This is a genomic window from Roseateles sp. P2_H4, from assembly GCF_056403315.1.
In genome coordinates this window covers 1-55,724 of record NZ_JBFUFR010000038.1, presented here as the reverse complement: position 1 = coordinate 55,724, position 55,724 = coordinate 1, and the positions used below count along the sequence as shown (strand labels likewise).

The 55,724-nt window shown below is 68.2% G+C and carries 48 protein-coding genes and 1 pseudogene (1 of these 49 running past the window's edge); 12 read left to right on the top strand and 37 right to left on the bottom strand.

The genetic code is table 11. The features are described 5' to 3' along the window. From AC1DW3_RS24080 to AC1DW3_RS24070, 3 genes are all read right to left on the bottom strand, one after another. Positions 1–809: the 5' portion of a sterol desaturase family protein gene (locus AC1DW3_RS24080; RefSeq protein WP_477935653.1), read on the bottom strand. It extends 25 nt beyond the left edge of the window; only the first 809 of its 834 coding nucleotides appear in the window; it begins with the start codon at positions 807–809; its stop codon lies beyond the left edge, outside the window. A gap of 27 nt (positions 810–836) precedes the next feature. After that, the gene (locus AC1DW3_RS24075) at positions 837–1,460 is read right to left on the bottom strand and encodes a hypothetical protein (protein ID WP_477935651.1); all 624 of its coding nucleotides are present in this window, start codon (positions 1,458–1,460) and stop codon (positions 837–839) included. 159 nt (positions 1,461–1,619) lie between these two features. Continuing rightward, the gene (locus AC1DW3_RS24070; protein ID WP_477935650.1) at positions 1,620–1,904 is read right to left on the bottom strand and encodes a hypothetical protein; all 285 of its coding nucleotides are present in this window, start codon (positions 1,902–1,904) and stop codon (positions 1,620–1,622) included. Positions 1,905–2,109: 205 nt separating this feature from the next. Between AC1DW3_RS24070 and AC1DW3_RS24065 the strand changes: the two genes are divergently transcribed. Beyond that, positions 2,110–5,631 carry a hypothetical protein gene (locus tag AC1DW3_RS24065; protein WP_477935648.1) on the top strand — a complete coding sequence of 1,174 codons (3,522 nt, stop codon included), beginning with the start codon at positions 2,110–2,112 and terminating at the stop codon, positions 5,629–5,631. A 65-nt stretch (positions 5,632–5,696) separates the two neighbouring features. Beyond that, entirely contained in the window at positions 5,697–6,152 is a 456-nt protein-coding gene (locus AC1DW3_RS24060; RefSeq protein WP_477935646.1) for a hypothetical protein, read from the top strand. A gap of 622 nt (positions 6,153–6,774) precedes the next feature. Here the strand turns inward: AC1DW3_RS24060 and AC1DW3_RS24055 are convergent. From AC1DW3_RS24055 to AC1DW3_RS24030, 6 genes are all read right to left on the bottom strand, one after another. Further along, complete coding sequence (locus AC1DW3_RS24055) at positions 6,775–8,205, bottom strand: pectate lyase family protein (protein ID WP_477935644.1); 1,431 nt, start codon at positions 8,203–8,205, stop codon at positions 6,775–6,777. 279 nt (positions 8,206–8,484) lie between these two features. Continuing rightward, positions 8,485–11,445: an ATP-binding protein gene (locus tag AC1DW3_RS24050; protein WP_477935642.1), complete on the bottom strand. Its 2,961-nt coding sequence runs from the start codon at positions 11,443–11,445 to the stop codon at positions 8,485–8,487. An 85-nt stretch (positions 11,446–11,530) separates the two neighbouring features. Further along, positions 11,531–12,736 (bottom strand): hypothetical protein, encoded by a 1,206-nt coding sequence (locus tag AC1DW3_RS24045; protein ID WP_477935640.1) that lies wholly within the window; start codon positions 12,734–12,736, stop codon positions 11,531–11,533. Positions 12,737–12,933: 197 nt separating this feature from the next. Further along, the gene (locus AC1DW3_RS24040; RefSeq protein ID WP_477935638.1) at positions 12,934–13,158 is read right to left on the bottom strand and encodes a hypothetical protein; all 225 of its coding nucleotides are present in this window, start codon (positions 13,156–13,158) and stop codon (positions 12,934–12,936) included. A 138-nt stretch (positions 13,159–13,296) separates the two neighbouring features. Further along, positions 13,297–15,258, bottom strand: a complete 1,962-nt coding sequence (locus AC1DW3_RS24035) for an alpha/beta hydrolase family protein (protein WP_477935636.1) — start codon at positions 15,256–15,258, stop codon at positions 13,297–13,299. After that, positions 15,255–17,237 (bottom strand): alpha/beta hydrolase family protein, encoded by a 1,983-nt coding sequence (locus tag AC1DW3_RS24030; RefSeq protein WP_477935634.1) that lies wholly within the window; start codon positions 17,235–17,237, stop codon positions 15,255–15,257. Before AC1DW3_RS24030 ends, AC1DW3_RS24035 begins: the two co-directional genes overlap by 4 nt. Positions 17,238–17,313: 76 nt before the next feature. Here AC1DW3_RS24030 and uvrA point away from each other — a divergent pair, with 76 nt between their 5' ends. Further along, positions 17,314–20,223 (top strand): excinuclease ABC subunit UvrA, encoded by a 2,910-nt coding sequence (gene uvrA, locus AC1DW3_RS24025; protein ID WP_477935632.1) that lies wholly within the window; start codon positions 17,314–17,316, stop codon positions 20,221–20,223. 146 nt (positions 20,224–20,369) lie between these two features. Here the strand turns inward: uvrA and AC1DW3_RS24020 are convergent, their stop codons facing one another. After that, entirely contained in the window at positions 20,370–21,176 is an 807-nt protein-coding gene (locus AC1DW3_RS24020; protein ID WP_477935630.1) for an MHFG family PEP-CTERM protein, read from the bottom strand. Positions 21,177–21,396: 220 nt separating this feature from the next. Between AC1DW3_RS24020 and AC1DW3_RS24015 the strand changes: the two genes are divergently transcribed. Then, complete coding sequence (locus tag AC1DW3_RS24015; RefSeq protein WP_477935628.1) at positions 21,397–21,789, top strand: response regulator; 393 nt, start codon at positions 21,397–21,399, stop codon at positions 21,787–21,789. Between the two features lie 91 nt (positions 21,790–21,880). On the opposite strand, the gene AC1DW3_RS24010 is transcribed toward AC1DW3_RS24015, so the two are convergent. The 7 genes from AC1DW3_RS24010 to AC1DW3_RS23980 form a co-directional block, all read right to left on the bottom strand. Next, positions 21,881–22,318, bottom strand: a complete 438-nt coding sequence (locus AC1DW3_RS24010; protein WP_056191416.1) for an SWIB/MDM2 domain-containing protein — start codon at positions 22,316–22,318, stop codon at positions 21,881–21,883. 221 nt (positions 22,319–22,539) lie between these two features. After that, on the bottom strand, positions 22,540–23,085 hold the full coding sequence (locus AC1DW3_RS24005) for a cytochrome b/b6 domain-containing protein (RefSeq protein ID WP_477935626.1): 546 nt from the start codon (positions 23,083–23,085) through the stop codon (positions 22,540–22,542). A 3-nt stretch (positions 23,086–23,088) separates the two neighbouring features. Continuing rightward, complete coding sequence (locus AC1DW3_RS24000; RefSeq protein WP_477935624.1) at positions 23,089–23,373, bottom strand: PepSY domain-containing protein; 285 nt, start codon at positions 23,371–23,373, stop codon at positions 23,089–23,091. 10 nt (positions 23,374–23,383) lie between these two features. Next, positions 23,384–24,502 (bottom strand): alpha-hydroxy acid oxidase, encoded by a 1,119-nt coding sequence (locus AC1DW3_RS23995; protein ID WP_477935622.1) that lies wholly within the window; start codon positions 24,500–24,502, stop codon positions 23,384–23,386. Continuing rightward, a complete protein-coding gene (locus AC1DW3_RS23990) occupies positions 24,499–25,182 on the bottom strand; it encodes a Fe2+-dependent dioxygenase (protein WP_477935621.1) in 684 nt (227 codons plus the stop codon). Before AC1DW3_RS23990 ends, AC1DW3_RS23995 begins: the two co-directional genes overlap by 4 nt. Before the next feature lie 23 nt (positions 25,183–25,205). Further along, positions 25,206–27,446 carry a TonB-dependent receptor gene (locus tag AC1DW3_RS23985; RefSeq protein WP_477935619.1) on the bottom strand — a complete coding sequence of 747 codons (2,241 nt, stop codon included), beginning with the start codon at positions 27,444–27,446 and terminating at the stop codon, positions 25,206–25,208. A 94-nt stretch (positions 27,447–27,540) separates the two neighbouring features. Beyond that, entirely contained in the window at positions 27,541–28,311 is a 771-nt protein-coding gene (locus AC1DW3_RS23980; RefSeq protein ID WP_477935617.1) for an energy transducer TonB, read from the bottom strand. Between the two features lie 126 nt (positions 28,312–28,437). Between AC1DW3_RS23980 and AC1DW3_RS23975 the strand changes: the two genes are divergently transcribed. Continuing rightward, the gene (locus AC1DW3_RS23975) at positions 28,438–28,794 is read left to right on the top strand and encodes a phage holin family protein (protein ID WP_477935615.1); all 357 of its coding nucleotides are present in this window, start codon (positions 28,438–28,440) and stop codon (positions 28,792–28,794) included. Here AC1DW3_RS23975 and AC1DW3_RS23970 read toward each other — a convergent pair. After that, a complete protein-coding gene (locus tag AC1DW3_RS23970) occupies positions 28,784–29,416 on the bottom strand; it encodes a TetR/AcrR family transcriptional regulator (protein WP_477935613.1) in 633 nt (210 codons plus the stop codon). The genes AC1DW3_RS23975 and AC1DW3_RS23970 overlap by 11 nt on opposite strands. A gap of 69 nt (positions 29,417–29,485) precedes the next feature. Between AC1DW3_RS23970 and AC1DW3_RS23965 the strand changes: the two genes are divergently transcribed. Next, on the top strand, positions 29,486–30,115 hold the full coding sequence (locus AC1DW3_RS23965) for a glutathione binding-like protein (protein ID WP_477935611.1): 630 nt from the start codon (positions 29,486–29,488) through the stop codon (positions 30,113–30,115). A 3-nt stretch (positions 30,116–30,118) separates the two neighbouring features. On the opposite strand, the gene AC1DW3_RS23960 is transcribed toward AC1DW3_RS23965, so the two are convergent. After that, positions 30,119–31,720, bottom strand: coding sequence for a M48 family metalloprotease (locus AC1DW3_RS23960; RefSeq protein WP_477935609.1), 1,602 nt, complete (start codon positions 31,718–31,720; stop codon positions 30,119–30,121). Between the two features lie 154 nt (positions 31,721–31,874). Between AC1DW3_RS23960 and moaC the strand changes: the two genes are divergently transcribed. Continuing rightward, on the top strand, positions 31,875–32,357 hold the full coding sequence (gene moaC, locus AC1DW3_RS23955; protein ID WP_477935607.1) for a cyclic pyranopterin monophosphate synthase MoaC: 483 nt from the start codon (positions 31,875–31,877) through the stop codon (positions 32,355–32,357). Here moaC and AC1DW3_RS23950 read toward each other — a convergent pair whose 3' ends face one another. From AC1DW3_RS23950 to recA, 13 genes are all read right to left on the bottom strand, one after another. Beyond that, the gene (locus AC1DW3_RS23950; RefSeq protein ID WP_477935605.1) at positions 32,358–34,064 is read right to left on the bottom strand and encodes a PglL family O-oligosaccharyltransferase; all 1,707 of its coding nucleotides are present in this window, start codon (positions 34,062–34,064) and stop codon (positions 32,358–32,360) included. 93 nt (positions 34,065–34,157) lie between these two features. After that, complete coding sequence (locus AC1DW3_RS23945) at positions 34,158–35,564, bottom strand: O-antigen ligase family protein (RefSeq protein ID WP_477935603.1); 1,407 nt, start codon at positions 35,562–35,564, stop codon at positions 34,158–34,160. 119 nt (positions 35,565–35,683) lie between these two features. Continuing rightward, positions 35,684–36,136 (bottom strand): pilin, encoded by a 453-nt coding sequence (locus tag AC1DW3_RS23940; RefSeq protein WP_477935602.1) that lies wholly within the window; start codon positions 36,134–36,136, stop codon positions 35,684–35,686. Between the two features lie 252 nt (positions 36,137–36,388). Continuing rightward, a complete protein-coding gene (locus tag AC1DW3_RS23935) occupies positions 36,389–37,174 on the bottom strand; it encodes an MBL fold metallo-hydrolase (RefSeq protein WP_477935600.1) in 786 nt (261 codons plus the stop codon). A gap of 168 nt (positions 37,175–37,342) precedes the next feature. After that, the gene (locus tag AC1DW3_RS23930; protein ID WP_477935598.1) at positions 37,343–37,993 is read right to left on the bottom strand and encodes an FHA domain-containing protein; all 651 of its coding nucleotides are present in this window, start codon (positions 37,991–37,993) and stop codon (positions 37,343–37,345) included. Between the two features lie 51 nt (positions 37,994–38,044). Beyond that, positions 38,045–38,842, bottom strand: a complete 798-nt coding sequence (locus AC1DW3_RS23925) for a Stp1/IreP family PP2C-type Ser/Thr phosphatase (protein ID WP_477935596.1) — start codon at positions 38,840–38,842, stop codon at positions 38,045–38,047. After that, positions 38,839–39,960 carry a serine/threonine-protein kinase gene (locus tag AC1DW3_RS23920; RefSeq protein WP_477935594.1) on the bottom strand — a complete coding sequence of 374 codons (1,122 nt, stop codon included), beginning with the start codon at positions 39,958–39,960 and terminating at the stop codon, positions 38,839–38,841. Before AC1DW3_RS23920 ends, AC1DW3_RS23925 begins: the two co-directional genes overlap by 4 nt. Positions 39,961–39,970: 10 nt before the next feature. After that, positions 39,971–40,666, bottom strand: a complete 696-nt coding sequence (locus AC1DW3_RS23915) for a TerC family protein (protein WP_477935592.1) — start codon at positions 40,664–40,666, stop codon at positions 39,971–39,973. A gap of 128 nt (positions 40,667–40,794) precedes the next feature. Further along, positions 40,795–41,688 (bottom strand): succinate--CoA ligase subunit alpha, encoded by an 894-nt coding sequence (gene sucD, locus AC1DW3_RS23910; protein ID WP_056191464.1) that lies wholly within the window; start codon positions 41,686–41,688, stop codon positions 40,795–40,797. A 72-nt stretch (positions 41,689–41,760) separates the two neighbouring features. Continuing rightward, positions 41,761–42,921, bottom strand: coding sequence for an ADP-forming succinate--CoA ligase subunit beta (gene sucC / locus AC1DW3_RS23905; RefSeq protein ID WP_477935590.1), 1,161 nt, complete (start codon positions 42,919–42,921; stop codon positions 41,761–41,763). Positions 42,922–42,946: 25 nt separating this feature from the next. After that, positions 42,947–43,600, bottom strand: coding sequence for a DUF2889 domain-containing protein (locus tag AC1DW3_RS23900; RefSeq protein WP_477935588.1), 654 nt, complete (start codon positions 43,598–43,600; stop codon positions 42,947–42,949). Positions 43,601–43,776: 176 nt separating this feature from the next. Next, positions 43,777–44,313, bottom strand: coding sequence for a RecX family transcriptional regulator (locus tag AC1DW3_RS23895; RefSeq protein WP_477935586.1), 537 nt, complete (start codon positions 44,311–44,313; stop codon positions 43,777–43,779). 21 nt (positions 44,314–44,334) lie between these two features. Next, a complete protein-coding gene (recA, locus tag AC1DW3_RS23890) occupies positions 44,335–45,372 on the bottom strand; it encodes a recombinase RecA (protein ID WP_477935584.1) in 1,038 nt (345 codons plus the stop codon). A 202-nt stretch (positions 45,373–45,574) separates the two neighbouring features. Between recA and AC1DW3_RS23885 the strand changes: the two genes are divergently transcribed. Then, the gene (locus AC1DW3_RS23885) at positions 45,575–46,246 is read left to right on the top strand and encodes a response regulator (RefSeq protein ID WP_056191475.1); all 672 of its coding nucleotides are present in this window, start codon (positions 45,575–45,577) and stop codon (positions 46,244–46,246) included. 99 nt (positions 46,247–46,345) lie between these two features. Next, the gene (locus tag AC1DW3_RS23880; RefSeq protein ID WP_477935658.1) at positions 46,346–47,785 is read left to right on the top strand and encodes a sensor histidine kinase; all 1,440 of its coding nucleotides are present in this window, start codon (positions 46,346–46,348) and stop codon (positions 47,783–47,785) included. On the opposite strand, the gene rodA is transcribed toward AC1DW3_RS23880, so the two are convergent. From rodA to AC1DW3_RS23855, 5 genes are read right to left on the bottom strand one after another with little or no spacing between them, the layout of a single operon-like run. After that, positions 47,763–48,917, bottom strand: a complete 1,155-nt coding sequence (gene rodA, locus AC1DW3_RS23875) for a rod shape-determining protein RodA (protein WP_477935582.1) — start codon at positions 48,915–48,917, stop codon at positions 47,763–47,765. The genes AC1DW3_RS23880 and rodA overlap by 23 nt on opposite strands. Further along, on the bottom strand, positions 48,914–50,920 hold the full coding sequence (mrdA, locus tag AC1DW3_RS23870) for a penicillin-binding protein 2 (protein WP_477935581.1): 2,007 nt from the start codon (positions 50,918–50,920) through the stop codon (positions 48,914–48,916). The genes rodA and mrdA overlap by 4 nt, the downstream gene beginning before the upstream one ends. Positions 50,921–50,926: 6 nt before the next feature. Further along, the gene (gene mreD, locus AC1DW3_RS23865; RefSeq protein WP_477935579.1) at positions 50,927–51,448 is read right to left on the bottom strand and encodes a rod shape-determining protein MreD; all 522 of its coding nucleotides are present in this window, start codon (positions 51,446–51,448) and stop codon (positions 50,927–50,929) included. Beyond that, positions 51,445–52,449, bottom strand: a complete 1,005-nt coding sequence (gene mreC, locus AC1DW3_RS23860) for a rod shape-determining protein MreC (protein ID WP_477935577.1) — start codon at positions 52,447–52,449, stop codon at positions 51,445–51,447. Before mreC ends, mreD begins: the two co-directional genes overlap by 4 nt. Positions 52,450–52,472: 23 nt before the next feature. After that, complete coding sequence (locus AC1DW3_RS23855; RefSeq protein ID WP_056191483.1) at positions 52,473–53,516, bottom strand: rod shape-determining protein; 1,044 nt, start codon at positions 53,514–53,516, stop codon at positions 52,473–52,475. Positions 53,517–53,727: 211 nt separating this feature from the next. Between AC1DW3_RS23855 and gatC the strand changes: the two genes are divergently transcribed. The 3 genes and pseudogenes from gatC to gatB all read left to right on the top strand — a co-directional run. Beyond that, positions 53,728–54,027, top strand: a complete 300-nt coding sequence (gatC, locus tag AC1DW3_RS23850) for an Asp-tRNA(Asn)/Glu-tRNA(Gln) amidotransferase subunit GatC (RefSeq protein ID WP_477935574.1) — start codon at positions 53,728–53,730, stop codon at positions 54,025–54,027. Further along, complete coding sequence (gene gatA / locus AC1DW3_RS23845; RefSeq protein WP_477935572.1) at positions 54,024–55,511, top strand: Asp-tRNA(Asn)/Glu-tRNA(Gln) amidotransferase subunit GatA; 1,488 nt, start codon at positions 54,024–54,026, stop codon at positions 55,509–55,511. Before gatC ends, gatA begins: the two co-directional genes overlap by 4 nt. A gap of 2 nt (positions 55,512–55,513) precedes the next feature. Continuing rightward, positions 55,514–55,724 (top strand): annotated as a pseudogene (gene gatB / locus AC1DW3_RS23840) (Asp-tRNA(Asn)/Glu-tRNA(Gln) amidotransferase subunit GatB); the annotation flags it as partial.

Here is a 55,724-nt window from a genome sequence, read left to right as displayed (position 1 = left end):
CTGACCAACTGCTGGCCCAATGTTTCGGGCAGTTCACGGTCCGCGCCATACGAGGCGGGGAACTGCTGCGCGGGCAGGTGGTAGGTGCCGAACAGGCGGTCTATCCACGGAAACAGCGCTGCGTAGTTCTTGTTCAGCGTGCCCGGCATGTTGGCGTGGTGCCAGTGATGAAAGGCGGGCGTCACGACGAGCTGTTCCAGCCAGCCCAAACGCCACTTCAGATTGGTGTGCACGAAGAAGGCCCACAGCGTGGTGAGGGCCAGGTAGACCGCGACGGCCGCGTCCAGCCCGTCGTTGGCCTGGCGAATGCCGAGCACGACGATGGGTACCGCCGACACGGCGCGGGCGAAAACCAGGTCCAGCGGGTGGGCGCGCGTGTTGACCAGCCAGTCCATCGCCGTCGGGCTGTGATGGACGGCGTGCATGCGCCACAGCCATTCGTTTTCGTGCGACCAGCGATGCGCCCAGTAGAAGGCCACGTCGCCCAGCACCACCATGGCGGCGACGCGCACCGCGAAGGGCAGGCTCGCGACCCAGCCGTAAAAGCCGGCTGGCACGAGCCCGCTGACGAACCAGCTCAGGGCCACCGTCGCCATCACGGTCAGGAAGGGCGGCAGCAGCCCGCCCAGGAAGTAATAGCCCAGGTCCTGCGCCATGTGGGGGCGCAGGAAGCGCTGCGGCCGGATCGCAAAGCGGCGCTCCAGCAGGCCGAAGACCAGCGCCATCACCAGCAGCCAGACGCCCAGCCCCAGCGCCTTGTGCGGCAACGATGCCGCGAGCGCCTGCCACTGTTGCCAGACCTGGCTCAAGGCGCGCGACGCGTGGAGGTCAAGGGGTCAGGGGGCCTGGCGACGGCGCCGCAGCTTCAATCCAGCCAGGGCCAGCAGCCCCGCGGCGAGCAGATGTTGGGCCGAGACTTCGGGCACTGCCGCGGCCGTCAAGCTCACGCCGTCGACATTGAGKATCTCCGGATAGGAGCCCGGCAGGAACTCGGCCGCGAAGGTCAAGGCCTGTACCGTGGCCGTCGCGGTGAAGGTCATCGTCGACTGCACCCAGGTCTGCGCGCTGGCGGAGGTTTGCTGCCCCGTCTGGTCCTGGGCGCCGAACGTGACGTGCCATTGCTGCACGGCGCTGGGGCTCAGGGAGGTGTGGTTGGACATCGAGAAGAAGCTCAGCTGGTAGCTGGCACCGATCTGGAGCCCAGAGATGAGTTGCGTGATGCCGACGGCGTTGAAGCGGGGCGCGAACGAGTCGAGGTCCTGGATGCCGAAGTAGGAGCCGCCCTCCGGACTGGCGTGGTTCTCGAAGGATTGCCAGGATTCGCCGGTGGGCACCACGAGCGTCCAGCCGGTGGGGGCGCCGGCGCCGGCGAAGTTCATCGAGCCGTTGGTGACCAGGTTGTCCGCGGCGTGCGCCAGCAGGGGCGCAGCGAGGAGCCATGGCAGAAGTTTGAGCACCATCGCGGACCACCATCGTTGAGTGACGAGGGTGTGGACCGTAGTCCGGCCCGGGTCGCACAAGAATCCCTAGGGCCTCAGGTCGGGACGCGCATTCGGGGGGTGAGTGGTGCACCTCGCCCCAGTCAACAGCCCGGGGACGCCCGGGCTGTTCAGGGGATGTCAGCGGACGGCCGGGGCCACGTCGGCGCTGGCAACCTGGGTGGTGTCGACCGTGCGGCGGCCTTCGATGACGACGCGCGGCAGCTGCTCGATGGTGGCCACGGTCTCGGGGGTGCTCACGCCGCTGATGACCACGCGGTCCAGCTTGATGACGTCGGGTGTTTCGGCCGGCACGGTGAGCGTCATCCAGGTGGCGCCGGTCAGGGCGACCATGGCGACGAGGATGGCGGCGCTGACGGCTTGCAGGCGGGTGCGGGCGGCGGTGGTGGTGCTGATGCGGTTCATGGCGTACTTCTTTCTCTCTGGTGTGCCGCCAGTGTGTTCTCGAGGGGGGCTGCGATCTAAGGGTTTGCGATAGGTCGCGGTTTTTCGCGGATGAAATGCGGCCGGCGCGGATCAACAGTTCCGTCGTCAAACCTGAGGGCGCGCCCTGACGCCGCCGTGATGCGGTGCCGGGATACTCCTTCCCTAAAAGCTAGGGGGAAAAGTCATGGCACGCGGCAACGACGTCCAGCTCGGTGGCATCACCGACCTCAATCTGCTGGCTGACATCAAGCATGGCTTCGTCGATGCGCTGGAGGTCGTCACCTACGTCGACCGCCTGCGCAAGGTGCTGAAGACGCTCAACGGCCTGCGCCTGGGGTCGCGCGAGTCCAGCGCGCCCGCTTCGCCCTATACCGACATCGTCGCCCGTTGGCGCATCGTCCATTCCTTCCGCTGGAGCATCGTCGACGGCAAGGACGGCGCGCCCGACCGGCTGCTGCTGTCCGTCAACTTCGACGGCGGCTGGGAGCCCTATATGCGCGTCATCTGGGACCAGCTCGGCTCCACGCTGGACCTGATGCTCTGCCACACCGAGGGCTACACGCTGTCGCGTGACTGCAGCTTCGAGATCTATGCGCGCTGGGTGCGCGAGCACGAGATCTCGGCCGATTTCCTCTTCATCGCCTCCGGCCGCAGCGTCGGCGATGGCGAGTACCTGGCCCGGTTGGAGGCCGCCCAGCGCGGCCGCGCCAACGAGCTGGCCTTCAACCGCCTGCGCGCGCCGGCCTCCGGCGAGACCCCAGCGCTGCCGGACGGTGACAAGGAGCGCTTCGCGATGGCCACGCGCGGCCTGCTGCCGCTGGCCGGTCTGTACACGTTGCAGCGGTACTTCGGCGCCGCGGCGCCCGACCGCGACTGCCTGTTGCGGGCCACGCAGGACGTGCTGTTCGAGCTGCGCCAGCTCGACACTGCCCAGCAGTTCCCCAAGGACGGCGGCAAGACGGCCGGCGGCCAGCTGCGCCAGCGTCATCACGAAATGCTGGCCTGGTTCGAGCAGGTCCTGCCCGAGCCCGAGGTCAAGGCGCGCGAGCTGCCGCTGCTGCCCGGCGACCTGCAGTGCTGCCTGCTGACCAAGCCGCCCGGCAACCGCGGCGGCCTGGTGCTGTTGCGCGTGGCCCAGCCCACCCAGGCCGTGGCTTGGCTCAGCACGGCGCCCGTGCAGCGCGACGACGAGGACGGCGCCCAGCTGACCGCCTGGCGCCAGGTCGCGCTGACGCTGTCTGGCCTGAAGGCGCTGGGCGTCCCGGCCGCGCGGCTGGACCGCTTCCCGCAGGCCTTCAAGGAGGGCATGGCCGCCCGCGCCGGCCTGCTGGGCGATGTGCGCCACAACCACCCGACGCACTGGACGCTGGCCCGCCACGTCAACGGCATCGACCGCATTGACCCGGCCAACGCCCATGTGCTGGTGCAGTTGCGCTTCCCGGCCACCGAGCCGGGCGAGAACTTCAGTGCGGCCGACGACAAGCGTCTGCGTGAGCTGGCCCACGAGCTGACCGTCAACACCGGCCTGGCGCTGATGGCCATCGAGCCCATGCGCAGCAATGCGGCCGACAAGGAGCACTTCGGCTTCAAGGACGGCATCAGCCAGCCCGTGCTGGGCGGTGAAGCGACCGGCCAGTCCTGGGACGACCGCGTCAAGACCGGCGAGGTGCTGCAGGGCTTCCCGACCGAGCGCGACAAGGGCCATGCCGTGCCCGAGCAGCCCGACGCGCTGCTGGACCGCGGCAGCTTCCTCGTCGTGCGCAAGCTGCGCCAGTACACCGGACGCTTCGCCAGGCGTACCTACCAGGAGGCCAGGAAGATCGGCCTCGACCACGAGCTGGTGATGGCCAAGCTGATGGGTCGCTGGCAGGACGGCCGCGCGCTCGCGGCGCCCGAGGCCGCCGGCAGCGGCAACGACTTCAATTTCGCCAAGGACGGGCAAGGCTCGGCCTGCCCCTTCCACTCGCACATCCGCCGCACCAACCCGCGCGACCTGGCCGGCACCGCGTTTTCAAAGAGCCGCATGCCGCGCATCCTGCGGCGCGGCATGAGCTATGGCGCGCCGGTGCATGCCGACGCCCCCGACGACGAGGACCGCGGCCTCGTCTTCATGGCCTACAACGCCCACCTGGCCGAGCAGTTCGAGGTGGTGCAGCGCTGGGTGGCCGGCGGCAACGCCAGCGGCGGCTATTCGGCGCAGAGCGACCCGCTGCTGGGTGTCGTCGATGGCAGCGGCGGCCCGCGCCTCTTCCCCTTCGAGCATGGCGGCAAGCCCTATGAGATCGACCTTGGTCCCGAGCCCTTCGTCACGCTGCAATGGGGCGCCTATTTCTTCCTGCCCTCCGTCGTCGCGCTGAAGGCCCTGCCCGGCCTCGTCGAACTGCCCCTGCCGCTGCCTGCTCCCACGCCTTTGCCCGAGCGCGTGCCGGACCTGCAGGACAAGGCCGCCTGCCAGCTGTGGCTGGAGGACACCACCAGCCGCGACGGCGCCTGGGCCTGGGTGCGCGCCCAGCCTGGCGGCGTTGTCGACACCGCCTATGGTGTGCTCGTGGGCGCGCCCGAGCGTGTCTGCGAGGTGCTGCGCAACGCCCCCGACCGCTACTCCGTCAGCGGCTATGGCGAGCGCATGCACGACTCCATCGGCGTGGGCTACCTGGGCCAGGACGACGACAGCGGCCACCGCGAGCTGGCGCCGGCCATCAACGCCGCCATCGAGGCCTACAGCGAGGCGCAGTGCTATGCCGAGGCCTATATGGCCGCCAAGCTTGGCCTGCAGGGCCTGAAGAAGGAGGCTCGCACGCTGCTGGCCGCCTTCCCTGCCTCGCAGAAGCCCGTGGACCTGCCCACCGACACGCCGCTGGACTTCGAGCGCCTCAGCGAGGGCGTGCTGGCGGCGCTGTGCCAGCGCTGGTTCGGCCAGCCCGATGGCCGCCACATCTGGGGCACCGAGTTCCACGCCGAGGCCTACCCCAACGGTGTCGCGCCGCGCTGCCCTCGCGACCTCATCAAGGTCTCGCGCCATGTTTTCGGTCCCTACCCGACCGACGCCGTGAAAGCCGAGGGCCGCGCCGCCGGCCGCCGCTTCACGGCCGCCGTCGAGGCCTGGCTGGCCGAGCCCGGCGTCAAGCTGCCGCCGCTGGGCCAGAAGATCGTCGACGAAGCCCGCGCCGTGCCCGGCGCCCCGCCCGACCTGCCGGCGCGCATGCTGGCCGGCATCATGCTGGGCTTCCCGCCCACCACGCATGCCAACCTGATCACGGTGCTGGCCGCCTGGGTGCAGACACGCAAGCTGTGGGAGCTGCAGCCGCAGTGGAACGCGGTGGCGCCCGAGACGCAGGACGCTCCGCCGCCCTACGCCGAGGCCGTGGCCTGCCTGCGTCCGACGTTGATCGCGACGCTGAACCAGCGCCCCACGCCCTTCCAGATCTGGCGCAAGGCGCGCGTGGCGCACAAGCTGGGGCAGGTGGACATCGAACCTGGTCGCGTCGTCATCGTCGGCCTGGGCTCGGCCACCCAGCAGGACCCTTTGCGCCACCACGTCGCCTTTGGCGGCGACTGCAACGACCCCCTGGGCCGGCCGCCGCATGCCTGCTCGGGCTATGGCATGGGCATGGGCGTCATGCTGGGCGTCATCGCTGCGGTGCTGGATGCGGGGGTGCTGCGCTACACGGGGGCGCCGACGGTGGTGGCGATGGGGGTGGATTGAGGGTGTTTGTGACGCCGGATTCCACCTGAGCACACCAGCTTATTTCCAGATAGCGGAGGTATTCAATGTCCGAAGTCAAAGATGTGGTGGCACGAGTTCAGCAGCGTGCTGAGGCATCGCGAAAGTCTTACTCGCGGATCTTTCTTTGGATGTTCGTTTCGGCTGCGCTTGTCGTCGTGGTCTTCGCCTTCGGAGCCACGCTATCGAATATCGATAAATCGGATGCTTCGTCGGCGCTCTGGGCACATGCCCTGGGAAGGATCGGCGCGGTAGTCGTAGCGATCTACGTGCTCCAGCTTATGTACTCGTTTGCGCGCTACCACGCACGTATGGCTAGCCATCTCGAGGCAACTGCAGACGTTCTGGAACTGGCAGCGGATGATTTTTCGAACTTGGAATTGCTTCAGCGATGCCTTCTGCCGACCTCAGTTGACTTCGGCAAGTCTCCGACGTCGCCGTTGGAAAGGGCGTTGGATTTGGCTGACGAGTTGGCGAAGCGTTCAGCGTCCTCCAAAAGCTAATGAAGCCTTGGGCGCTTTGGGTGTTGTCCGTTTGCCGGCCTTTGCCGAAGGAATTTTCTCTTGATGCTTGGATCACTGTTCCGCGCTTCGATTCCGAGTCAGGCGCTCGAATACGCGGGCTTCGTGCTCGCCCATTGCGCGGCGGTTGCTGATGCAAACCGGGGAGGTGAACTCATCTGCCCATTCGCTGTCGTGACAGGAAGCGATGGAAGGCACGTGATCAACTTCGAGTCCGAGACTCAACAGGAGGCCGTCGCCAAAGGTTGGGCGAGCCTAGACGACGCCAGGTCTGGCGGAGTCTGGTGGGCGTTCGGCCGCGAAGGCATATACAGAGACCCCGACGGCCAAGGTACTGATGTACTGACGGTCAGCGTTTGGCTTCCCCGCATGAGCCAGCACTACAGCGTTATGCAGCGCTTTGGCAGAGGAGCCCATCAAGAGCTCCATCTCATTGGAGAAGCAGAGTTGCTTGCGCACAAGACTGAGCAAGCCGAGGCTGTTTCGCGTTGGGACCAGACGGCGCTCGCGCGTGGCATCGCTTCCCACCCTCAAGGGTTGAGGTGGGCAGAGTGGCGAGCACCGTAACCGGCACCCGCACCACGGGCGCCGGCTCACTATTTCATCAGCAGCTGACCTTCGCGAAGTTCGTCCCCGCCCCCGCCGCCGCCGGCAGCTTCTGCTTCACGCAGGACGGCGCCTGCAGCGAGTAGCTGTAGGGAATGCCGAGCGGGAAGGTGGCGGTGCTGACCCAGTCGGTCGCATCGCGCGACGGTGACGAACCGCTGGCCACCCAGGTGATGCCATAGGTCGCGAAGTCGGCCGGGCTGGTGATGTTGTTGCTGCGCAGCTGCCAGTAGCCGATGGACGAGCTGTCGCGCGAGGTCACCGGGTTCTGCGAATTCTCGAACCAGTTGCCCTCGATCAGCGAGTAGCCGCCCATGCGGATGTTGGCGCCCGAGGTCAGGATGCCCGAGTACAGGTTGTTGTACAGATGGGTGTAGCCGGCGCGTTGCAGCGGCAGGCGCGAGCCCACATCCTTGTAGTGGTTGTGGTGGAAGGTGATGAAGCGGTCGCTGGCGTCGCTGTCGCTGGAGCCGATCAGGCCGACCTTGTGGTGGTCGTGGATGTAGTTGTACGAGTAGGTGATGTGGTGGGCGCCGGCCTTGTTGTCGACGAGGCCGTCGAACTCCAGGTCGCCCGCTCCGCTGCACTCCTTCAGGCTGCTGAACAGGGTGTTGTGGTCGATCCAGATATAGCCCGGCGTGCCTCCGCTCTGGCCCTCGATGCCGATGGCGTCGATGCTGCCGGGCAGCAGGCCGATGGTCATGTTGCGGATGATGATGTTCTGCGCCGCGGCCTTGATGGCCAGGCCGAAGTTGGCCGCCGAACCGTTGGCGCCTTCGATGGTCACGTTGTTCTTGTTCTTGATCTCGACGATGGCGCCGGCCGGCTTCTGCCACTGCGTGCAGGCGTCGGGGATGGTTCCGAAGTCGAATGTGCCGGTGTAGCGCAGCACCAGGCCGGAGCTGCCGTCATAGGCATTGAGGGCCGCCTGCATGGCGGCGGCGGTGCTGACGGTCACGGCCGTCTTGCTGCCGCCGCCGGTGACCGTGCCGGCATAGCCGCCGCTGGCGCCGGCCGGGGCGGGTGCGGGTGTCGGAGCGGGGGAAGGTGCCGGGGTCGGGGCAGGGGTGGGAGCGGGTGTGGGCGCCGGAGTCGGTGCGGGCGTGGGGGCCGGCGTCGGGGCTGGTGACGCCACCGGGCCGAGGGCGCATTTCTTGGTGATGCCGGGATTGGGGTCGGAGCCGAAGGTGGCCGTCGTGCAGGCGATGTCGCCCTTGAGGTTCTTGATGACCCATTTGTCCTTGATGCCATAGGACACGGCGCGGGTGCTGGTGCCGACCTTGCAGGTTTCGCCTTCGTCGGCGCATTTGGAATAGCCCGAAGGCCAGTCGACGGCGTGGGCGGCCGAGGCGGCCAGCAGCAGCGACATGGCGGCGCCAGCGGAGCGCACGGCGGGCAGGGGCGGGGGGGTGAGCTTCTTGGTGATCATGGGGAATGTCTCCTGTCGTTGTGGGGCAGCGCGGTTTCCGTCCGGATGCGCGCAGCGTGCCGTCGCCGGGGCCGAGGAGTGGCCGCCACGAAGGCTGTCGGGGCAAGGGGGAAGAAAACCGGTGCCGACGTCAGGTCGCTACCGGTCGATCCGCGCGCATGGGCACGGCGACGTCAGGTCGGTGCGGCATCGCCGCGCATCGCGGGGCAACTATGAAACGGCGTTCTGTTTTATTGGATACGTGGTTTCACGTAGCCGTTGGCTGTGACGCGACAGCGTTCAGAGCTGCAGGGCCCGCTCCAGGAAGCCGGTCATCCCGAGGCGCTCGAACTCCCGTCCGGCGCGGTCCCGCGCCGCCTGCCAGCTGTCGTCCAGCCTCAGCTCGGCCTCCAGCAGCGCCGTCACGGCGGCCTCGTGCAGGGAGCTGCGTTGCTCGCCGGCGCCGCGCGCCAGGCCGAGATAGCGCTTGGCGCGCTCGCCGTCGCCCATGCGGGCGGCCAGGCGGGCGGTGGCACGGTAGGCCATGGCGCCGCCGATCCAGTCGTGCTGGCGGCCGCGCTTCAGCGCCAGCGCGACATGGTGGCGGGCGGCGCCGGCGTCGCCCTGGGTGGCCAGGATGTCGGCCAGCCAGCCGTGCTGGAAGCTGCTGTACAGGCCGCCGCCGCGCGGCGCCAGCCAGGCGGTGGCGTCGAGGATGTGCTGGCGGGCCGTCGGGTCGGCCTCCTGCATCCAGGCGCCATAGGCCCCGGCCGCATGGCCCATGGCGCAGGTGAACATGCTGCGCACCTGGGCGCCGACACGGTGGGCGACGAGGGCGGCCTCGCGCGCCTCGGCCCAGCGGCCCTGCCACAGCAGCACGGCGGCACGCCAGCCCTGGATGCTGGCCTCGACGGCGTGGCTGCTGCCGTCGAAAGGCGTCAGGGCTTCGCCGAACAGCTCGTGGGCCTGCTCGAAATGGCCCTGGTCGCCCAGCACATAGGCACGGCAGCACAGCGAGAAGGACAGGCCGATCTGGTTGACGGCGCTCTTGCGGGCGCGGGCGCGCTGGCGGGCGATGGCCAGGTCCAGCATGGGCAGGGCGTTGGCGTAGTCGGCCGCGGCGGCCTGCAGCTGGCCGACGGTGCCGGGCAGCTGGGCCAGCAGCGCGTGGTCGCCGCAGTCCTGGGCCATCTCGACGGCGGCGCGCGCATGGCGCAGGCTGTCGCGCGTCTCGCCCAGCGCGTAGCCGACATAGGAGAGCCAGTATTCGGTGCGGGCGATCAGGCCGGTGTCGCCGCTGGCCTTGGCCAGCGCGGCGGCATGCCTGAGCACGCGCAGGTCGTCCTGGGAGGCATCGAAGACGCAGGCCATGCCCAGGCGCTGGGCGATGCCGACCCAGCGGCGCTGGCGCGCGTCGTCGTCGGCCAGGAATTCCAGCGCGGCCAGCGCGGCGCGGAACTGCTTCTTGGCGCGGTCCAGGGCAGACGCGGCCAGGGCCTGGTCGCCGGCGGCCTCGGCATGGTGGGCGGYGGCGGGCCAGTCGTTGGCGGCGGCGCCGTGGTAGGCCAGTTGCTCGTGCAGCTCGTTGCCGCCGTGGGCCGTCAGCTCGATGCTGATGCGCCGGTGCAGGGCCTGGCGCTCATGCAGGCCGGTGGCTTCGTAGACGACGTCACGCGTGATGCCGTGCTTGAAGCGCAGATGGCCGGGGCGCTGGTCCGGGAAGATGAAGTCCTGGGCCGCCAGGGCCTGCACATCCGGGTGCTGCTCGCCGCGGCCGGCCAGGGCTTGCAGCAGCCAGACCGGGATGACGTTGCCGATGACGGCGGCCAGGCGCACGAGCTGGGCCTGTTCGGGCGGCAGGCGGCCGACGCGCGACTCGACCAGCGCGGCCAGCCAGGCCGAGCTGCTCTGGCCCGCGACCAGGCCTTCGCCGGTGTCGGCCGCGGCGTGGCAGAGCTCCTCGATGAAGAGGGGGTTGCCGCCGGCATGGCGCTGCACCTCGGCGGCGATGAAGGGGTCGATCTGCGGCAGAAGCTGCTGCACGGCGCGCGCCGCCTCGGTCTCGGTCAGCGGCGGCAGCTCGATGAGGTCGGCGTCGCCGTCGTTGGCGCCGGGCAGGGCGGGCTGAGGCCGACTGGCGGTCAGCAGCAGCAGCGGCAGCCCCTCGCGTTCGGCGCCGGCGCGCAGCCGGTGCAGCAGGCGCAGCGAGGCGTCGTCGGCCCATTGCAGGTCGTCGATGAAGACGAGCTGGGGCGTGCGACGCGCCAGCGCGAGCAGCAGCGTCAGCAGGGCGTCGGCGCGCTGGCCGGCCTGGCTGTGTTGGGCGGCGAAGAGTTCGGGCGGCGCGTCGTGCAGGCCGTCCAGCCCGCGCAGCATCTGCAGGAAAGGCTGCAGTGGTTCGGCGCTGAGGTAGCTCTCGCAGTAGCCACGATGGATCTGGCAGGCCTGATCGGCCGCGCGGCGCAGGAACTCCTCGGTGAGCCGGGTCTTGCCCACGCCGGCGCCGGCGCGTATGCCCAGCCACAGCGTGTTGCCGTGCAGAGCGCGGGCGAGGGCGGCGTCCAGCGAAGTCAGCTCGGCCCCACGGCCGACAAAGGGCGCGAGGCCGCGGCGCACGCTGGCCTCGAAGCGCCGGCCCACGGGGGCGCGGCCGAAGACGCGGTAGGCGGCCAACGGCGTTGCGCGGCCGCGCAGCTGCAGCGAGAAGCGCGGGCCGGTGTCGAAGAACTGGCTCTGCAGGCCCAGGCTCTCTTCGCTGGCGATGATCTCGTCGCGCTTGGCGGCCTCGGACAGGCGGGCCGCGATATTGGGCGCGTTGCCGAGCAGCTCGAAGCGGCCGCGCATCTGGTCGCCCTCGTTGATGAGGACGATGCCGGCATGGATGCCGCTGTGCAGGGCCAGGCCGGGGAAGTCGGCCGGCCGCGGGCCGGGCGGCAGCAGCTCGCGCACGGCGGTGTGCAGCTCCAGCGCGGCCTCGGTGGCGCGGCGGCCGTCGTCCTCGCGCACCTCGGGGTGGCCGAAGACGGCCAGCATGCCGTCGCCCTGGATGCGGGCGATGACGCCGCCGTGGTGGGGCACGATGCGTTCGTACAGCGTGCGCAGGCCCGCCAGCATGGCCGCGTAGTGCTCGGCCTCCATCCACTCGGCCATGGCGGTGGAGCCGCTGAGGTCGGCAAACAGCAGGGTCAGCAGCCGGCGCTGGCCAACCGGCGCAGGAGGGGCAGCGAAAGGAGCGGAGGACTCGGTCACGGCGCTGGTCATCCTAGCCGCTGCACCCAGGGGGTGAACGCATGAACAGGCCGTTTGGGGTCAGGGCTCTACTGGTTTTGTAACCTCTGGACCTTCGTCAACCTTGCAGCGGCGCGAAATCGGTGTCCGCCACGGTGCGTGGCGCGTCCGGGGGCAGGTCTTCCTCGCGCAGGCCGAGGTAGATGGGCTCGCCGTTGCGGCGGTGGATGTTGATCTTGGCGTTGTAGACGCGGTGGATCAGCCCATGCTTGTCGGCCATCTGGTATTCGCTGATGCCCCACAGGCCGGTCGAGTCACGCCGGCCGGTCAGGTAGCAGGCGATCTCGTCGACCTCGGAGCCGGCCAGCTTCAGGCCATTCAGGCTGCGCAGCGGCGCGCGCGTGCGCTCGACGAAATCCAGGCTGTCGATGTGCACGTCTTCAGCGTTGGACTCATCGTGCATCAGCGTGTTGAACTTGCCGACCAGGATCTGGCCCGGCTCGGCGCGCTCGATCATGCGGGCCAGTTCGATGGTGACCTGGCCGACCAAATAGCTGAAGGAGGTCGGGTTGAGCCCTTCGGATTGGTAGAACTCGTAGTGCGAGCCGACGTGGAAGCAGGCGCGCAGCTTGGGCACCGATTCGGGCCGCGTCGCGCGCTCGCGGGCCAGCGCGTTGTCGGCCAGGATGAACTGCATCAGCTGGTAGAGCTCGACATTCGCCTCCACGCCGCGCATGCGGTTCCAGATGTAGAAGCCGTCACCCGTGGTGGTGCGGGCGAAGTTGATGTTGATCTCGCGGTCCAGCAGCTTGGCGTAGGCCGCATTCACCGAGCAGGACAGGCTGTTCAGCTGCACGACCTGCTGCAAGGGGGTCAGCAGCGAGAAGCCGACGGCGTCGAACAGGATGACGGCACGGTCCTCGACGAGGCGGATGCCATAGCGCGCCGCGATGGCCGCGATCAGCGGCAGGCCCAGGCCGCGCTCGGGGTTGAAGGGCAGGTCGATGAGCTTGGGCGCGACGCCCAGGGCGATGGCCACCGTATCGAAGGGCTGCTTCTCGAGGTGCTCCTGGTTGGACAGCAGCTTGTCCAGCAGGCGCGTGCGCCGCGCCACCTCGGCCGGCGGCGAGGTGCCGTCGCCCAGCGTGTACTCGGTCAGCATCTGGTGCGGCGCGACGAGCACGCGCAGGCCGCGGGCCTCGGGTGTCCAGGCGTAGATCAGGTTGTCACCCAGGCCCCACAACGTGTAGAGCGCCTGGTCGAGCAGGATGATGTTCTCGCGCAGTGCGGTTTCGCTCAGGCCGGCCGGGGCTGGATAAGCCATGAAGCCATCCAGCCAGGACCGGCGTTTGCGCAGCTCTTCTTTCACAAGCAGGCTCCAGTCAGAAGCCTGGATTGTCTTTCAGGCCGAGGCTACTGGCTTACCCCAAGCCGACTCGTCGGCACAGCGCGGGCCACCGGCCTGCTGCGCCGGCGACTCGGCTCGGTGATCGTGGGTCATCTGAATCGTCATGCGAGGACTCAGGCGCGGCGGGCGGTGATGGTCACGCGGGGCAGCTGGGCGACTTCGCGCACGGCATAACCGGTGACGACGACGCGCGGCAGTTGAGCGACTTGCTGCGTGGCCTTGCCGGTGATGACGACGCGGGGCAGCTTCTGCACTTCTTGAGGAGCGGCACTGGCAGCGAAGGCGGTGAACGCGAAGGCGGCGACGGCGGCGGCTTGGATCAGGACGGTGGTCTTCATGATGCTTCCTTTCGGTGTCTGCACAGCGGGATTGCTGTGTCGATGGAAGCAGTTTCGTCACTGAGCCAGGTCGCCGCCACGCCGCTGCGATGAATCGCCAGACGCGGGCCGCGAGCTGCATGCGGCCGCGACAAACCGTCAGTTCTTCGGCGCCAGATGCTGGGCCAGGAAGGCTTCCATGCGGCGCATGTAGTCCTGCTGGTGCTCCCATTTGTAGAAGCCATGGCCTTCACCGGGATAGGACACCCACTCGGGGGGGCGGCCGGCGGCGGTCAGCGCGTCGCGCAGCTCGGTGCCATGGGCCAGGGGAACCCGTTCGTCCCGTTCGCCATACACAAGCAGCAGCGGTCCCTGCAGTTGGTCGACCCGGCTGATGGGCGAGTTGTTCCGCAGCAGGGCGGCATCGGCCCGGGCGTCACCCACATGTTTGGGAAGGTCGAAGCTCAGCGACTCCGCGGCGATGTCCGACCAGTGGCGCGAGGTCAGCTTGGTCAGGTCGGTCGGCGCCAGCGCTGCGACCGCGCAGCTGATGCCGCCGCGGGCCAGTCCCATCAACGCTGCATAGCCGCCATAGCTGGCGCCGACGATGCAGACGCGTTTGGGGTCGGCCAGGCCGCCCTTGACCGCCCAGGCCAGTGCATCGTCCAGGTCGTCCTGCATCTTCAGGCCCCATTGCTTGTCGCCGGCGCGCAGGTGGCGCTGGCCGTAGCCCGCGCTGCCACGGAAGTCGACCTCCAGCACGAGGTAGCCGCGCGAGGCCAGGAACTGCGCCTCTTCGTTCCAGGCCCAATGGTTGCCACGCACCCACGGGCCGCCATGCACCAGCAGCACGGTCGGCGCCGGGCCGGCGGTGCCGGGGTGGGTGACGACCATCGGCAGCCGCAGGCCGTCGCGTGCGGCGGTGCTGGCGGTCTGGCGCGGCCGACCCTCGGGGATCCACGGCATGGAGGCCGCCAGCGGGGTCAGCTGGCGGGTGGTACGGTCAAAAAGGAAATAGCGCGGCGGGCGGCGATCGGTGATCGAGGTGACCAGCAGTGTCGGCACGGCCAGGCAGCGCAGGCAGCGGATGGTGTTGGCCGCACCGGGCAGGCGGTTGTCGATCTCGGCCTGGGCTTCGGCCATCTCCTTGGAGTACCAGGCGGTCTGCGGCACGTCGGCCTCGAAGCTCACGCCAAGCAGTTCGTCGCTGTCCGCATCGCGCAGCAAGCGGGCATTGACGTCATGCGTGTTCGAGGCGGCGATGCGCGTGGTGGGCGCGTTCGGCGCCAGGCTGTCTGCCCGGTGCAGGGTGCGGCGGCCGTTCTCGTGGAGGCTCAGGTAGAGGCGCCCAGCGCGGTCGACGGCCAGGGGCCATCGGTCTGCTTCCCCATGCTCGGTCTCGTGCCAGAGCTTCCAACCTGCATCACCATCGCGCCAGAAGATGCGCACGCCGCCTCGACCATTGGTGCCGGCCGCGAAAGCCGGCTGGCCCGATGGAGTCAGGACCCAATGCGTCATGCGGTCAGGCGCACCTTCGGTCAGCGGCGTACGCTTGCCGTCGGCGATGTCCAGACTGGCCAACTCGACATAAGCGAGATAGCCCTGGTTGTCGGCAACGGTGCGGCGCATGACCAGTTCGCCGGGGCGATCCAGCGCGGGCGCCTGCAGCAGGCTCCAGGTCCGCCCAAACCGGCGGTTGATCTGCGGCATGTTTCCCCGTTCGCCGCTGGTACGGGATTGCGGGTCGACCCATTGCTTGAAGCCGCTGCCGTCGCGGTTCAGCGTCCACAGTCCAGGATTGATCCACCAGCCTTCACCGTCTACGCGCGGGCGCACCGTGAAAGCCAGGCGGTCGTTGTCCAGCCAGTGAATCTCGCGGATGTCGGCCTGACCGAAGGCCTTCAGAGGCGTGGCCTCGCCGGGCTTGTCCGTTGCGATGACGGCCAGGCTGGTGGTCTTGCCGTCGGGATTGATGATGGCGGCCACATGGCGGCCATCGGGCGACAGCATCGGACCGGAGAAGGCCGGCGGGCGCTGGAAGTCTTCGATGCTGGGCGGCGCCGCAGGGGCCGCCGAGGCGAGGGAGGTGGCGGCCAGCAGGGCCAGGGCGAGTGTGTTCATGATGGTTTGGCGGGCGCGCCGATGTGGCGGGACAGGAAGCGCTCGACGCGCCCCCAGAAATCTTCGTTGGTCTGCAGGTCGAACCAGCCGTGGCCTTCGTCGGGGTAGACCACCCATTCCAGCGGCTGGTCGGCGCGCAGGGCGGCCTTCATGTCGGTGCCGTGCTTGAGCGGTACGCGCGGATCCAGGGCGCCATAGGCCATCAGCAGCGGCAGCTTGACCTCGGCGGCCCGCTTCAGCGGCGAGGTGGCGCGCAGCTGCTCGGGGTCGTCGCCGATCAGCACGCCCATGCCGTAGCGCTTCAATTCCTCGCTGGCGTCGCTCCAGCTGATGCTGGACAGCAGGCCGATGTCGGTGACGCCGACCCAGTCGATGGCGCATTTGAAGAGGTCGGCCTGCTTGATGCTGGCCATCAGCGCTGCATAGCCGCCGTAGCTTGCGCCGGCGATGCAGACGCGCTTTGCATCGATCCAGCCCTGCTGGCGGGCGAAGGCCACGGTGTCGGCCAGGTCGTCCTGCATGGCCAGGCCCCATTGCTGCAGGCCAGCGCTGTAGTGGCGCGAGCCATAGCCGGTGCTGCCGCGGGATTCGGGCTCCAGCACGACATAGCCGCGACTGGCCAGGAACTGGGCCTGGGCCTCCCAGGGCCAGTGGGTGCCGCGCACATTGGGGCCGCCGTGGACGAGCACGACGGCCGGGCGCGCTGCGGGGTTGCCGGGCGGCTGGGTGACCAGCAGCGGGATCTCCAGGCCGTCGCGGGCCTTGAAGCGCACGACGTCGCGCTGGCCCATCTCGCGCAGCGGCAGGTCGGGCCGCGCGCCGGCCAGGGACTGCAGGCTCTTGTCGGCCGGCTTGTAGAGCCAGTAGCGCGGCGGCGTCTGGTCGGACAGGGAGGTGACGACGAGATGGGCGGCGTCCAGGCAGCGTTCGCATTCGATGCGGTTGACGGTGCCGGGCAGCTTGGCGTCGATGTCGGCCTGCCGGGCCTTCATCGTCGCGTCCAGCCACAGGGTGCCGGGCGCATCGGTCTCGTAGCGCAGGCCGAGCAGACGCTTGGCCACGGGGTCGAAGACCAGCTCGCCGCTGAAGTCATAGCCCTTGAAGCTGATCAGCGGCTCGGCCTCGGGCTTGCCGGTCTTGGCGTCGAGGCGGAACAGGGCCATGAAGCCCTCGTGGTTGGCTTCGACCAGAGTCTGGCCATCGGGCCCGAACCAGTAGGCGCTGAAGCCCTGGCGCAGATAGGCGGTGTCCTCGTACCAGAGCTTCCAGCTGCCGTCGGCCTGGCGCAGATAGCCCTTGATGCCGCCCTGGGCGCGGGCTTCGATGGCGCGCGGTTCGCCGCGCCAGTCCACCGTCCAGTCGACGACGCTGTCGGGCAAGCCCTGGTTGAGGTTGCGCGTGTAGCCGGTGCGGGTGTCCAGGCGCGCCAGCTGCATGCTGGTGCTCTCCTTCTCGTCGGCCCAGCGCAGGCGCTTGATGAGGATCTCGTCGCCACCTTCCGGCAGCGTGTCGAAGAAGCTCCAGTTGGCCTCCAGCCGCCGGTCATTGATGAGGCTGCTGCTGTTGCTGATCCATTGCTTGTCGCTGTTGATCAGCTGGCGGTATTTGCTGCCGTCGCGGTCCACGGCCCACAGGCCGGGCTTGAAGACGCGGGTGCTGCCGTCGGGCGAGTTGCTGACCTGGAAGACCAGCCGGTCCTCGTTGACCCACTGGTGCCGACCCACGTCGGCGTCATGGAAGCCGGCGACGACCTTGGGCGCGCCCAGGTTCTGCAGGTCGATGACGGCCAGCCAGACGCGGTTGCCCTTGCCCGCGACCAGCACGGCCAGGTAGCGGCCGCTCGGGCTGAGCCGGGGCTGGCTGACGGCCGGGCGCTTGAAGAAGGCCGTGATCGACGGCGGCTCGGCAGTGGCCGGTGGCGTGGCGAAGCCGAGTGCGGCGGCAAGGGTGAGCGCCAGCGTTCCAATCAGCGTCCTCATCGGGACCTCCCTGTCTGTGTTTGGACGCGCCGGATTGTGGCGGCCTATCATGTCCGGTTCGCTTGTGAAAACTGCCATGGCCCTCCCGGATTTGCCCCAATCGTCCGTTCCGCCCGAATCCAAGTTCATCCGCGTGCGTGGTGCGCGCACGCACAACCTGAAGAACATCGACGTCGACCTGCCGCGACATGCGCTGGTCGTCATCACGGGGCTGTCGGGCTCGGGCAAGTCGTCGCTGGCCTTCGACACGCTGTATGCCGAGGGGCAGCGACGTTATGTCGAGAGCCTGTCCAGCTACGCGCGGCAGTTCCTGCAGCTGATGGACAAGCCCGATGTGGACATCATCGAGGGCCTGTCTCCCGCGATCTCCATCGAACAGAAGGCAACCTCGCACAACCCGCGCTCCACGGTCGGCACGGTCACCGAGATCCACGACTATCTGCGCCTGCTCTATGCCCGCGCCGGCACGCCCTTCTGCCCGGATCACGATCTGCCGCTGGAAGCCCAGTCCGTCAGCCAGATGGTGGACGCCGTGCTGGCCATGCCGGACGAGTCCAAGCTGATGCTGCTGGCGCCCGTCGTGCGCGACCGCAAGGGCGAGTTCGTCGATCTTTTCGGGGAACTGCAGGCCCAGGGCTATGTGCGCTTTCGCGTCGACGGTGCCACCGTGGAGGCGCCCGACATCCCGGCGCTGAAGAAGGCCGAGAAGCACGACATCGACGTCGTCATCGACCGCATCAAGCTGCGCCATGACTCGGCCGACAGCCTGCGCCAGCGCCTCGCGGAGAGCTTCGAGGCCGCGCTGCGCCTGGCCGACGGGCGGGCCCTGGTGATGAATATGGACAGCGAGCAGACGACGCTGTTCTCCAGCAAGTTCGCCTGCCCGGTTTGCTCCTACTCGCTGCCCGAGCTGGAGCCGCGGCTGTTTTCCTTCAACTCGCCGGTGGGCGCCTGCCCGAGCTGCGAAGGCCTGGGCCAGGTCACCGTCTTCGACGCCGACCGCGTCGTTGCCTTCCCGACGCTGTCGCTCGCCAGCGGGGCCGTCAAGGGCTGGGACCGGCGCAACCCCTACACCTTCTCGCTGCTGGAGTCGGTGGCGGCGCACTACAAGTTCGACGTCGAGGCGCCCTGGGAGAACCTGCCCGCCAGCGCGCAGGAGGTGCTGCTGCGCGGCTCCGGCACCGAGGACATCAGCTTCGTCTACCAGGCCGAGACGGCCTCGGGCAAGAAGCGCTCGGTGAAGCGCCAGCATCCCTTCGAGGGCATCCTGCCGAACCTGCAGCGGCGCTTCAAGGAAACCGACTCGGCGGCCGTGCGCGAGGACCTGGCTCGCTACATGGCCGCCAAGCCTTGCGTTGCCTGCGAGGGCTCGCGGCTGCGGCGCGAGGCGCGCAACGTCGTGCTGCAGCCGGCCGACGCGCCGGTGGGCGTGCGCGGCCGGCCTATCTTCGAGGTCGAGCATTCGACGCTGCGCGAATGCCTGGACTACTTCGAGAGCCTGAAGCTCAAGGGCAACAAGGCCGAGATCGGCGACAAGGTCATTCGCGAGATCGCGTCGCGGCTGCGTTTCCTGAACGACGTCGGCCTGAACTACCTGAGCCTGGACCGCAGCGCCGAGACGCTGTCCGGCGGCGAGGCCCAGCGCATCCGCCTGGCCAGCCAGATCGGCTCGGGCCTCACCGGCGTCATGTATGTGCTGGACGAGCCCAGCATCGGCCTGCACCAGCGCGACAACGACAGGCTGATCGCGACGCTGCGGCGGCTGCGCGACCTGGGCAATTCGGTGCTGGTGGTGGAGCACGACGAGGACGCCATCCGCGCCGCCGACTGGGTGCTGGACCTCGGCCCCGGCGCCGGCGTGCATGGCGGCCAAGTCATGGCCCAGGGCACGCCTGATCAGGTGGCGGCCAACCCGAATTCATTGACAGGGCAGTATCTGAGCGGCACCGCGCGCATCGAGGTGCCCACCCGGCGCCACCCGGCGACCGAGGCGGTGATGCGCATCGTCAACGCGCGCGGCAACAACCTGAAGGGCGTGACGGTGGAGATCCCGGTCGGCCTCTTCACCTGCGTGACGGGTGTGTCGGGCTCGGGCAAGAGCACGCTCGTCAACGACACCTTGTACGCCGCCGTCGCCAAGAAGCTCTACCAGAGCCATGCCGACCCGGCTGCGCACGATGAGATCGAGGGCCTGGACGCTTTCGACAAGGTCATCAACGTCGACCAGTCGCCCATCGGCCGCACGCCGCGCTCCAACCCGGCCACCTACACGGGCCTGTTCACGCCCATCCGCGAGCTGTTCGCTGAGATGAACACGGCGCGCGAACGCGGCTACGGCCCGGGGCGCTTCAGCTTCAACGTCGCCGGCGGCCGCTGCGAGGCCTGCCAGGGCGACGGCGTGCTGAAGGTGGAGATGCATTTCCTGCCCGACGTCTATGTGCCCTGCGATGTCTGCCAGGGCCGGCGCTACAACCGCGAGACGCTCGAGGTGCTCTACAAGGGCAAGAACATCACCCAGGTGCTGAACATGACGGTGGAGGACGCCTTCGAGCTGTTCAACGCCGTGCCGGCACTGGCGCGCAAGCTGCAGACGCTCTTGGACGTGGGCCTGGGCTATGTGAAGCTGGGCCAGAGCGCGACGACCCTGTCCGGCGGCGAGGCGCAGCGCGTCAAGCTGGCGCTGGAGCTGTCCAAGCGCGACACCGGCCGCACGCTGTACATCCTGGACGAACCGACCACCGGCCTGCACTTTGCCGACATCGCTCTGCTGATGAGGGTGCTGCACCAGCTGCGCGACGCGGGCAACACCATCGTCGTCATCGAGCACAACCTGGACGTCATCAAGACGGCCGACTGGCTCATCGACATGGGGCCCGAAGGCGGTGCCGGCGGCGGCACGCTGCTGGTGGCGGGCACGCCCGAGGACGTGGCGGCCTGCGAGGCCAGCCACACGGGGCGCTATCTGGCCCCTCTGCTGAGACGCTGATTTTTTGCGGGCCGAGCGCCGGGCCGCTCCCTAGCCGGCCCGCGTTGGGCGATGTGCTTGCGGCTCAATGCCGCGAGCATCGCCGTCCCCTCGGGGGACCGGCTGGACTCGCCCGCGTCCAGCAGGGCGAGGCCGGACGAGGGGCTTCAGCGCCTTTGGCGCGCCTTGAAGATGATGACGAGCAGGCCCAGGGCGATCATGGCCCAGGTGCCGGGCTCGGGCACGGCCGGCGTGTGGGGCAGGTCGACGGGGCCGTCGGCCGGGCGCACCGTGCCGGGCGGCAGCGAGGGCATGCCGATGTTGACGAGGCCGGGGCCGCCACCGGGGCTGGCGGGGCTGGGCGCGTTGCCGCCCGCCAGGATGCCGCCGCCCTGGGCAGGCGAGCCGCCCAGCGCCGGCACACCGGACGCGGTGGCAAAGCTGTCCGGCGCCGCAGCGGCCATCGGGCCGGCGGCCGGGGCTTCGAATTCCAGCGGCGCGGTCTCCTCGCCCTCGCGGGTCGATGAGGCGACGTTGCCGGCCTGGGCCGGCGCCACGGCGCGGGGCTTGTCCAGGCGGCGGATGCGGCTGACGTTGCGGCAGACGGTGGGCACGAGGATGCACTGGCCGTCTTCGCAGTAGACGAGGCCCCGCTCCTGGGTCGTCGCCGTCCATTGGGTGCGCGTCACCGTGCGGCAGACCGCGCCGGGGCCGAAGTGCATGTCGCGAATCTCGGGGGCGTAGGTCGCCTGGCCCTTGATGGCATCGCGCTCGATGACGGCGATGTCGTCATAGCTGCGCGCCTTCATGCGGGCCTTGAGCTTTTCGCGGGTGGCGGCCGGAATGTCCTGGTAGCGATCGACGGCCGCGACCACGTCACCCATGAACGGGTTGACGCCGGGGCGGTCCCAGCTGCACTGGGGCAGCGTGGAGCCGGCGGAAACGGCGAGGGCGAGGGTGGCGATCAGGGACATTTGCGGGCCCAGAAAAGGGTCGCGCCCGAACCAGGGCGCATGTCCCTAGTATTAGGGAGAGCTAGGGTTTGTCCGCGTTGAAGACCCGCAAAGCGGGGGTGTCCGGCGGGTGAGATAAATCACGAAGAGGGCTGAAAACGTTTGGCAGAGCGACCGGGCCAGTCCGGCCCGGCATTGCTGCTATCGTGCCCACCGCCTCCTGCTGTCCCCTGAACCCGCCATGACCGACCGCGCCGCGCCGCTGGTGCTTTACGTCGAAGACGACCGCATCCACCTGATCCTGATGGAGGAGGTGTTCCGGCTGCTGGAGGGCTGGGAGCTGCGCATGGTCGAGACGGGCGCTGAGGCCCTGGCGGCCCTGGCCGAACGCCGGCCGGCGCTGGTGCTGGTGGACATGAACCTGCCCGACATGACGGGCCTGGAGCTGCGGGCCCGCGTGGCCGCGGACGAAGGTCTGTCCGCCGCGCTGCAAGGCGTGCGCTGGGTCGCGCTGTCGGCCGACAACCCCGGCGCCGTCGTGCGCGCCGCCCGCGCGGCGGGCTTCGACGACTACTGGCTCAAGCCCATCGATGTGCCCGTCCTGCAAGCCGGATTACGCAAGCTGATTGGCTGAGCACGCGTCATCAATGACGCAGCTGCTGCGCCAATAAAAAAAGCCCGGCGAACCGGGCTTGTGTTGACGAGGCCGCTTGCGCGGCGTCGCTTCACTTCAGGTGGCTGTTGATCAGCTTGGTCATCTCGAACATGTCGGCCTTGGCCTTGCCGAAGATTTCCTTCAGCTTGGCGTCGGCGTTGATGACGCGCTTCTGCAGCTCATCCTGCAGCTTGTTCTTCTTGATGTACTCCCAGACCTTCTTGGTCACATCGGTGCGCGGCAGCGGGGCTGCGCCGACGATGGCCGCGAGAGCGGCGCTGGGGGTGAGGGCCTTCATGAAGGCGGCGTTGGGCGTGCGCTTCTTGGCGGGTGCTGCGGCCTTCTTGGCCGGAGCTGCCTTCTTCGCAGGTGCTGCGGCCTTCTTGGCCGGAGCTGCCTTCTTTGCTGCAGGCGCCTTTGCGGGCGCTGCTGCCTTCTTCGCCGGTGCAGCCTTCTTGGCCGGTGCCGCCGCCTTCTTCGCGGGCGCGGCCTTCTTCGCAGTTGCCATGTCGATTCACTCCATCAAAGGTTGTTGATGTGCCGGGTCCGGGTGAAGGCCGCGTAAGCCTTCAATACTCTCTAGCACCCTGCGGCGGCGATGGTACTGCGCTCCCCAGGGGAAGAGAAGGCTTTCATAGAGGGGATGACCCGCAGAGGCCCATGAAATCGACCCTTTGAGGCCCTGCTTGTCGCGGGGCCGCATCACTCGGGCCTTCGCGAGGCTTGCAGTCAGTGAATGTCGTCGCCTTCGGGCGCGCGCTTCTTGCCGCTGAACATCGCGCCGACAAGGTTCTCGCGATGCCTCCAACTGGTCACGGCGACGCCGCCGAGATGGCCGATGACGAGGGTCGCGATGCCCCAGGCCAGCCAGGCGTGCAGGTCCGACAGCCATTCGTAGCCCCACAGCCAGTCGGTCGTGTAAAGCCAGCCCGTCAGCGACAGCGCCGCGGCCGTGGACCACAGCGCCAGCACCATCCACCCGCCCAGCGGGTTATGGCCGATATAGCGCGGCTCATGGCCGGCGCGCATCGCGCGGGCATAGGTGAGCACGGCGCGCGGGCTGCGCACGAACTGCGCGAGGCGCGCGTGGCGGCTGCCGCTGAAGCCCCAGACCAGCCTCAGCACCACGGCCGCGGCGGCCACATAGCCGGCGGTGTGGTGCCAGGCGTCGAAGTGGCTGGGTGGCCAGTGGCCGCTGATCCAGCTGGTGGCCACGGCGGCGGCCAGCGTCCAGTGCAGCAGGCGGACGAGGCCGTCCCAGACGCGCACGCGCATGGCTTACTTCGTTTCGGCGGGCTGCTCGCCTTCGGGGTAGACGCGCTCGAAGGTCTTGGGGTTGAAGAAGGCCTCGGCCTTCTTGCCCTGGCCGTCGAAGCCGTAGACCTCGTAGCAGCCGTTGTAGTTCTGGACCTTGCGGATCTTCCAGCCTTCGCCTTCGAGCTTCTTCTGCAGTTCCATCTGCGGCTTCTTCTCTTCCTTGGGCATGGCCGGGCAGGAGACGTTGCCGTGGGCAAAGGCGGCGGAGGCGGTGAAAGCGAGGAGCAGGGGGACGAGGAGTTTCATGGTGAGTCCTTCAGCGGAAATTGCCGGGCCAGAGCAGCGCCGGGCCGGCGTCGGCGAGAGTCTTGCAGCCCGAGAGCGCCATCGCGATCTCGAGCTCGTCGCGCAGCAGGCGCAGCGCGTGGGCCACGCCCAGCGCGCCGCTGGCGGCCAGCGCATGGACGTAAGGGCGGCCGAGCAGCACGGCGTTGGCGCCCAGCGCGATGGCCTTGAGCACGTCGGTGCCGCGGCGAATGCCGCCGTCGACGAGCAGCGGCACGTCGGGGCCGAGGGCGTCGCGCAGCGGCGGCAGCAGCTCGGCGGTGGGCGGCAGCGTGTCGAGGGCGCGGCCGCCGTGGTTGGAGACGACGAAGCCGGTGACGCCGCGGGCCAGGGCCTCGCGCGCRTCGTCGGCGTGGGTGACGCCCTTCAGCAGCAGCGGCAGCTTGCTTTCGGAACGCAGCCAGTCGATCTCACGCCAGGTGGCGGCGCGCGGCATCAGGCCGTCGAAGAGGGCGCTCTGGCCGGGCTGCAGGTTCAGCGGCTTCTTCAGCCCGCCGAGGTTCACCGCGCGGACGTCGTCGGGCAGCTTGAAGGCGATGCGGCGTTCGCGGTCACGCGCACCGTGCACGGGGGCGTCGACGGTCAGCACGAGGGCCTGGTAGCCGGCGGCCTCGATGCGGCGCAAGAGCGCGCGCATGAAGTCGCGGTCGTCGCGCCAGTAGAGCTGGAACCAGAGCGGGCCGGCGCTCGCTTCGGCCAGCATCGGCGCGGCGACTTCTTCCATCGCCACGCTGGCCTGGGCGCTGAGGATGAGGCCGGCTTCCTGAGCGGCGGCGGCATGGGCGATGGCCAGCTCGCCGTCGGCGTGGAAGAGGCGCTGGTAGGCGATGGGTGCCAGCAGGATGGGGTGGCGCAGCTCGCGGCCGAGCAGCGTCACGCGCGTGTGGCCACCGCTGAGGTCGCGCAGCACGCGGGGCTGCAGCTTGATGGCATCCCAGGCCGCGCGGTTGGCGCGCAGCGTGATCTCGTCTGCAGCGCCGCCGTTCAGGTAGGCCCAGGCCTTGGCATCGACGCGGGCCTGGGCAGGGGCTTCGAAATCAGCCAGGTTGGCGAGGCCATCGGGCAACGATTCGATGCGGGGGCTGGTCACGTGTCTGCCCACATCCTGAGGAGGTTGTGATACGTGCCCGTCAGCTGCACGAGTTCGTCCGTCTCGCCCAGCTCGCCGCGCAGCTTCATCAGGCTCATGTCCATCTCGTAAAGCAGGCGGCGCTGTTCGTCGGCGCGCACCATGCTCTCGATCCAGAAGAAGCTGGCCAGCCGCTGGCCGCGCGTGACGGGTTCGACGCGGTGCACGCTGGTGCCGGGGTAGACGACGAGGTCGCCCGCCGCCAGCTTGACGTGCTGCGCGCCGAAGGCATGTTCGATGACGAGCTCACCGCCGTCGTAGTCGGCCGGGTCGCTCAGGAAGAGGGTGCAGGAGATGTCGGTGCGCACGCGCTGCACGCCGCCGGGGAGGTAGCGCACGGCCTGGTCGACATGGCTGCCGTAGGCGTTGCTGGCGCCGGCGTAGCGGTTGAACAGCGGCGGCAGCACGCGCTTGGGCAGCGTGGCCGAGAAGAACAGCGGGTGCTTCTCCAGCGCCTGCAGCACCAGGGCCTGCAGCTCGCGATGCTGCTCGCTGCCAGGCTGCAGTTGCTCGTTGTTCTTGACCTGGGCCGCCTGGCGGCCGGCGGTTGCGCGGCCGTCGGCCCAGGGGGCCGCGGCCATCAGTTCGCGGGCCCTCGCCAGGCCGGCCGCATCCAGAACTTGTTCGATCTTGAGCAGCATGGCGGGGCGAGGGCCTTTCGGGGTCAGAACTTGTAGGTGCCCGTCAGCGCGACGACGCGGCCCTTGCCCGGGATGTAGTGGCCCGTGTAGAGCGTGTCGGCGTAGAGCTTGTTGGTCACATTGTCGACGTTGAGGCGGAACAGCAGCGTGTCCTCGACGACGGCGTATTCGGCCATCAGGTTGGCGATGACGAACTTGGGCGCGTAGAAGCCGGGGTTGCGGTTGGGCTGCTGGCCGCTGCGCGCATTGACGCCGCCGCCGACGCGCCATTGCGGCGTGATCTTGTAGGTCGTCCACAGGCTGCCGGAATAGCGCGGCGTCAGCGACGGACGGCTGCCCTGGCCTTCGGCGCCCTCGGCGCCGATGTCGATGATGGCGGTCGGCATCCAGGTGAAGGTGCCGAAGACCTCCCATTCGGGCGTGATGCGGCCGGTGACGTCGACGTCGATGCCCTGGGCGTGGCGCTTGCCCGACAGCTCGACCAGATTGCTCAGCGGGTCGGTGTTGCGCTCATGCAGCTTGGTGGCGCGGAAGATGCCGAAACGCGTCGTCAGCTTGCCGTCGGCGCTGTCGTACTGGCCGCCGAGTTCGATGTTGACCGACTTCTCGGGCGGAATGTTCGCGTTGGCCGCGCTCAGCGAGTAGGTGTCGCCCGAGGTGTTGAAGGACGTCGCGCCCATCAGGTGGAAGGACAGCTGGGCGCTCGGCTGGAACAGCACGGCGGCGCGCTTGCTCCACTCCGAGACCTTCATCGCGTAGGGCTGGGTGGTCGTGGGCGACGGAGCGTTGTTGGGGATGCTGTAGACCTTGTAGTCACCATCGAGCTTGTCGTAGCGCAGACCGGCCAGCACCTTCCACATCGGCGCGATCTGCACGAGATCCTGCAGATAGGCGCCATAGCCCTTGGAGACGTAGTCGTTGTTGGTGCGGAAGCTGCGCAGGCCTTCATTGATCCAGGCGCCGTCATCGGGCCGGCCGATGGTCGTCGTCGGCTTGGTCGGCACGACGCCACCCTGGTTGGCCGAGTAGGCGGCGTAGACCTGCTTCTTCTCCTGCGAGAAGTCGGCGCCGGTGGTGATGTTGTGCTCCATGCCCGCTGCCTTGAGCCGGACGTTCAGGTCGCTCTGCGCCGTGACCGTCTGCATGTCCTGCACCTTCAGCTGAGTGCCGCGGTTGATGACGGTGTCGGGGCCGAAAGTGGCCAGCGACGCGGCAACGCCGCCGGGCTGCAGGTTCGCGGCGGCGAAGCGGACGGTGCCGGCGCGCTGGTCACGCGTGTAGCTCGCGTAGCGGGCCTTGGTGACGAGTTCGACCGACGGGCTGAAGCGGTGGGTGTGCGTCAGCATGCCGTAGTTGGCCGTGCCCTTGTTGTAGTCGCTGGCCATGCCGTAGTAAGCGGTCGGGTCCAGCGGCAACAGCGTCGTCGCGCTGGTGGGCGCGGCCGGCGTCGGCTTGATCCAGGGCATGCCGTAGTTCATGCCGTTGTTGTTGTCCAGGGCGTAGAGGGTCAGGCTGAATTCGTCCTGCTCCTCGATGCCCCAGCGCAGGTTGACGGCGACGCCCCGCTTGTCCAGCGAGGAGCCGGCGCCGTCGTTGTCGGAGTTCGTGCTCATCGCACTGACGCGCAGCGCGGTCGTCTCGCCGAGGCGCTTGTTCAGGTCGCCGATGACGCGCAGGCCGCCGTGGCTTGCCATCGTCACGTCGATCTGGTTCTGGTCGGCCAGCACGGCCTGTTTGGTCACCTGGTTGACGGCGCCGCCGCTGGAACCGCGGCCGAACATCAGCGCGCCGGAGCCACGCAGCAGTTCGATCTTGTCGAGGAAGAAGGTGTCGCGGTCGTAGAAGGCCGGGTCGCGCATGCCGTCGATGAAGATGTCACCGGTGCTCTGCAGCGAGATGCCGTGGATCTTGATGTCCTCCTCGCCACCCTCGGCGGCCTGGAAGGTGATGCCGGCGGTGTTCTTCAGCACTTCCTTGACGTTGTCGAGGTTGCGGTCGTCGATGAGCTTCTCAGTGACGACGGTCAACGACTGCGGGATGTCGCGGATGTCCTGCTTGCCCTTGCCGATGCGGGTCTCGGTGACCTGGTAGTCGTCCTTGCCCTGCTTCTCGACGCTGGCCTTGATGCGCACCGTGGGCAGCACCGTTTCTTCCTTGGGCGGCGAGGTCTGGGCCAGGGCGGCCGAGGCCAGGCCGAAGCCGGCGGCCAGTGCGCCCAGTGGCAGCAGCCGTGCCTGGGCTTTCGATGGGTTCTTGCGGGACATGGATCTCTCCGATGGATCGTGAATGGGCATGGCTTTGCCCAAGGCGGCATCGGCAGCCGCCCACGGCATGGCTAGTGAGGGAAAGGAAAAGGGGTCAGCGGTCGAGTTCGTAGGACAGCGGCGTGATGACTTCCCACTCGACGGGTTGACCGTTCTCGGTCTGCGGCACGAAGCGGGCGCCGCGCATGTCCTGCAAGGCCTGCTCGTCCAGTCGGGCGAAACCGGAGGACTTGGCCAGCGTGATGTCGCGTGGCAGGCCGCGCGCGTCCACCACGACGCGCAGGTGCACGATGCCGGACTCGCGCAGCCGCCTGGACAGCAGCGGCACCGTCCAACGCGGCTCTTTCAGATAGCGCACGGCGCTGGCTGGGATCTGCTTGATCTGGGGCGCGGGCGGCGTGATCGGAATGATGGGCGTCGGCGCGCTCTGCACCGGCACGACGGCCGGTGGCGGTGGCGGTGGCAGCGCCGCCACGACGAGGGACGGCGCAGGCGGCGCGGCGACGGCGATCAACGGCGGGTCGATCATGGTCAGTGCCGGGGCCTGCATCTGCGGCGTCGCGATGGGGGGCGGCGGCAACGGCTTGGGCGGCTCGGCCGGCGCCACCAGGCGCACGACGACAGGCGCGAGGCGCGCCACGGAGCGGCGCACATCCTGCACCTGGCTCAGGCCCCACAGGCCCAGAAGATGCAGCGCGGCGATGCCGACCAGCAGCAGGCGGCGACGCGGCTGGCTCGACATCTCGGCAAAGCTAGGCCGCGGCTGTTGCACTTGCGCCGGCACCAGCTCCGCCGGCCGCGAAGGGACGGCGACCGGCGCGGGAGCGGCCGAAGTGGAGGCGACAAAGGCGAGAGCGGGCTTCACAAACGAGACGTCAGCAAGTGCGATGGAAAAATCTTAACACGAATGCGAACAATTCCTATTTGCGAACAGGCTGGGGTGAGGCCGTGACGCGACACGCCGGTGTGGCCGCCCGATATGCTCGCGGCCATGACCAAGGTTCTCGTTCGTTGGCTGCTGCTTGCCGGCGCCCTGCTGCTGGTGGCGCATCTCTACCCCGGCGTCGTCGTCAAGAGCTTCACTTCGGCGCTGATCGCCGCCTTCGTGCTCGGCCTGCTGAACACGCTGCTGCGGCCCGTGCTCGTGCTGCTGACGCTGCCGGTGACGGTGCTCAGCCTGGGCCTCTTCCTCTTCATCATCAATGCGCTGATGTTCTGGATGGCCGCCACGGTGCTGGACGGCCTGGCCGTGACCGGCTTCGCCGCCGCGCTGATCGGTTCGCTGATCTACAGCCTGTGCGGCATGGTCATCGACGTCGCGGTCGAGCGCATCTTCCCTAGCGACTGACCATCTCGACGCCGGCGCGGGCCAGGGCGGCGAGTTCCTCGCGCGGGTCTCCCGCGCGGGCGCGCAGCGCCATCGAGTGCAAGACGGCCGACGCCAGCTGGGCGCGCATCCCGACATCGGTGCCGGCCGGCAGTTCGCCGCTGTCGATCGCCTGCTGCAGTCGCGCCTCGAATGCGGCATTGAAACCACGCAGCGAATCACCGAGCTGAAGGCGGATGGCCTCGTCCCGCGGCGCCTCGGTGGCCGCCGTGCCGATCAGCAGGCAGCCTCGCGCGGCCTCACCGGCCGGGCAGTAGAGCTGCAGCGCCAGCTCGTAGACCCGCAGCAGGCCATCACGCAATGAACGGTCTGCGAACGCCGCGGCAATGGCGGCATTGGACTGCTCGGTGTACAGGCGCAACGCCTGCAGATACAGCGCGTGCTTGTCGCCGAACGCGCCGTAGAGGCTGGGTCGGTTGAGGCCCGTCGCTTGGCTCAGGTCATCGAGCGATGTCGATGCATAGCCACGCTGCCAAAAGGCCAGCGTCGCCTGGGCCAGCGTGGCTTCGGTGTCGAAGCTGCGCGGCCGGCCACGCGGACGCGGCGCGGGGGCTGGAGCCTCGTCTTCAGATTTTTGTACCACGGCGCATGAAATTCATTGACGACAGTGAATTCTATTCAATACAGTACAAAAACACTGTTGGAGACCGAGATGGAGTTGTTCTTTTCCCCCATGGCCTGTTCGCTGGCGAGCCGCACCGTGCTCTATGAAGTGGGCGCCGAGGCGCGCTTCACGCAGGTGGACAGCAAGGCCAAGCGCACGCTGGACGGCCGCGATTACTGGCAGATCAACCCGATGGGCCAGGTGCCGGCGCTGCGCACCCCGGACGGCTGGGTGCTGACCGAGAACCCGGCGGTGCTGCAATACCTGGCCGAGGCATGGCCCGAGGCCGGCCTGCTGCCGACCGCCGCCGATGCGCGCGCTCGGGTGCGCCAGTGGCTGGGCTTCATCGGCACCGAACTGCACAAGGCGGTCTTCGTGCCCCTGCTGGACCCCCAGGCCAGCGCCGACGTGAAGGCCTATTCGATGGACAAGGCGGCGCTGCGCCTGGCCACGCTGGAGGCGCATCTGCAGCAGCATGAATTCCTGGAAGGTGGCTACGGCATCGCCGACATCTACCTCGCCGTCGTGCTGAACTGGGCGCCGTATGCCGGCGTCGACCTCGCGGCCTGGCCGGCGGTGAAGGCCTACCACCGCCGCATCGGCCAGCGCGAGGCGGTGGCGCGGGCACTGCGCGAGGAGTTCGCGCTGTATCAGGAAGAGCAGCGGCAAGCTGCCTGACGCTCAGTTGGGCAGTTCGACGTCCGGCGGGATGTAGCGGCCGCGGTACATCTCGCCGAGCAGGGACTGGCGCTCGTAGACGAGGGCGCGCAGCCGGGCATCGATGACCGAGGCCTCGACCTGGTCGGCATCCGGGCCGCGCGACTGGCGCAAGCCCGAGCGCATGCGGTCGATGGCGCCGTTCAGGTCGCCGGCGGCGGCATGCACCTCGGCCTGGGCGCGCACGGCCCGCAGCGGTTGGCCCAGCTTCTGCCAGATCAGCGCGAGCTGGGCCCAGGCCAGGGAGTCGCGGGGCTCGAGGCTCACATGGGTTTGCAGCGCATCCGCGGCTTCGCGCAACGCGGGCGATGCCGGGCCGCTCGCCAGCGCCAGGCCGACGCGCTGCATCAGCATGGGGCGGGACTTCTCGCCCGCCAGCGTGTCCAGCGCGGCGATGCCTTCCATCGGCCGGCCGCGGGCCTGTGCCAGTTCGGCACGCAGATAGGTCAGTTGCCGCGTGGCCGCCACGGTCTCGGTGGGGCTGGGGTTGATGAGCTGCAGCGTCACCTCGGCGCTGCGCAGCGTGGCCTCGGCGCGGTCGAAGTTGCGCAGCTTGATGGAGGCCAGCGCCGCGGCATAACGGGCGCCGAGCTGTTCATAGCCGCCGCTCTCGCGGATGTTGCGGGCGCCGGCGTCGTAGTTCTCCAGCACCTTCCAGGCTTCGACCCGCGGGTCCATCAGCACTCGCGAGCGCGCTGCCATCAGCGCATGCTCGGCGAGCCCGCGCGGGCGCGCGAACGGTTCCAGCGCCAGACGCGTGCGCGCGTCGCCGATGCGCTCGCTGGTCAGCGGGTGGGAGCGCAGATAGGGGAAGGCGCCGTTGTCCATCAGGTGGTAGGCCTGCTCCATGCGCTCGAACATGCTGACCATGCCGCTACCCGCGAAACCGGCCTCGACCAGCACGTTGAAGCCGACGCGGTCGGCCTCGCGCTCCATGTCGCGCGAGAAGTTCAGCGACAGCTGCGTGGCCGCGGCCTGGCCGCCGACGATGCCGGCATTGGCCAGCTCGATGTTGCCGCGCGACGCGGCCAGCACGCCCAGCAGCAGGCCCGCGATGGCGACCATGCTGTTCTTGGAGTCGCCGGCAATGCGGCGCGCGATGTGGCGCTGCGTCACGTGCGAGATCTCGTGCGCCAGCACCGAGGCCAGCTCGTCGCGCGACACCGTCATCGCGATGAGCCCCAGGTGGGTGCCGACGAAGCCGCCCGGCAGCGCGAAGGCGTTGATGCTCTTGTCCTCGACCAGGAAGCTCTCCCAGGCGAAGCGGGTCTGGATGTCTTCGCCGACATGGCCGAGCTTGCGCGATGCGGCCACCAGCGGCTCGAAGATGCCCGTCATGTATTCCTGCAGCAGCGGGTCCTGCACGCAGGCGGGGTCGAGGCGGATCATGCGCATATAGCGCTCACCGAGGGCTCGCTCGGCGCCGACATCGAGGTCTTGCGAGACCGAGTCGCCCAGGGCTGGCAGGTTGACCTGGGCCTGGATGGGCGCGGTGGTGATGAGGCAGGCGGCCGCGAGCAGGGTCAGCAGGGCGCGGGAAGGGGCGGGGACACGGGACTTCTTCATCGAACAGGAACTCCGGCCGGCGGCAGCCGGCTGCCTATGATGCCTGCAACTCGGTTTCCTATTTGTTTCCTGAAATGACAGCCTCCACGCTCGCCCTGCTCGCTGCCTCCCGAGGAGGCGCGTCAGCGGCTTCGGGCGGCCGGGCGCCACTGCCATGACAACCCCGCTGACCCACTTCGACGCCCAGGGCCAGGCCCATATGGTGGACGTGTCGGCCAAGGCCGAGACGCATCGCGTGGCCGTCGCGGCCGGCGAGATCCGCATGCTGCCCGAGACCTTCGCGTTGATCGCCAGCGGCAGCGCCAAGAAGGGCGATGTGCTGGGCGTGGCGCGCATCGCGGCCATCCAGGGCGCCAAGCGCTGTTCCGACCTGGTGCCGCTGTGCCACCCGCTGCCGATCACGCGCGTGGCGGTCGACTTCGAGCTGGACGAGGCGGGCAGCCGCGTGCTGTGCCGCGCCCAGGTCGAGACGCTGGGCCGCACCGGCGTCGAGATGGAGGCCCTGTGCGCCGTGCAGGTCGGCCTGCTCACCATCTATGACATGTGCAAGGCGGCCGATCGCGGCATGGTCATCGACCGCGTGCGCGTGCTGGAAAAGCAGGGCGGCAAGAGCGGCGACTGGCACGCCGCCGTCTGATCAACGCAGGGTTCGCCAGTCGACGACGCCCGATGCCGGCTGGCACTGCGGCATGACCGGCGCCGAAGCGGCGTCTTCGCAGCTGGCAAACCAGTTGTCGCCCGTTGGATTGCGGAACTCGCGCAGGCGGTCGGCCAGGAAGCGCGCACCTTCAGCATCACCCGTCTGGTCCAGCGACTGCGACCAGTGCATCAGCAGCCGTGCGTCGATCAGGCTGAAGGCGGTGCGGCGCGCGGCCGCCAGCGCCGCCGGCCCCGCGGGCTGGCTGGTCGCGGCCGCGTAGTCGGCCTGGTGGCTGAAGAACACCGAGCGCTGGCCCGTCGCGATGCGTTCGCCCAGCGGCACGGCGTCCTCGCTGGGCATGTAGATGGCGACGATGCGGTGGTAGTCCCACAGCGCAAAGAGGCTGCCGGCGATCAGCAGGCCGCCCACGACCTGCCAGGGTGCCGCAGCGGCGGGTCGGGCAGGCGCATCGGCCGGCAGCGTGAGGCCGAAGGCGAAGCAGGCCGGCAGCAGGAAATAGGCGTACCAGAGCGGGTACTCCAGCAGGCTGTGCAGGGCGATGGTCAGCACGATCATCAGCGCGGCACGGCGCAGTGGGGCGTCGTCGTCCTCGCGCAGGGCGCCGCGCCAGGCCTTCCACAAGGCCCAGCCCAGCAATGCCAACACGGCGCCGGCCCAGGGCAGGCCGAGCTCGACGGCCAGCTGCGCGGGCAGGTTGTGGGTGTGGTCGAAGAAGGCGATGGGCCGGCTCGGGAAGGGGCTGAGGCTCCATGCGAAATTGAATTCGCCCCAGCCGACGCCGAAGACCGGATTGGCCAGCGTCAGGGCCCAGGCATCACGCAGGATGGCCAGGCGCGACGGCGAGCCGGCACCTTCGGACAGGCGCGAGGCGGCGCCGAAGGCATGGCCGCTCTCGGCCGACCACAGCGAGATCAACAGCCAGCTGACGCCGAGCATCAGCGGCGTGGCGAGCAGCGAAAAACGGGCGCTGCGCGAGAGCTTGCGGTCGGCGACACCCCACAGCGCCAGCATGGCGATGCCGATGAAGCCGGTGCGCGAGGCACTCAGCACGACGGCGAAGACGCAGGCGAACAGCAGGGGCGGCAGGGCCTGGCGCCAGCGGCGCTTCTCGGTGATGAAGACGGCAGCGACGGCGGCCCACATCATCAGGCTGGCCAGGTGGTTGGGCTGGCGCAGATTGCTGACGGCCCGGCCCGGGATGCCGGAGCGGGCGATGAGGTTGCCGTCGGCCAGGTCGGGGATGAAGACCTGCACGAGGCTGACGACGATGTTCAGCAGGCCCGCCACCAGCAGGCCCCAGCACAGGGCTTCGGCGGCGTGGCTGCGCTGCTCGCGCGTCAGGCCCTGGGCGACGAGCAGCACGGCCAGGCCGGCGCCGATGACGGCGGCGGCACCCAGGCCCAGCGAGGCGGGCAGGTGGCGCCAGCCGATCGAGACCAGGGGCGCGGCGAGCAACAGGGCCAGGGCCGCAGCCGCGGGGCTCTTCAGGCCAGCGCGCCAGCCCGGGGTGGCATGCGCCCACAGCAGCAACGCGGCACCCCAGCCGGCCAGGGCGAGCAGCTGGTTGTAGAGCGTGGCCGCCGGTGTCTGGTTGAAGGCCAGCAGCGTCGGCAGCGCGGTGGCGGCAGCGACGCCGATGAGGAGACGGTGAGGCGCAGGGTCAGCAGGAGCAGGCGTCAGCATGGGCAGGAATGGATGTCACGCGTGTGCGCGAGTCTCTTTTCCAGAGGGGCGTCGCGCGGGCAGAAGCGTACTTTGAAAGCGCGCAAGGCCTGCTTACAGCCACCCATCGAGCCAGAAGCGCGGGTTGTTGGGCTCGGATTCTGGCGACGCGGGGCGTTGCCCCAGCGTGGGACGCGGCATTTCATACTCCTTGATGGTCGGGTATGAAAACAGGAATTGAAATACCAGCACTGCCAGCATGACGACGCGTGCTGCGACCGGACTTTGCTGCCGCGCCGCCGCTGCGGTTTCAGGGGCGGCGGCCGACCCCTTCGCAAACAGCGCGATCGCGATGCAGATCCACACCTGCGACACCGGCATCACGAAGTTGCCGGAGAAGAATCCATCGATGGCCAACGCGAAAACGGCAGCGACCACCGCAACGTCGACCCCGCTGAGAGCCTGCTTCGCGGCCCGCCGCTTTTGCAGGCCTTTCCACAACAGGTACAGCAGCCAGCCGAACACCAGCAGCGTGGTCGGCAATCCATACTCGGCAAGGAATTGGATATAGACATTGTGCGGATGGGCGCCGCGCAGGTTGACGTAGTCCGCAAAATGCATGGGTCCGACGCCCAGCAGCGGCGAACTCATCAACTGGTCAACGGCGATCTTCCACAGGAAGAGGCGCGAATGGTCGCTGACCAGATCGGTCGTGCTGTGCTGCACCGTCATGGCCGCCGAATTCAGCGTTGACGGCAAGGCGTAGAAAAAGCAGAAGTAGAAAAGCGCCGCCGCCAGCAACGCGATCAAGCCGCTTTTCAGATAGATGAGGGCCTGCTTGCGAAACAGCATGGCCACCCCCAGCGCACTCAGCACCAGCGCGAGCATGCTCGCCCGCGATGCCAGGCCAATCAGGATGGCCATGCTGAGCGTCGCCGCGACCCCGCCGAGACGCCGCAGCCGCACAGAGTTGTTGCTGTCGCTCGCCACGCCGATCAGGATGGGTAGCGCGGGAGTCTGAGCGTGATTCAGGAAGCGCGGATTGTCGAATCCTGGAACCATCAGCCAGAAGTTGCCCACGCCGCCATTGAGGGCGCTGGCACTCCATGCCAGCAGGAAGAAGACCTCGTAGAGCAGCCACGACGAGACGATGGCCAGGAGGATCTTCTCCATCCCGATTTCCTCTTGAAGAGCGGCGATGGCAAGCGTCAGGAAGAACAGCGAGAAGAACAGAAAGAGCTCTCTGAACGCGGCCGCCGGCTGATGGGCGTGCAGTGCGGACATCAGCATCAGCACCACCAGGCCTGCGACCTTGATGACGTTGGCGCGAGCCCATCGCGCGCGGCCGCCAACCAGCAGGAAGAGCGTGGCAAGCAGGAAGAGGGGGACTTGTGCCAGTCGCGCGGCATTGTGTGCGGACACGCTGAATGCCGAATAGAACGGCATCACCAGGATGAACACCAGCAGACCGCCACCAAACCAAAGCGCCGTCAGTTTGGCGCCCGAATCTTTGTTACGCATGGCAGGACCGCATGGGAAGTTCTGGGTTGGACCGACAACAGCGATGTGCAGCTCATGAATCACCACGGCAGAAACGCAAAAAAGGGCCCGGAGGCCCCTTTTTGTTGAACAACGCCAGCTTAGGTGTTGTTCTTGGTGATCGCGGCAACCAGGACCGGAGCGGTCACGGTCGTGGTGGCCGTCCACACGACGCTGGAGGTGCCCAGGTTCGGCGTGAAGGTGATGGTCTTGCCGCCCAGGTCGCTGCCGACCTTGGTCGAGGCATTGAAGGTCAGCGCGATGACGCCGTTGTTGGTGATCGTCAGCGAGGCGACTTCAGCGGTCGGCGTGAAGGAGTAAGCGCTCAGGACGCCAGCGGTGTTGCAGGTCGACAGGCCGCCTTCTTCCTGGGCGCACAGGGCCACGGCGGCCTTGGCGGTGTCAGCCGAAGACAGGGCGTTGCCGGCCTTGGCCTTGGCGGTGTAGTCCTTGTATTGCGGGATCGCGACGGCAGCCAGGATGCCGATGATGGCCACGACGATCATCAGTTCGATCAGGGTGAAGCCTTGTTGGGCGCGTGCTTTCAGGTTCATGTCAGTACTCCAGGAAGTGTGAGTGGTGGGAGGAGGGCACACCCCCTGAATGCAGGGCGCGTGCCAGCTTTTTTGGCGCTGTCAGCCGTGCGAAAGCGCACGGATGGCCGCCCGTACGGCCTTGAACTGACAAAAAACGTCACTTCGGGATGACGAGTTCTGTCAGCGGGACGAATCAGGGCAGGAAACGTCAGGCAAGAAAAAGGCGCCTTGAGGGCGCCTGATCGGGAGACCGGAAGAGCGGTGGGCAGGTTAGAGCGCCATTTCCTGGCCGGCCTGCAGCGCGCTGATGCGGTGCGGGCTGTTCAGGGCCTGCACGCCCTGCATGACGGCCTCGACTTCGCCGGGCTTGATGTGGGTGATGCGCACGTCGACGCTGCCGGCCAGCTGGCTGAGCTCGTGGCCGAGATCGGCCGGGCACAGATGCTGGCTGACATGGGCGACCTCGGCCTCATCGTCGCTGAAGGCGGTCTCTATGACGAGATGGGACAGGCGCAGGCCGGCCAGGCGGCGCCAGAGCGCCGGATTGGGGCCGGTGTCGCCGGTGAAGACCCAGTGGGCATGACCGCTGGCCGCGCCGGCATCGACGGCGAAACCGACGGCGGGCACGGTGTGGGCGGCGGGCAGGACTTCAATGATGCGGCCGCCCAGGTCGACGCGGTCGCCGATCTGGAAGGCGTGCAGGCTCAGCACCGGTGCCTCGCGGCTGGGCAAGGCGGTGAAATCGGGCCAGATCACGCCGTTGAAGATGTGCTGGCGCAGCGCGGCCAGCGTCTCGGGCAGGGCGTGGACCCGGATGGGCGGGCGGCCAGCGGCGGCGCGCAGGCGCAGCACCGCGTCGGCCAGCAGCGGGATGCCCAGCACATGGTCCAGATGGGAATGGCTGAGCAGGATGTGGTCGATGGCGGCCAGCGCGTCCAGCGGCAGGTCGCCCACGCCGGTGCCGGCGTCGATGAGGACATCGCCGTCGAGCAGGAAGGCTGTGGTCTTGTAGCCGGCGGCAATGGCGCCGGAGCAACCCAGGACGCGGATGTTCATGCGGGGGCGTGGCTCGGATTGGGGTGCCTCGCGTCAGGCGAGGCCGAGCCAAGAATGTACGCACCCGTCAGCGAGGCCGGACGGTCGGATTACCGACTTGGGGGTCTCGCTATCGTGAGGAAGTCACAGCAGCCGCGAAGCCCGCTGCCGGCCTGAACTGCGGGCTGTTCAGCCCTGGATGAACTGCATCTGCGTGCCGGCGAGTTCGATCAGATCGCCGGTGCGCAATGCAATCGATTCGCCTGTCAGCGGGATGCCGTTGACGCTCGGGCGCTGGCCCCCTTCGACATGCGCAAACACATAGCCGGTGGGGCGCTTGGTGATGGAGGCGACCTGCACGCCGGGCTTGCCCAGCGTCGTGACGACCTTGGACAGCGCGACCTCGCGGCCGGCGGCGGCGCCCGTTAGCACCTTGATGGAGGCCGGGCCGACCGTGGCCGCACCCAGCGAACCGAAGGATGAGCCCAGACCCAGGTTCGGCGGTGCGCCGGAACCGGGCTTGAGGATCATGGTCTTTTCGTAGTCGCCGCCATCGTTGAGCAGGAACTTGATCTTGTACTTGCCGATCTCGACGGTGTCGTTGTCGGCCAGCAGCTGCTTCTTGATCGCCTTGCCGTTGATGTAGGTGCCGTTGGTGGAGTTGAGGTCTTCAATGAAGACGTCGGCACCGACCATCTGCAGCACGGCGTGCTCGCCGCTGACCGCAAGATTGTCGATGACGATGTCGTTGTAGGGACGCCGACCAAGGGTGGTCTTGTCCTTCGTGATCTGTACCTCCTTGATCACGACGCCGTCGAGCGAAACCACCAGTTTGCCCATTTATGACCTCAAGTTCTGTTGTACGTGCCGTGACTCTGCATGGGACAGCAGTCAGTTGCCGCCGCGTCGACCGAAGGGCCACCAGCCCCGTCCTTCGGTACGTTGGCGGCCTTCTGCGCGGGCCAGGATAAGCGCGATGTTATCGCGCCCGCCGCTGTCATTGGCTGCGTTGATCAGCGCGCGTGCAGCCTCGGGCAAGGCCGGATTGCCGTTGAGCAGATTGGCGAGGCTGTCATCGTCGAGCATGTCGGACAGGCCGTCGGAGCACAGCAGATAGGTGTCGCCCGGCTGGATTTCGTGCAGATGCAGCTCCATCAGCACCGTGTCTTCGACGCCGACGGCCCGCGTGACGAGGTTCTTGTTGCTGGAAAACGCCGCTTCTTCGACAGTCAGCAGGCCGGCATCGATCTGCTCCTGCAGCAGCGAATGGTCGCGAGTGATCTGGGTCAGGCGCCCGGCGCGCAGGCGGTAGGCGCGCGAGTCGCCCACATGGCCGAGCAGCAGGCCTTCGGGGCGGAAGACGCCCAGCACCAGCGTCGTGCCCATGCCGGCATAGCGCGGATTGGTGTTGGCGGCGTTGAAGATGGCGCGGTTGGCGTTGTCCACGCAGATGTCCATGGCACGCTTGACTTCGCCGGCCCGGGCCTCGCGGCCGGCGTCCTTGAGCCAGCGGCCCAGCTCGGAGCTGACGAAACTGGTCAGCATCTGGCTGGCCACCTCGCCGGCGTTGTAGCCGCCCATGCCGTCGGCCAGCACGGCCAAGCCGGCAGCCTCGTCCAGGGCGACCGAATCTTCGTTGTTGTCGCGCGCACGTCCCACGTCGGTGGCGCTGAAGAACTCCAGTGTCATGAGGCTTGCGGGGGCTCGTGGGGCTCGGCAGAGGATCGGGGATTCTGCCCTGCTTCCCCGGGCGTCAAGCGCAGTGTTTGTGCGAACGCCCCATCCTGGGGGGAAACAGCCTCGGGAGCGGCCGGCTCCTCGGTCTGCATGCTCATTACCAGGATGGCCTCGAGGTCGCGGGCCATCTGCTCGCCGCTGGCGTAGCGCAGCTCGGGGCGTTTCTCCAGCGACAGGGCCAGGATCAGGGCGAGGGCCTCCGGCAGCCTGGGCCGGTGGGTGCGGATGTCGGCCGCTGGCTCGGTCGCAATTTGTTGCATCAGCCGCGCCATCGATTCGCTCTGGTGGGGCAGCGTGCCGCACAGCAGCTGATAGAGCAGCACGCCCAGGGAATAGAGGTCGCTGCGGCCGTCCACCGTCAGGCCGGCCAGCTGCTCCGGCGACATGAAGGACGGCGTGCCCAGCACCAGGCCCGTGCGGGTGCGGCTGCCGTCGCCGACGCGGGCGATGCCGAAATCCATCAGCTTGAGGCTGCCGTTGATGCGGTCCAGCATGACGTTGGCGGGCTTGATGTCGCGGTGCACGATGCCCTGGCTGTGGGCATAGGCCAGGGCGCGGGCCAGCCGCACGCCGATCTGCACGACCTCGCGCGCGGGCAGCAACTGGCCGACCCGGGTGAACAGGCTGAGGTCGCGGCCGAGCACGTATTCCAGGGCGAGCCAGCTGTCATTGCCGTCCTGGCCGGCATCGACGACCTGCAGGATGTCGGGATGCTCGAGCTGGCGCGCCGCGCGGGCCTCGCGCATGAAGCGCTCGCGCACGTCGGCCAGGTCTTCGGCGGAGAACTCGCGGCTCAGCGCCAGCCGCTTGATGGCGACCTGGCGGCCGGTAGAGCGCTGCGTCGCCTTGTAGACGATGGCCATGGCGCCGCGGCCGATCTCGGCGCCGATCTCGAAATCGTGCAGATCGGGGGGTGGGGCGGCTGGCAGGGCCTGAGGCGCGGAGGCGCCTGGCGCCTGGGTCTGCTGGACGGCGGGCAGCGTGGACAGCTCGCTGGGCTGCGCGTCAGCCGGGCCTGACACCCGGTCGACGAGGCGCCGCCAGAAGCCAGTTTTTGCGCCGCTTGCCATGCGACCGATCTTAGGCCGCCTTGCGCTTGCCGCGGCGGGCCAGCGCCATGCCGACGGCGACGACGAGAACCGCGCAGCTGATGCTGACCGCGTAGTCCAGGCCATGCATATGGGCTTCGAACCACTCGTGCACGGCCATGTCGGTGGTGGCCATCTCGCCGGCGACGAAGCCCAGCAGGGCCGCGCCCAGCGTGATGATGACCGGGAAGCGCTCCATCAGCTTGAGCAGCAGCGTGCTGCCGAAGATGATGAGGGGAATCGACAGGCCCAGGCCGATGATGAGCAGCATCAGGCGTGCGCCTTCGGGGGCGCTGTTGGCCGCCGCGGCCACGGCGATGACGTTGTCCAGGCTCATGACCAGGTCGGCGATCAGGATGGTGCGGATGGCCACCCAGACGCTGCTGCTGGCGTGCACGTCGGCATCGTCATCGCTGTCGGCCAGCAGCTGGATGCCGATCCACAGCAGCAGCACCGCGCCGATGAGCTTGAGCCAGGGCAGCTGCAGCAGTTGCACGGCGAACAAAGTCAGCACGACCCGCAGCACGATGGCTGCGCCGCTGCCGAAGATGATGGCCTTCTTCTGCTGCTCGGCCGCCAGGTTGCGCGCGGCCAGCGCAATGACGACGGCGTTGTCGCCGGACAGCAGGATGTTGACCCAGATGATCTTCAGCAGCGCGATGAAGAAGGCGGCGTTCAGCAGGTCCATGGCAGGCTCGTTGTGTTTGGCCCGAGTGTCGGTCCGCCCGGGCGGGCTGCGTCTGCGTGCAACTACGCAGGCAGCAAAGGAAAAGGGCCGTTCAGCGAACGGCCCTCGAAGCGCTCAGCAGCGCAGGCTCAGAGCAGGGCCTTGAGCAGCTTGGCCATTTCCGACGGATTGCGCGTGACCGTGAAGCCGCACTCTTCCATGATGGCGAGCTTGGCATCGGCCGTGTCGGCGCCACCGGAGATCAGCGCGCCGGCGTGGCCCATGCGCTTGCCGGGGGGCGCCGTGACGCCGGCGATGAAGCCGACGATGGGCTTCTTCATGTTGGCCTTGCACCAGCGCGCGGCTTCCGCCTCGTCCGGGCCGCCGATCTCGCCGATCATGATGACGGCGTCGGTGTCCGGGTCGTCATTGAAGGCCTTCATCACGTCGATGTGCTTCAAGCCATTGATCGGGTCGCCGCCGATGCCGACCGCGCTCGATTGACCCAGGCCGATCTCGGTCAGCTGGGCCACGGCTTCATAGGTCAGCGTGCCGGAACGCGACACGACGCCGATGCGGCCCTTGCGGTGGATGTGGCCCGGCATGATGCCGATCTTGATTTCTTCCGGCGTGATCAGGCCCGGGCAGTTGGGGCCCAGCAGCAGCGTGCGCTTGCCGCCGGCGGCTTCCTTGGCCTTCATCTTGTTGCGCACTTCCAGCATGTCACGGACGGGGATGCCTTCCGTGATGCAGATGGCCAAGTCCAGGTCGGCCTCGACGGCTTCCCAGATGGCGGCCGCGGCGCCCGCGGGCGGCACATAAATGACCGAGACGGTGGCGCCGGTCTGGCCAGCCGCTTCCTTGACGGTCGCGTAGATGGGAATCTCGGAGAACTTCTCGCCGGCCTTCTTGGGGTTCACGCCCGCGACGAAGGCGTTCTTGCCGTTGGCATAGGCCTGGCAGCCCAGGGTGTGGAACTGACCGGTCTTGCCGGTGATGCCCTGGGTGATGACCTTGGTGTCTTTGTTGATGTAGATGGACATGAGAACTGTTCCTAGTCAGTTGGGGACAGAGCTACTCGCGAGTACGCTCGGGCGGTCTGTCCCGCAAGGTCATTAAGCTACTGCTGCGACGATCTTGGTCGCGGCTTCAGCCATGGTGTCGGCGGCGATGATGGGCAGGCCCGATTCGGCCAGCATCTTCTTGCCCAGTTCTTCGTTGGTGCCCTTCATGCGCACGACCAGCGGCACGGACAGGTTCACGGCCTTGCAGGCAACGATGACGCCTTCGGCGATGGTGTCGCACTTCATGATGCCGCCGAAGATGTTGACCAGGATGCCCTTCACTTCCGGGTTCTTCAGCATGATCTTGAAGGCCTCGGTGACCTTCTCGGCCGTGGCGCCACCGCCGACGTCCAGGAAGTTGGCGGGCTCGCCGCCGAACAGCTTGATGGTGTCCATCGTGGCCATGGCCAGGCCGGCGCCGTTCACCAGGCAGCCGATGTTGCCGTCCAGGCTGATGTAGGCCAGGTCGAACTTGGAAGCCTCGACTTCAGCAGCATCTTCCTCGTCAAGGTCGCGGTAGGCCACGATCTCCGGGTGACGGAACAGCGCGTTGGCGTCGAAGTTGAACTTCGCATCCAGCGCCATCAGGTTGCCCTTGGAGTCGCAGTTCAGCGGGTTGATTTCAACCAGCGACGCGTCCGTGTCCATGTAGCACTTGTAGAGCTTGGCGAAGATGTCGACGGCTTGGTCGATGGACGCGCCGGTCAGGCCGATGGCCGCGGCGATCTTGCGCGATTGAGCTTCGGTCAGGCCGGTCAGCGGGTCGATCATCTCGGTGATGATCTTCTCGGGCGTGGAGTGGGCCACTTCCTCGATGTCCATGCCGCCTTCGCTCGATGCGATGAAGGCGATCTTCTGCGTGCCGCGGTCGGTGACCAGCGAGACGTAGAGCTCATTCTTGATGTCGGCGCCGTCCTCGATGTAGAGGCGGCGGACCTTCTGGCCTTCGGGGCCGGTCTGGTGCGTCTTGAGCTGCATGCCCAGGATGGCGTCGGCCTTTTCCTTCAGGTCATCGATGCTCTTGGCGACCTTGACGCCACCGCCCTTGCCGCGGCCGCCGGCGTGGATCTGGGCCTTGACCACCCAGACCGGGCCGCCCAGCTTCTGGGCAGCCTCGACGGCTTCCTGCACGGTGAAGGCCGGGATGCCGCGCGGCACCGGCACGCCGAACTGGCGCAGGATTTCTTTGCCCTGGTATTCGTGGATTTTCATGGCTGGGTCTCTCGGGTCGGGGAAGTCAGGATTCGGAAGTGGCGGGCTGGGCAGCAGCTTGCTGGTGCCAGCGCGGGTAGAACTTGGCCACGGTGGCGCTGTCGCGACGCAGGGCGTGGCAGCGGTCGAGCTGGAAAGGCGGGTTGCTGGCGGCGTCGCCTTCGCGAGACGGCGACGGGCCGCCCCGAGGCGTCTCAGCCCCCTCGGGGGGCAGCGCCGAAGGCGCGTGGGGGCTCTCACGTGTATCGATGACGGAGCCGGCCATGGCCTGGATGACGGCCGTGGGCAGGATCTGGCAAAGCTCGGTGAGGTGGGTGCAGCCGCGTGTGCCGCCCAGGCGCTCCTGCACGGCCTGGCGGAAACCCTTCATCAGGTTCAGGCCGATGAGGCGCGCATAGGCATCGCCGTGCTCGTTGCAGGCACCGGGATAGGGCATCCAGAGCGTTTCGGAACTCGCCGCGGTGATGGTCAGCGTCGGGTCCACGGTCAAATGCAGGTGCATCTCATGGATGGGCTCGCCGGCCTTGCGGGGCAGGCCAGCCAGCGGGACGTCGTGCGTCTTGACATCGGTCAGGCTGGCTTCGACATCGAACAGGCCGTCATCGCGCGCGAACACCTGCACATCGAGGGCGCGGCGATGCAGCGGGCGGCGCGTGATGGACGGGTGGACGGCGGGCATGGGGCGGGGGAATGGCGAATCTCCCCGGCCAGCGCCGGGACGTGGTCTGCCCGGCCTTGGCAGCGCTTTGCCCATGGGGCAAAGGGGCCTGTAACCGGGTGAACCCTCGTTTTAGGGCAGGCGGCAATGTAGCACGGAGGGTGAAAACTCCCCCTGCGCGCTCGGTCAAGCGGGCCTTAGGCCCTCAGCAAGCGGCGCACCACTTCGGGGGCGAAACCGCGTGCGAGCAGGAAGCGGGTCTGGCGTGCCTGCTCCGCCGTGTCGCGCGAAGGCGCGTCGCCGAAGCGCTTCTTCCAGACTTCGCGGGCGCGTTCCATTTCGGTTTCGCGCAGGCCCGCCTGCTGTTCGGCATCCAATCTGAGCCCGTGCTGGGCCAGTTCCTGCTGGATGCGCTGGGCACCGAAGCGGTTGGCGCGCAAATGCAGTCGCGACTCGACGAAACGGGCCTCGTCCAGATAGCCGGCGGCGGCGAGGCTGTCGAGCAGCGCCTCGACGGCCGCCTCGCCAGCCTCTTCTTCATCTTCGTCGTCGATGGCCGCAGGCGGCGGTTCAGCCTCGCCCGCCGCTTGCGCCGCGGCCAGGCGCGCGCGCTGCTGCCGTTGCTGCTGCTCGATGCGCAACAGCTTGCGCCGGAGTTCGGCGCGGCTGTGCTCACGCTGGGCCAGCAGGCCGATGGCGCGGGCCTTCAGCGACAGCGGCGCTCGGGTCGCCATGCAGCAGGCCCCGGGCGGCTTTTACTCCTCGGCCGCCAAGGTCAGCGGTGCGACGCCCAGGGATTCGCGGATCTTGTTCTCGATCTCGCGGGCGACATCGACGTTCTCGCGCAGGAACTCGCGGGCGTTGTCCTTGCCCTGGCCGATCTTCTCGCCCTGATAGGCGTACCAGGAGCCGGACTTCTCGACGACCTTGGCGACCACGCCCATGTCGACGATCTCGCCTTCGCGGCTGATGCCTTCGCCGTAAAGGATGTCGAACTCGGCGGTTTTGAACGGGGGGCTGACCTTGTTCTTGACGACCTTGACCTTGGTCTCGGAGCCGATGACCTCCTCGCCCTTCTTGATCGAGCCGATGCGGCGGATGTCCAGGCGCACCGAGGCGTAGAACTTCAGCGCGTTGCCGCCGGTGGTCGTTTCGGGCGAGCCGAACATGACGCCGATCTTCATGCGGATCTGGTTGATGAAGATGACCATGCAGTTGGTCTTCTTGATCGTGGCGGTCAGCTTGCGCAGCGCCTGGCTCATCAGGCGGGCCTGCAGGCCGGGCAGGCTGTCGCCCATCTCGCCTTCGAGTTCGGCCTTGGGTGTCAGCGCCGCGACCGAGTCGATGACGATGAGGTCCACCGAGCCGGAGCGCACCAGCGCGTCGACGATCTCGAGGGCCTGTTCGCCGGTGTCGGGCTGGCTGATCAGCAGTTCCTGCAGGTTGACGCCGAGCTTCTGGGCGTACTGGATGTCCAGGGCGTGCTCGGCATCGATGAAGGCACAGGTGCCGGCGAGCTTTTGCATCTCGGCGATGACCTGCAGCGTCAGCGTGGTCTTGCCCGAGGACTCGGGGCCGTAGATCTCGACGACGCGGCCGCGCGGCAGGCCGCCGACGCCCAGGGCGATGTCCAGGCCCAGCGAGCCGGTGGAAACAACCTGGATGTCTTCAATGACCTCGCCTTCGCCGAGCCGCATGATGGAGCCCTTGCCGAATTGCTTTTCGATCTGGGCGAGGGCGGCCTGCAGGGCCTTGGCTTTTTCGGTGTTGAGGGCTTTGACCGGGGCGTCCATGCGAATCTCCGTGGGGAATGGGCTGAATTATGGGGCAATCTGTATGTTTGTACAGTGGTTTGTCCCCCGATCCGCGGCAGCAAGCGGCTCAGGATTGAGGAGCATCCTAGGAGCAAGGTGGCTCATGACGTGAGCCAGCCTTGCGCTGCCGCAAGCCGCCGGCGTTGCGGTCGCACATAACATCGGCGCAGGAGACAAGACGATGCGCATCCTGATTGCGGAAGACGACCAAGTGCTGGCCGACGGGCTGCTGCGTGCGCTGCGCGCCTCAGGCTATGCGGTGGACCGGGTCAGCAGCGGCACCGAGGCCGATTCGGCGCTGGCGACCCATGAGTTCGACCTGGTCATCCTCGACCTCGGCCTGCCGCGCCTGCATGGACTGGAGGTGCTGCGCAAGCTGCGTGCGCGCGGCTCGACGATGCCGGTGCTGATCCTGACCGCGGCCGACAGCGTCGAGCAGCGCGTCAAGGGGCTGGACCTGGGCGCCGACGACTACATGGCCAAGCCCTTCTCGCTGCAGGAACTGGAGGCGCGCGTGCGCGCGCTGACGCGCCGTGGCCTGGGCACGGCCAGCAGCCTCATCAAGCATGGGCCGCTGACCTTCGATGCGACCGGCCGCGTGGCCTACATCAACGAGCAGATGCTGGAACTGTCGGCGCGCGAGCTGTCGCTGCTGGAGGTGCTGCTGCAGCGAGCGGGTCGTCTCGTCAGCAAGGACCAGCTCGTCGAGCGGCTGTGTGAATGGGGTGAAGAGGTCAGCAACAACGCCATCGAGGTCTACATCCACCGCTTGCGCAAAAAGATCGAGCAGGGCCCGATCCGCATCGCGACGGTGCGCGGGCTCGGCTACTGCCTCGAGAAGATCAACTCCTAAATGCCCAACAAGGACGGCGCCAGCCCCGAGCAGGGCTCGCTGGTTCGGGCGGGCGCCCCTGCTGCGCAGGGTTCGCTGTTCGGCGAGATCCTCGACTGGATGCTCGCTCCGCTGCTGCTGATCTGGCCGATCAGCGTGGCGCTGACGTGGCTGGTGGCGCAGGGCATTGCAAGCAGGCCGTACGACCGTGAGCTCGGGGAGATGGCGCGCAGCCTCGGGCTTCAGGTCGCGGCGGAATCTGCGCCGACCAAGGGAAGAGACCGCTACGCCCTCGCGCCCGAGGCGGCGGCGCTGCTGCGGGCGGATGCCTCGGACACGGTTTTCTACCAAGTGCTCGGCCAGCGCGGCGAGCTGCTGAGCGGCGACGCGACCCTGCCCGTGCCGACCGAGGACGCGCCCGTCGTGCCCTGGGAGCTGCACTTTCGCGACGACGAGGTCGGCACGGACGCGGTGCGCGTGGCCTATCTGTGGATCGCGCCCGAGGGGCAGGCCGGATCGACGAAGACGATGCTGGTGCAGGTGGCGGAGACGCTGGGCAAGCGCGCGCGGTTGACCAACGAGATCATCAAGGGCGTCATCCTGCCGCAGTTCGTCATCCTGCCGCTGGCCGTGCTGCTGGTGTGGCTGGCGCTGGCGCGCGGCATCTCGCCGCTGAACGAGCTGCAGCGCCGCATCCGCTCGCGCGAGGCCTCTGACCTCTCGCCCATCGACGAGCAGCGCGTGCCGGACGAGGTGGCGCCGCTGGTGCAGGCCATCAACGACCTGCTGGCGCGGCTGGACTCGTCGATGAGCCGGCAGAAGCATTTCCTCGCCGACGCCGCCCACCAGCTGAAGACGCCGCTGGCGGGCCTGCGCACCCAGGCCGAGCTGATCCAGCGCGAGATCGATGCCGGCCGCGCGTCGCCGGAGGAGTTGAAGCGCTCCCTCGCCCATATCGCCCGCGCGAGCGAGCGCGCCGCCCACATGGTCAACCAGCTGCTGGCCATGGCGCGCGCCGAGGATGCCGAGCAGGCCATGAAGCGCGAGCCCGTCAACCTGGCCGAGATCGCCATCGACTCGGTGCGCGACTTTGTGCCTCGCGCGCTGGAGCGGCGCATCGACCTGGGTTATGACGGCGTGGTGCCGGATGACAGCCGGCTGCGCGTGAACGGCCAGGCGATGCTGCTGGGCGAGCTGATCCGCAACCTGGTCGACAACGCCTTGCTGTACACGCCGGCCGGCGGCCTGGTGACGGTGCGCGTCGTGGAGGACCCCTTCGGCCAGGTGGTCGTGCTGCAGGTCGAGGACACCGGGCCGGGCATCGCGCCGAACGAACGCGAGAAGGTCTTCCAGCCCTTCTATCGGTCGCTCGGCAGCGGCGTCGAAGGCTCGGGCCTGGGGCTGGCCATCGTGCAGGAGATCGTGCAGCAGCACGAGGCCGAACTGACGCTGGACGACACGCGGGTACGCCGCGCCGCAGGAGGGGAGTCGCCCGATGGCCAGGGGCCGGGCGCCCGGTTCACGATCAGATTCCCGGCTACGTCTTTACCAGCTTCTTGACCCGGGCGATCGACAGCAGCAGGCCGAGCGACAGCCCCAGCGTCACCATCGCCGTGCCGCCGTAGCTGATGAAGGGCAGCGGCACGCCGACGACGGGCAGGATGCCGCTGACCATGCCCATGTTGACGAAGACATAGGTGAAGAAGGACAGCGTCACGGCGCCGGCCATCAGGCGCGTGAACAGCGTGGGCGCATCGGACGCGATCATCAGCCCGCGCAGGATCAGCGCCGTGAAGCCGGTCAGCAGCGCCAGCGCGCCCATCAGGCCGAACTCCTCGCCGAAGGCCGCGAAGATGAAGTCGGTGGTGCGCTCGGGGATGAACTCCAGGTGGGTCTGCGTGCCCTGCATGAAGCCCTTGCCGGTCACGCCGCCGGAGCCGATGGCGATCTCGCCCTGGATGATGTGGAAGCCCTTGCCGAGCGGGTCCTTGGACGGGTCCAGCAGCGTGCAGATGCGGTGCTTCTGGTACTCCTTCAGCACCGGCCATTTGAGGTCGGGCTGGCAGATGGCGTCTTCGCTGAGCACGAGGGCGGTCGCACCGGCGCCAGCCAGCACCAGGGCCGGCACGATCAGCTTCCAGGGCAGGCCGGCGAAGAAGATCACGTACAGGCCCGCGGCCAGCACCAGGATGCCGGTGCCCAGGTCGGGCTGCTTGGCGATCAGCAGGAAGGGCACGAGCAGCAACGCGAAGGCGGCGATGAAGTCCGGCCAGCGCAGCAGGCCCTCGCGCTTCTGGAACCACCAGGCCAGCATCAACGGCGTGGCGAGCTTGAGCAGCTCGGAGGGCTGGATCTGCGTGACGCCGATATTGAGCCAACGCGTGGCCCCCTTTTTTGTCACGCCGAACAGCGCGGTGGCGATCAGCAGCGCCACGCCGAAGGTGTAGAGGGGAATGGCCAGCGCCATCAGCTTCTGCGGCGGCACCTGGGCGACGATGAACATCAGGCCCAGGGCCAGCACCATGTTGCGGGCGTGGTCGACGAAACGCGTGCCATGGTCATAGCCGGCCGAGTACATGCACAGCAGGCCCCAGCCGCACATCCACAGCACGGCGATCAGCAGCGGGATGTCGAAGCCGATCAGCCAGGGCCGCAGGCGTTGCCACAGAGGCGGGCGTTCGATGACGGTCATCGCGAGGCTCCCGAGGAGGGTGCGGGGGGCGCCGAGGCGGCCGAGGCCGGCTGCCAGCCGGACAGCGGCACGTCCACCACCTTGCGCGGCGTGCCGATGGGGGCGAAGGTCTGGCCCAGCTGCGTCTTGGCGATGTCTTCCTCACTGGGGTATTGGCCCAGCAGCAGATAGTCGAACACGCGGCGCGCAATCGGCGCGGCGGAGGAAGAGCCCCAGCCGGCGTTCTCGACGATGACGGCCAGGGCCACCGTCGGGTTGTCCACCGGCGCGAAGGCGACGTAGAGCGAATGGTCGCGCTTGCGCTCGTCCGCCTTGATGCTGCTGTACTTCTCGCCGGCCTTCAGTCCGACGGCCTGGGCCGTGCCGGTCTTGCCGCCGCTCTGGTAGCCCGCACCCAGGAAGACCTGGCGCGACGTGCCCTCCAGCGTCACGCCGTTCATCGCGTTCTGGATGACGGCGACGTCGGCGGGCTTCAGCGGCAGCGCGGGCAGCGCGTCGCTGGCGACGCGGCGCTGCTCGTGCTTCACGACGTCCTCGATCTCGCGCACCAGGCGCGGTTTGTAGCGCTGGCCGCCCGAGGCGATGGTCGAGTAGGCCGTGGCCATCTGCAGCATCGTGAAGCTGTTGTAGCCCTGGCCGATGCCCAGCGAGATGGTCTCGCCGGGGAACCACTTCTGGTTTGCCGGACTCTTGCGGAAGTAGTTGCGCTTCCATTCCTGCGAGGGCAGCACGCCGGTGACCTCGCCCTGCACGTCGATCTCGGTCCTGCGGCCCAGGCCGAAGGGCTCCAGTTGGTCGTGGATGAGGTCCACGCCCATCTCGTTGGCCAGGCTGTAGAAGTAGACGTTGGACGAACTGACGATGGCCAGGCGCATGTCCTTCGGGCCGGCGCGGTCGGTCTCCGGGCTGCCGAAGGTGCGGCCACCGAAGCTGTAGGTCAGGTTGTCCATGATGACCGTGCCGGGTGCGCGCTTGCCGCTGTTCAGCGCGGCCATGGCCATCAGCGGCTTGAAGGTGGAGCCGGGCGGGTAGGTGCCGCGCAGCGCGCGGTTCAGCAGCGGCTTGTCGATGTCCTCGTTGAGGTCGCGCCAGGAGTCGGCGTCGATGCCGTCGACGAAGAGGTTGGGGTCGAAGCTGGGCTTGGACACGAAGGCCAGCACCTCGCCGTTGCGCGGATCGATGGCCACCAGCGCCCCGCGGCGCTCGCCGAAGAGTTGCTCCACCAGCGCCTGCAGCTTGATGTCGATGGACAGGTTCAGCGTGTTGCCGGGCGTGGGTGGCTTGTGGGCCAGCCGGCGCACCGCGCGGCCGCCGGCGCTCGTCTCCACCTGCTCGAAGCCGGTTGCGCCGTGCAATTCCTTCTCGTAGGCCTGCTCCAGGCCCAGCTTGCCGATGTATTCGGTGCCGCGGTAGTTGGCGAGGTCTTCCTCCTCCCAGTCGTCCATGGCCTTCTTCTCGGCCTGGTTGATGCGGCCGATATAGCCGATCAGGTGGGCGCCGACGTCGCCGAGCGGGTAGGAGCGGAACAGCCGCGCCTTGATCTCCACGCCGGGGAAGCGGAAGCGCTGGGCCGTGAAGCGCGCGACCTCTTCATCCGTCAGCTTGGTGCGGATGGGCAGGGAGTCGGTGTGCTTGGCTTCTTCCAGCAGGCGCTTGAAGCGGCGCTTGTCGCGCGCCTGGACCTCGATGACCTGGCCCAGGGCCTCGATGGTGGCGTCGAGGTCGGTGACCTTCTCGGGGTTGATCTCCAGCGTGTAGGCCGAGTAGTTGCTGGCCAGCACGACGCCGTTGCGGTCCTTGATCAAGCCGCGGTTGGGCACGATGGGCACGACGGCGATGCGGTTGGATTCGGCCCGCTCGGCGAAGCTGTCGTACTGCGTGACCTGCAGCCACAGCAGCCGCGCCACCAGCAGGCCGAAGCAGAACAGCACGAAGGCGCCCGCGGCCAGCACGCGCAGCCGGAAGCGCGACAGCTCCTGGTGGAGGTTCTTGAGGACGACCACGGGTTGCTAGAGCGGTCGATGCGCGTCGCGGTCCGGCGCGCGGCGCTGCGGCGCCAGCAGCAGGAAGCTCGCAATCGGCCACAACGCGGCCTCGAAGACCGGCGCCAGCAGCACGCCCCAGCCCGGCCACATGCCACCGATGATCATCCGCACGATCAGCGCCAGCGCGTGGGCGGCGAAGAACAGCGGCAGCACCTGCACGGCCTGGGCAAAGAGGGGGAACCAGGTCAGGCGGCGGTGCAGCGTGATGGCGCCGAAGCTCAGGCCGCTGTAGGCCAGGGCATGCTGGCCAAGCAGCGCGCCGTCGTGGACATCGATGGCCAGGCCGAAGATGAAGGCCCACAGCACGCCGATGCGCCGCGGCTGGTGCACGCCCCAGAAGACCAGCACGACGGCCAGCACATCGGGCGTGGCCGCGACCCGGCCGGCGGGCACCATGTCGATCATCAGCGCGACGAGCAGCGTGAAGCCGATGAACAGAGGGTTGACCGGCAGCAGCAGCTGGTCGGCGGCGCGCGGCATGATCATTGAGATGCTCCCGAAGCCTTGGCGGCGGCCTTCTCGGCCGCCTTCTCGGCGCGCTCGGCCTTCTTGACGGCGCGGATGGCCGCCTTGGTGGCCGCGGCCGAGGCCGCTTCTTCGGCCGTGGCGGCCTCAGCCTCCTTCTTGGCCGACAGATGGCGGTCCTGCGGCAGCAGGATGAGCACGTGGCGGGCGCTGTCGGGCTGGGCGATGGGCGCCAGCAGCACCTGCGCGAAGCTGGAGTCGCCGCGCCGTTCGACGACGCTCACCTTGGCGACCGGCAGGCCCGGCGGGTAGACGCCGTCCAGCCCGGAGGTCGTCATCAGGTCACCCACCTTGATGTCCGCGTTCGCGGCCAGGAAGCGCAGCTCCATGCCCGAGCCGTCGGAGCGGCCGGCCGCGGCGTTGCGCATCTGCGTGCGCGCGTTCAGCAGCGGGATGGCGGCTTCCTTGTCGGTCAGCAGCGTGACTTCGGCGGACAGCGGGTAGACGCGCGTCACCTGCCCCAGCACACCGGCCTCGTTGATGACCGGCGAGCCGGCCGCCACGCCCAGCGCGGCACCGCGGTCGATGACGACGCGGCGCGAGAAGGGATCGGGCGCCTCGAACAGGACTTCGGCCGGCATCGAGGGCACGTTCAGCGACGGCTTCAAGCCCAGCAGCTTGCGCAGGTGCTCGTTCTCCGCCTGCAGGGCCTCGGCGCGCGACAGGCGCTCGGCCTGCTGGGCGAGCTGGCGGCGGGCCTGGTCTTCGGCCTCCATGGCGCGCTTGGTGCCGCGCAGGTAGTCGCCCGCCGTCTCCCAGGCGTCCACGGGCGTCAGCAGCAGGCGCTGCACCGGGTGCAGCACCAGCGCGAAGGTGGCGCGCACCGGCAGCATCAGCTTGAAGCGGGCGTCCGCCACCATCAGCAACAGCGCGAGCGCCGAGCACAGCGCGAGCTTGGTCAGCGCCGACGGACCCTGGCGGAAGAACGGCGGGGGGGTGCGGTCTAGGGTGCCGAGGGGCATCGAGCGCCTGGCGGGTTAGCAGCTTATTCCGAAGTGAAGATGGAACCGAGACGTTCCATGCGCTCCAGCGCCATGCCACAACCGCGCACGACGCAGGTCAGCGGGTCTTCGGCAACGAGCACCGGCAGGCCGGTTTCCTCGCCCAGCAGGCGGTCCAGGTCGCGCAGCAGCGCGCCGCCACCGGTCAGCATCATGCCGCGCTCGGCGATGTCGGCGCCCAGCTCGGGCGGCGTCTGCTCCAGCGCGTTCTTCACGGCGGACACGATCTGGTTCAGCGGGTCGGTGAGCGCCTCCAGGATCTCGTTGGACGAGATCGTGAAGCTGCGCGGCACGCCTTCGGAGAGGTTGCGGCCCTTGACCTCCATCTCCTTGACCTCGGAGCCGGGGAAGGCCGAGCCGATGTTCTTCTTGATGGCTTCGGCGGTGGGCTCGCCGATCAGCATGCCGTAGTTGCGGCGGATGTAGTTGATGATGGCTTCGTCGAACTTGTCGCCGCCGACGCGCACGCTGCCCTTGTAGACCATGCCGCCCAGCGAGATGACGCCCACCTCGGTGGTGCCGCCGCCGATGTCGACGACCATGGAGCCCGAGGCCTCGGCCACCGGCAGGCCGGCGCCGATGGCGGCGGCCATGGGTTCCTCGATCAGGTAGACCTCGCTGGCGCCGGCGCCCAGGGCGCTCTCGCGGATGGCGCGGCGCTCGACCTGGGTGGAGCCGCAGGGCACGCAGATGATGATCCTCGGCGACGGCTTGAACGTCTTCGAGTCGTGGACCATCTTGATGAACTGCTTGAGCATCTGCTCGGTGACCGTGAAGTCGGCGATGACGCCGTCCTTCATCGGCCGGATGGCCTCGATGTTGCCGGGCACCTTGCCCAGCATGGCCTTGGCCTCGCGGCCGACGGCCTGGATGGTCTTCTTGCCGTTGGGGCCGCCCTCGTGGCGGATCGACACGACCGACGGCTCGTCAAGGACGATGCCCTTGCCGCGCACGTAGATCAGGGTGTTGGCGGTGCCGAGGTCGATGGCGAGGTCGGTCGAGAAATAGCGGCGCAGGGAGGCGAACATGGTGGGCGCGAAGAGCCTCGCCTGCGGGGCGCGGCTGGGGAAAACGGGGGGTCTGGAAAGCCAAGAGGCCGCCCGGCCGGCGACGAAACGCGTCGCTGAATGGGCAGCCCCGAAGGCCATGAAGATGGGCGGCGATAATAACCGAACCCCTTCGTTTTGAGCCCGCTGCCACTGGGTTTTCGGCTCAATCCTTACACCTGAAAACGCACCCATGAGCCTCACCCCCGACGATGTGAGCCGCATCGCCAACCTGGCGCGGCTGGAGTTGCAGCCCGCCGAATCCGAGGCGCTGCTGGGCAACCTGAACGATTTCTTCAAGATCGTGGACCAGATGAGCGCCGTCGACACCGCCGGCGTCGAGCCGCTGTACACGCCGCTGTCGGCCATCCAGCAGGTGGAATTGCGCCTGCGCGACGACGCCGTCACGGAGAGCAACCAGCGTGAGCTGAACCAGCGCAGCGCCCCGGCCGTCGAGGACGGCCTCTTCCTCGTTCCCAAGGTCATCGAATGAAGCCCGTTCACGACATGGGCGTGGCCGAGCTGGCCGCCGCCCTGAAGAACCGTGCCGTCTCCAGCCGCGAGGCCACGCAATGCCTGCTGGACCGAATCAAAGCCCACGCCAGCCTCGGCGCCTTCCTGCACGTCGATGCCGAAGGCGCCCTGGCTCGCGCCACCGCGGCCGACGCGGTACTGGCTGCTGGCCAGGCCAGCCCGTTGAGCGGTGTGCCGATCGCCCACAAGGACATCTACGTCACGGCCGACATGCCGACGACGGCCGGCTCCAAGATCCTGGCCGGCTATCGCAGCCCCTTCGACGCCACCGTCGTGGCCCGGCTGAACGCGGCCGGCACGGTGAGCCTGGGCAAGCTGAACTGCGACGAGTTCGCGATGGGTTCGGCCAACGAGAACAGCGCCTACGGCCCGGCCCACAACCCCTGGGACGTCGGCCGCGTGCCCGGCGGCTCGTCCGGCGGCTCGGCCGTGGCCGTGGCTGCGCGCCTGGTGCCCGGCACCACCGGCACCGACACCGGCGGCTCCATCCGCCAGCCGGCCAGCTTCACCGGCATCACCGGCATCAAGCCGACCTATGGCGTGTGCTCGCGCTACGGGATGATCGCCTTCGCCTCCAGCCTGGACCAGGCCGGCCCCATGGCCCGCTCGGCCGAGGACTGCGCCCTGCTGCTGTCCAGCATGAGCGGCTTCGACGAGCGCGACGCCACCAGCGTGCAGCAGCCACCGCAAGACTTTCATGCCCAGATGCTGGTGGCCCGCGAGGGCGCTGCTGCCGGCAAGCCGCTGGCGGGTCTGCGCATCGGACTGCCCAAGGAGTTCTTCCCGGCCGGCCTGTCGGCGGATGTGAACGCCGCCGTGCGCGCCGGCCTGGCCGAACTGGAGAAGCTGGGCGCCACATTGGTGGATGTCAGCCTGCCCCGTACCGAACTGGCCATCCCGGTCTACTACATCATTGCCCCGGCCGAGGCGAGCTCCAACCTGAGTCGCTTCGACGGCGTCAAGTTCGGCCATCGTGCTGCCAAGTACGATGATCTGCTCGATATGTACAAGAAGACGCGTGCCGAAGGCTTCGGCCCCGAGGTCAAGCGCCGCATCATGATCGGCAGCTATGTGCTCTCGCACGGCTACTACGACGCCTACTACCTGCAGGCCCAGAAGCTGCGCCGCATGATCGCGGACGACTTCCAGCAATGCTTCGCGCAGTGCGACGTCATCGCCGGCCCGGTGGCGCCCACCGTCGCCTGGAAGCATGGCGAAGGCAAGGACGACCCGACCCAGGCCTATCTGGCCGACATCTTCACGCTGCCCGGCTCGCTGGCCGGTCTGCCTGGCATGAGCGTGCCGGTGGGCTCCGGCGCCGGTGGCATGCCGGTCGGCCTGCAGCTGATCGGCAACTACTTCAAGGAAGGGCAGCTGCTGCACACGGCCCACGCGCTTCAACAGGCGACCGACTGGCACCAGCGCGCCCCGGCAGGATTCTGAACATGCCTACTTCCAAGCTCATCCGCGGTTATGAGGTCGTCATCGGCCTCGAAAACCACGTCCAGCTCTCCACGCAGAGCAAGATCTTCAGTGGCAGCTCGACCGCCTTCGGCGCGGCGCCCAACACCCAGGCCTCGCCGGTGGACCTGGCGCTGCCGGGCACGCTGCCGGTGCTGAACCGTGCCGCCGTCGAGCGCGCCATCCGCTTCGGCC

What these genes read in the sequence shown, in the direction of transcription:
- AC1DW3_RS24070 (WP_477935650.1), bottom strand. Translation starts at nt 1,904, where the DNA reads ATGAACCGCATCAGCACCACCACCGCCGCCCGCACCCGCCTGCAAGCC.
- AC1DW3_RS24065 (WP_477935648.1), top strand. Translation starts at nt 2,110, where the DNA reads ATGGCACGCGGCAACGACGTCCAGCTCGGTGGCATCACCGACCTCAAT.
- AC1DW3_RS24060 (WP_477935646.1), top strand. Translation starts at nt 5,697, where the DNA reads ATGTCCGAAGTCAAAGATGTGGTGGCACGAGTTCAGCAGCGTGCTGAG.
- AC1DW3_RS24055 (WP_477935644.1), bottom strand. Translation starts at nt 8,205, where the DNA reads ATGATCACCAAGAAGCTCACCCCCCCGCCCCTGCCCGCCGTGCGCTCC.
- AC1DW3_RS24045 (WP_477935640.1), bottom strand. Translation starts at nt 12,736, where the DNA reads ATGGCTTATCCAGCCCCGGCCGGCCTGAGCGAAACCGCACTGCGCGAG.
- AC1DW3_RS24040 (WP_477935638.1), bottom strand. Translation starts at nt 13,158, where the DNA reads ATGAAGACCACCGTCCTGATCCAAGCCGCCGCCGTCGCCGCCTTCGCG.
- AC1DW3_RS24035 (WP_477935636.1), bottom strand. Translation starts at nt 15,258, where the DNA reads ATGAACACACTCGCCCTGGCCCTGCTGGCCGCCACCTCCCTCGCCTCG.
- AC1DW3_RS24030 (WP_477935634.1), bottom strand. Translation starts at nt 17,237, where the DNA reads ATGAGGACGCTGATTGGAACGCTGGCGCTCACCCTTGCCGCCGCACTC.
- uvrA (WP_477935632.1), top strand. Translation starts at nt 17,314, where the DNA reads ATGGCCCTCCCGGATTTGCCCCAATCGTCCGTTCCGCCCGAATCCAAG.
- AC1DW3_RS24020 (WP_477935630.1), bottom strand. Translation starts at nt 21,176, where the DNA reads ATGTCCCTGATCGCCACCCTCGCCCTCGCCGTTTCCGCCGGCTCCACG.
- AC1DW3_RS24015 (WP_477935628.1), top strand. Translation starts at nt 21,397, where the DNA reads ATGACCGACCGCGCCGCGCCGCTGGTGCTTTACGTCGAAGACGACCGC.
- AC1DW3_RS24010 (WP_056191416.1), bottom strand. Translation starts at nt 22,318, where the DNA reads ATGGCAACTGCGAAGAAGGCCGCGCCCGCGAAGAAGGCGGCGGCACCG.
- AC1DW3_RS24005 (WP_477935626.1), bottom strand. Translation starts at nt 23,085, where the DNA reads ATGCGCGTGCGCGTCTGGGACGGCCTCGTCCGCCTGCTGCACTGGACG.
- AC1DW3_RS24000 (WP_477935624.1), bottom strand. Translation starts at nt 23,373, where the DNA reads ATGAAACTCCTCGTCCCCCTGCTCCTCGCTTTCACCGCCTCCGCCGCC.
- AC1DW3_RS23990 (WP_477935621.1), bottom strand. Translation starts at nt 25,182, where the DNA reads ATGCTGCTCAAGATCGAACAAGTTCTGGATGCGGCCGGCCTGGCGAGG.
- AC1DW3_RS23985 (WP_477935619.1), bottom strand. Translation starts at nt 27,446, where the DNA reads ATGTCCCGCAAGAACCCATCGAAAGCCCAGGCACGGCTGCTGCCACTG.
- AC1DW3_RS23975 (WP_477935615.1), top strand. Translation starts at nt 28,438, where the DNA reads ATGACCAAGGTTCTCGTTCGTTGGCTGCTGCTTGCCGGCGCCCTGCTG.
- AC1DW3_RS23965 (WP_477935611.1), top strand. Translation starts at nt 29,486, where the DNA reads ATGGAGTTGTTCTTTTCCCCCATGGCCTGTTCGCTGGCGAGCCGCACC.
- AC1DW3_RS23960 (WP_477935609.1), bottom strand. Translation starts at nt 31,720, where the DNA reads ATGAAGAAGTCCCGTGTCCCCGCCCCTTCCCGCGCCCTGCTGACCCTG.
- moaC (WP_477935607.1), top strand. Translation starts at nt 31,875, where the DNA reads ATGACAACCCCGCTGACCCACTTCGACGCCCAGGGCCAGGCCCATATG.
- AC1DW3_RS23950 (WP_477935605.1), bottom strand. Translation starts at nt 34,064, where the DNA reads ATGCTGACGCCTGCTCCTGCTGACCCTGCGCCTCACCGTCTCCTCATC.
- AC1DW3_RS23945 (WP_477935603.1), bottom strand. Translation starts at nt 35,564, where the DNA reads ATGCGTAACAAAGATTCGGGCGCCAAACTGACGGCGCTTTGGTTTGGT.
- AC1DW3_RS23940 (WP_477935602.1), bottom strand. Translation starts at nt 36,136, where the DNA reads ATGAACCTGAAAGCACGCGCCCAACAAGGCTTCACCCTGATCGAACTG.
- AC1DW3_RS23935 (WP_477935600.1), bottom strand. Translation starts at nt 37,174, where the DNA reads ATGAACATCCGCGTCCTGGGTTGCTCCGGCGCCATTGCCGCCGGCTAC.
- AC1DW3_RS23930 (WP_477935598.1), bottom strand. Translation starts at nt 37,993, where the DNA reads ATGGGCAAACTGGTGGTTTCGCTCGACGGCGTCGTGATCAAGGAGGTA.
- AC1DW3_RS23925 (WP_477935596.1), bottom strand. Translation starts at nt 38,842, where the DNA reads ATGACACTGGAGTTCTTCAGCGCCACCGACGTGGGACGTGCGCGCGAC.
- AC1DW3_RS23920 (WP_477935594.1), bottom strand. Translation starts at nt 39,960, where the DNA reads ATGGCAAGCGGCGCAAAAACTGGCTTCTGGCGGCGCCTCGTCGACCGG.
- AC1DW3_RS23915 (WP_477935592.1), bottom strand. Translation starts at nt 40,666, where the DNA reads ATGGACCTGCTGAACGCCGCCTTCTTCATCGCGCTGCTGAAGATCATC.
- sucD (WP_056191464.1), bottom strand. Translation starts at nt 41,688, where the DNA reads ATGTCCATCTACATCAACAAAGACACCAAGGTCATCACCCAGGGCATC.
- sucC (WP_477935590.1), bottom strand. Translation starts at nt 42,921, where the DNA reads ATGAAAATCCACGAATACCAGGGCAAAGAAATCCTGCGCCAGTTCGGC.
- AC1DW3_RS23900 (WP_477935588.1), bottom strand. Translation starts at nt 43,600, where the DNA reads ATGCCCGCCGTCCACCCGTCCATCACGCGCCGCCCGCTGCATCGCCGC.
- AC1DW3_RS23895 (WP_477935586.1), bottom strand. Translation starts at nt 44,313, where the DNA reads ATGGCGACCCGAGCGCCGCTGTCGCTGAAGGCCCGCGCCATCGGCCTG.
- recA (WP_477935584.1), bottom strand. Translation starts at nt 45,372, where the DNA reads ATGGACGCCCCGGTCAAAGCCCTCAACACCGAAAAAGCCAAGGCCCTG.
- AC1DW3_RS23885 (WP_056191475.1), top strand. Translation starts at nt 45,575, where the DNA reads ATGCGCATCCTGATTGCGGAAGACGACCAAGTGCTGGCCGACGGGCTG.
- AC1DW3_RS23880 (WP_477935658.1), top strand. Translation starts at nt 46,346, where the DNA reads ATGCTCGCTCCGCTGCTGCTGATCTGGCCGATCAGCGTGGCGCTGACG.
- rodA (WP_477935582.1), bottom strand. Translation starts at nt 48,917, where the DNA reads ATGACCGTCATCGAACGCCCGCCTCTGTGGCAACGCCTGCGGCCCTGG.
- mreD (WP_477935579.1), bottom strand. Translation starts at nt 51,448, where the DNA reads ATGATCATGCCGCGCGCCGCCGACCAGCTGCTGCTGCCGGTCAACCCT.
- mreC (WP_477935577.1), bottom strand. Translation starts at nt 52,449, where the DNA reads ATGCCCCTCGGCACCCTAGACCGCACCCCCCCGCCGTTCTTCCGCCAG.
- AC1DW3_RS23855 (WP_056191483.1), bottom strand. Translation starts at nt 53,516, where the DNA reads ATGTTCGCCTCCCTGCGCCGCTATTTCTCGACCGACCTCGCCATCGAC.
- gatC (WP_477935574.1), top strand. Translation starts at nt 53,728, where the DNA reads ATGAGCCTCACCCCCGACGATGTGAGCCGCATCGCCAACCTGGCGCGG.
- gatA (WP_477935572.1), top strand. Translation starts at nt 54,024, where the DNA reads ATGAAGCCCGTTCACGACATGGGCGTGGCCGAGCTGGCCGCCGCCCTG.